A 49,608-nucleotide genomic window follows, 5' to 3' on the forward strand; every position below is an offset into this window, starting at 1 on the left:
GCACCGCACGGATCAATTCGCAGGCGTCGCCCTGGTAGATGGCGTAACGGTCGGTGACGTCCTGGTCGACGGCTTTTATGGCGGGAAGCTTGCGGGCGGTCATGGCTTGACCTGCTTCCCGCGCAATTCGTCGCGGATTTCCATCCACAGCTTGCCAAGCATGTTTTGGCCGTCGCCGTTTGGACCCCAGCCCCAGAAATCATCCCGCCAGGAGTTTTCGACCAACTCGCGATCGCCGGTCGCCAATAGCTTGCGGCAAACGTAATCGTGTTGCCGAACTTTCGCGCGAAGAATATCGCGCATGATATCGACCTTCACATCGTCCCAATCAGGACGCCGCAAATGTTTGAAATTCTCTGCGTGTTTGAACGCGTCATGCGCCGAAGGAGCTGCTGAGATATAGTCAGCAATGTGGGGCGCGACGCCAGCGAATTTTTCCCAATGATATGCCGCTTCGGAAGTGTCGAAACGGATGCCGACACGATTGAGTAGCGTGAAGGCTGAGAAGTTCGACAAAACGTAGAAGTCTTGCTCGTAGAAACAGACCCGTTCGGGTGTATCGAGGCCGTGGCATTCAATCTCTTTCACGCGAATTCCTCCCAGGCTGGTAGCCGCAATTTCAGTTTCGGCTGATAATCGTGCCGCTCCAGCGCCGCACCGCGCACCGCGACCGACGACAGGTCGGCCATGTGCCGCACCATGGCGTCGGCCATGCGCTCGGCGTCGCGCTCCTTGCGCTCCTGGTTGGCGATGACGGCGCCCTCGGTGTCGGCGGCGATGAAGTCGGCGATGACTTCCCGCTTCTGCCCGAAGCGCCAGAAGCGGCGCACCGCCTGGTAGACCTGCTCGAAACTGTCGTTGAGGCCGACGAAGCCGGTGCGGTGGCAGTGCTGCCAGTTCATGCCGAAGCCGGCGATCGTCGGCTTGGTCACCAGCACGCGAATCCGGCCCTCGCTGAACGCCTTCAGCTTGTCTTCCTTGAAGTCGTCATGGTCAGAGCCGCGCACCTCGACGGCGCCCGGAATGGCCTTGGTCACGCCTTCGGTCTCGGCGCTGAGGTTGCCCCACCAGACGAAAGCTTCATCCGCCGGCGTCAGCTCGACGGCGCGCGCGATGCGATGCTCGATGGTCGATTTCCTAGCGTGACTGCGCTCGGCCAGCGTCTTCGCCTCGACCGGCAGGAAGGAGAACTGCTGGCCGTCCTGGAAATGCTGCCCGGTCTCGACGACATGCAGGCGCTTTGTCAGCGGCGGCAGCTCGTAGCCGTCGTCGGAATAGCCGAGGTCCGACGGCTTGCGCAGCATCACCGCCCACGACGCCATCCAGCGCCAGAAATCGTTCTCGGCATGCCCCTTGAGCCGCCATTTGCGCGTCTCCGACCCGTCATGGGTGAAGAAGGTGGCGAGCATCGAGGTGTAGGGCATGACGCCGAGGAATTCGGCATGGCTGCCGAGCTCCATGAAATCGTTCGGCGCCGGCGTCGCCGTGGCGGCGAGACGGAAGGCGAAGGGCTTTGCCAGCGCGATCAGCCGCTCGCGCCAGTAGCCGTCGAAGCTTTTCAGGATGGAGCTTTCGTCGAGCGCCAGGCCGCCGAACGCGGAAAAGTCGAAGGCGTCGATCTTGTGATAATTCGTAATGGCCGTCTCGTCGGCGACACCGCTTGGGCCGACAACGCTCGCGGCCAGGCCCCAGGCCTTCGCCTCGCGCTCATGCTGGTGGCTGACCGCCAGCGGCGCGAGCAGCAGCGTCGGCTTGCCGGTGTGCTTCGCCACCACGCGCGCCCAGACCAGCTCCATCAGCGTCTTGCCCAGGCCCGTGCCGGCGAACACCGCCGCCCTGCCCCGCCGCAGCGACCAGCGCACGATGTCGCGCTGGTGCGGGAACAGGAATTCCGGCAGGTCCGGCAATTCGACCAGCCCCGAAGCGACGTCGGCGACCCGCTTGGCGGCGAGGAAATCGTGATAGGCCTGCAGCGTCATGCCGGCACCGCCCGGTAGCTGCGGCGCCGCAACTGCTCAATCTCCCCCCCTGCGGGGGAGATGGCCGGCAGGCCAGAGAGGGGGGCCTCGCGCTGACTATGCGCACTTTCAAAGTGCCGGCGGCAGTAAGGCACCGTCCCCGCCGCTTCCGACCGCGCGGCACCGCACACCGGCATGTCGGGACCGTCAGGCCCAAACGGATCGCCGACGAAATGCAGGCAGAGTTTCCGGTCGACTGCGTCGAGGAAGCGGATCGGCAAGGTTGCAGGCAGGTTAGCGACAGGGACATAAGGCTGCGGTCGTTCGAAGACCAGCTTTGGCGCCGGCACTGGATGCGACCGCCGCACCATCTTGATCGAGGGCGACTGTTTGCGGGCCACCTTACCGGCTTTTCCCTGCGATCTGGCCAGTCGGCCGACGCCGCCTTTCATGCGAATGATCTTGCCGATGATTGCATTGCGCGTCCGGCCCATCCGCTTGCCGATCTCGCCGGCCGAAAACTCCTCGCCGACCAACCGTTCAAGCGTCTCGATGTCCTGCGCCGTCCACTCCTGCCGCTCGTTCATGCCGCCCTCCCCGTCGCCGGCCGCGCGCGTTCCATCATGCCGCGCAGCTGATCGTTGAAATCCTGCCCGTCGGGCGCCCAGTCGATGCCGCAGTCATGGCCGGCCAACTGGAAGCGTTTTCGCGCCCGCAGCATCGCGGCTTCCGTGGTGAAGCGGTCGCTGTCGCCGTCGCCGAGCAGGATGATTCTTTTGTATCCCCGTTCGCTTCGCTCACCGCCTCTTGTGTCGAAATCGTCCGCCGGCACCTGCAGACAGTCGGCATCCGTCAGGTCCGGCTCATGACCGCCGACCTTGCGGCGGCGCTTGCGGCCCAAGCTGTCGGTCATGGTCAGCGACGGATGCGGGATCTGCTCGGCCGCCTTGCCGGCGATATTGCCGATGTTCAGTCCGCACCAGAGCGCGGCATGGTTGCCCGGATGCAGCGCATCCCACGACAGCACCGTCTCGATGCCCTCGCCCAAAATCAGTGCCGGAGCTGCCGCCAAGGCAACTCCGGCTATCGAAGAAACGGGACTATGAGCATCGGTTACATAGCCGCCTCCTGTGTTGGCGCGCGCGCTGCCATCATCTTGGCGTGTGGGACTTACACGCGACGCGCTGGGGTGCTCACTTCCGGACGTCATGCCGAAGTGAGGATTTCGCAAAACAACCTTGCCGCCCTTCTGGCTGCCCTCGACCTTCTTGGCGTCGAGGATCTCGCCGGTCTCGGGATCGACGATCGCCGCCTTGCCGTTCGGCCGCTTGAGGTCGAGCCAGGTGCGATGCACGCCCATGAAATGGCCATCTGGCCCGGTGATCGCGGCAAGCATCGCCGGCCCGGTATGGATGACGCGGAACTCGTTCTCGGCTTTCGAATGATGCCAGTAAGGCAGGTGCGAGACCTCGCGCAGCGCCTTGATCCGCCATGCGGGGAAAGGGATGGCGCGCAGGCCGAGATAATCGCGCACCCAATGCCCGCCCCGCTCCGGCTCGATTGGCGCGCCGTCCTGCCAGATCTTCCAGGCCCGGCGCCTGGCCTTCTCGCGCCATTGATTCTTCTCGGCGTCGTCCTGGCTCGGCGCGCGGCGCCCGGCCGACAACGGCTTTTCGCCGGTCAGGTGCTCGATCGCCTCGCCGAAACTGCAATTGTTGACATGCTGCACCAGCGCGATCGGATCGCCGCCGGCGCCGGACCAGCGGCAGAGAAAGACGTTCTTGGCGCTATCGACGGAAAAGCGGTCGGTGCCGCCGCAGGCCGGGCACGGCACGCCGCGCTCGTCGACCTTGACGCCTTGCGCCGCGCCAAGCGCCAGCGCCACGTCGACGATCGACAGGTCGCGCGCCTTGGCGATGGTGGCGGCGGGGATCATCTATTCTGCCTCACAGGCCGGGGCGACCAGTGCGCCGACTTCTCGCGCATAGGCCAGATACTTCTCGACCTTGGTCTGCTTTGCTGTGATCGCGGAGCCGCCAAGATCAGGCTTTGGAATGAGGCCTTCCGCGACCAGCATTCGCATGACCGCGATCAGGTCCGAAAGCTCCTTCGCGATCTCTTGCGCATTGGTGACGCTGCTGCCGGGATAGCCATCGGCAAGGCCGAAACGCAGCGCCTTCATGCAATTCTTGCCGACCTCGTCGCATTCCTCGGCAAGACAGGCGAGCAGATGTTCGGGGCGATTCACTTCGTCCCTCCAACGACCGACAGCCCTGCCCCGCCGCGCGCGGCGGCGGTGGCGCTGCGCAATTCGGCGGCGGCCTTTTCGAGGTCGGCGGCGGCGCGGTCCATGCCGGCGATCTCGGCCGGCGTCAGCCGCCCGTCGGCGAAGGCCATGGCGCCCTTTGCCATCAGTTCGCCGGCGCGCACCACGACCTCGGCATGCGCCGCCATGATGCTGGCATTGGCCGCTTCGAACGTGTCGGCGTCGGCCAGCCGGCGGCCGTTGAGCTCGGCCATCACCGCGGTGACCAGCGGCACCTTGCAGTCAGCCTCAAGCTGCAGCACCGCCGCCAGCGGCATCAGGTCGGGATAGCCGTCATTGTTCCAGCGGCCGACCTCCGACTTCGATTCCGAGCATTTCTCGCCGGAACGCACGATGCCGCCGCAGCGCTCGATCAGGTCGCGCTGCGCCGCCTTCAGGCGATAGAACCAGGCGCTGGGGATGGTTTCAGGCATGGCGAATTCCCTGCCGGAGAAAACCCGGCGCTTATTCCCGTAGTGGGAAGGCTTCTGCGGTGGTGATGTCGGCGGCAGTCGAAACCGCCTACGGAGGCATCTGTGCCCTTACGTTTCTCACTTCGCCGTCTCCTGGATCGTCTGAAATTGAAGGCCGGTCCCGGCTTGAGAGGAGCGAACGGGACCGGCCCCGGCGCCGCGGGCATTGGGGCGGGGCAGAGCGGCGTCGAAATCGTCAATGTCGCTGGCAGCGGCCCGCTCCGGCTGCGCCCCCGCGACCGGTTCAGCAGGCACCGCCGCATCGGCGGCGGGCAATGAAGTCCTGTCGCGCAGCTGCCGCAGCAGGATCAGCGCCGGCCCCTTGGTCGGCGGCTCGCTCTCCCACTTCGAGACGGTCGAGCGGTCGGTGTCGCAGTAGTCAGCGAGCTGCTGCTGCGTCCACTCAAGCGCGCCACGAAGCGCCGCCACGTCGATGCGATCATCGTTCATGGCCTAAGTGTGAGAAAGTCACATCGATCTGTCAAGTAGAAACTCACATCAATAATGTGAATAAGTCACGCCCATGACGGATATCAGTCGAATTGATGAGCAGGCGGCCCGGCTAAGGCAGGCGCGCGAGATGCGCGGCTTCGCCACGGCGAAGGCGGCGGCCGAGCGTTTCGGCTTCAACTACAACACCTATTCGCAGCACGAGCGCGGCCATGTCGGCATCACGCGCGCGGCCAAGGACTATGCCCGTGCCTACAAGGTCAGGGAGGCCTGGCTGCTCACGGGCGAAGGTGAGCCAGACGATATCGGCCCCGACGCGCTGCGCGCTGCCTTCCTGCGTGTATCGGAAGCCGATCAGGACGTGCAGTCCAGTGTGATCGCCTATATCAACTTCGTCCTTCGGCCTTTGGAGAAATCCGGCGCGACCGCGACCAAGCCGACTTCGTGATCGACAGTCACCATCCATGAACCGCCATGCAGGGCCTGCATCGATGCTGCAAGCGCCTCGGCATTCCGGCTGATCTCCTCATACAAATCACGGCCCGGCCTCGCCGCCGCCGGCGCCATGGCCGCTCCCAAAAGCCCGGAAACCACCAGGCGCCTGCTTACAGATCCCGCTGTCGGCACTCTCGCTCCCAATCCCCGCTATTTGATTTACCGTGAACAATATGGGAACACTTTCCCGCATTGCCGTCAATACGCTTTGTATGATCAGTTGTTGTTTTTTGTACGAAACGTACGACACGTTAGCTGGTCCTCACCGCGCTTAACATGCGGTCTACAACCGTTGGCCTTTGATTAACAGAATACGTCAGACTGTAACAGACTGTCATGATTTCCTGTGGACCATAGTACCAGACCGCACCGATTTAAGCTGATAGTGGAACCATTTCGGCGCAAGCCACCTTCGGCCATAAAGTGGGCATGTCACAGTCTGACCCGCCCAGCTTCCACCTGCGCCTGCCCGCGAGGCTGAAGGCCGACCTGCAGGCCGCGCGCGGCGCCAACAGCCTGAATGGCGAGATCGTCGAGCGGCTGGAACGCAGCTTCGACCCCGATCCGTCGCTGCGCCTGGCCGAGATCATGCGTCCGTTCCTGGTCGAGCTCAGCGAGGAAGACCAGGCAAAGCTGCTCGACCTGGCATCGGGCTTCGTCGGCATCCTGATGAAACGCAACCGGAAATCCCGCTAGTTGAATTAGCGATTCGAGATGCGATCGCCTGCAAGTGTGACTTATTCACATTTCCTCTTGACACTCAAATGTGAATAACTCACACTTCGCACCATCTTAACCGATGGAGGCTTTGGCCATGGGCTCGCCCTGCGAACCGCTCACCCCGCGACAGGAACTTATTTCCGAGCTCGAAAGCTACGGCTTCGACGTCGATCACGGCGCGCCCGAAAACTGGCGCGACGTCATGTCGGATGACGACATGCGCATCACCATCAATCGCCTGAACAACGAGGCCTGAGATGGACCAGCGCAATTTCCACTCCGAAACCGCCTCGCCGATCCCCGCGAGCCTCGCTGGCAAGCCCGGCCAGCGCTTTTCGCAGGCGCGTCGCATCCGGCATCCCGAGGCGGGCAGTCCCGAGCTTTACGACGGCTCGCCGCGCAATCCCCGCGCGGTCGAACTGGCCGATGCCATCCGCGAGATCGCCGGCTGCGGCGTCGGGCCGAACGAGAAGGACCTTTCGGTCCTCGGCTTTTCCGTCGGCGAGATCATCGCGCTCTTGCCCGAGGCCAAGCTGATCCTTGCCGAAAGCTTCGTGCGCGAGATCGCGCCGAGCGGCGACCGCCTGCAGCAAATCATCGAGAAGGCGCTGGCTTCTGCCGCGCACATCATGCCGAAGACCGGCGGCCTCGACGAGGTTTCGGAGCAGGCGGCGGCCGTCGAATGGCAGCGCTATTGCCAGGCCCGCGCCGCCTTCAAGCTCGACCCGTGGTTCTCGCAGTCGGAGCGCTGCCTCCACCTGCTGCAGGTCTTCCTGCGCAAGCTGCCGCTGCTGCCGCGCGAAGCCAACCGCGTCACCTACGCTCTCGCCGCCGCGCAGAAGGCCGACATTTCCCGAGGCCACTACGCATGAGCACGGTAGCGGAGGGGGCAGGCCTCAAAATCATTGGCACCGACAATTTCGGTCGAGACCACGTCGCCGACTTCCTGGTCGCCGACAACGTGCGCAACGACTACGTCGGCAAGATCATGGTCGACGCCCTAAACGCTTCGTCGAGCATGACGTTCTTCCAGCTGGTGCCGGCGGACTATGAACTAAGCAAGGGCATGGAGGCGCTGGTATGACCGAACTCTGGAAACAGACCATCACCGGCCGCGCCTTCCCGCTCACCGGCTTTTCCGCCGTCGACGTCGATCTGTTCAACGACGTCGCCGAGGGCCTGGCGCGCATCTGCCGCTTTGGCGGCCATGTGCCGGGCAATCCCTATTCGGTGGCGCAGCATTGCGTGGTCGGCGCCGACGCGGCGATCGAGGAGACCGGCGACGCCAACCTTGCAGCCTATTTCCTGCTGCATGACGCGCACGAGACCATAGTCGACGACATCACGACGCCGGTGGCGAAGTGGTTCGCGCGCATCGCCGACGAGCTCTATGGCGGCACGGCGAGCGGCATGGTCGAGACGGTGATCGCCACCGCCAAGGCCCGGCTCGACGCCGCCATCTGGCGCGCCGCCGGCCTGCCGCCGCCCGGCAAGACCTATCGGGCGCAGATAGCCGAGCTCGACATGCGCATGCTGGCGACCGAGCAGCGCCAGCTGTTGATGCCGCCACCGAAAAGCTGGGGCAAGCAGATCGACGCCGCGCGTCCGATCCGCATGCGCGGCGGGCTCACCGCTTGGCCGGTCGCCAAGGCCGCCGACGCCTATCGCGAGCGCCTCGCCCAGCTCTGCCCGAATGCGAGGAGGGTGTGATGCTGTCACGAAACGAAGCCAACGCTATGATGACGGCCTTGAGCCGCGACATCGCCAAGCTCGACGCCGAGCTGTTCGAGCGGCTGGTCAGATCCAGCAAGCATTTCGGCTTCCTCGCCGACGAGATCGTCGACAAGGCCATCCAAGACGGCACCGTCATTCGCGACGTCGACCGTGCAGCATCAGAACAGGAGATCTTGGCGAAGCTGGAGGACCTCGAAGAGGATCTCGAAAAGGCGCAGGCCAAGATCGACGAGCTTCGCGACAAGCTTGGCTACCAGGCCGACGGCCTCGACCGCCTGCAGCAGGCGATCGTCAGGCGCGAGGTCGATGAGGCGATCGACCTGCTGCGCGAGATCTTCCCGAAACATCAATTCCTGTCGGCTGCGGCTGAGCACATGCTCGCCGGCATCCATGGCCAAGGATCTCTGGCGCTATGACAGTCAAGTTTTCCGTCGCCGCCTTTGCCGCCGCGGCCAAGGCGATCCGCAACATCCCCGGCGCCTCGCGCAACATCGAGATCCTCGACCATGCCAGGTTCGAGGCCGGCAAGAAGTCCTTGAGCCTCATCATGTCGGATCTCGACATCGAGGCCTGCGCGACAATCGCCTGCGAAGGGCCGGCCGCGCTCGCCGCCATCCCGCGCGCGGTGCTTGAATTCTTCATCGCCCGCGACGGCGGCGCCGACGATACCGGCACGCTCGAAATCGACGAGCGCCGGGTGATCGCGCGCTGCGGCAAGGGCAAGCTCGACATGCCGATCCTGCCCGGCTCCGACTTTTTCCTGATCGGCGCCGGCAAGCCGGACTGGTCGCTGACCATCCGCGCCAACGAGCTGGTCGAGCTGCTCACCGCCACCGAGAAGGCGATGGACGAGAAGCGTCCCTTCATCCAGGGCGTGCTGCTGCACCTGCTCGACGCAGAGCTGCGCGCCACCGGCACCGACGGTCACCGCGTCCATGTGCAGGGCGTCGACGCGCCGGAGCTGACCGGCGGCTTCGGCGACGGTCCCTGGCAGGGCGTCACCATCCCCGACCGCACAGTCAAGGAGCTGATCCGCATCTTCGACGGCGACGAAAGCGAGATCGCCATCTCGGGCACGCATGGCACGATCACGGTCGAGGCGGAGAAGATCCGCGTCACCTCGAAACTGATCGCCGAGCAATATCCCGACTATGTCCGCCTGATGCTGCCGGCCGGGCCGTTCAGGCTCACCGTCGGCGCCAAGGCGCTCGACGCGGCGATCGCCCGGCTCCTGGTGCTGCCGCGCAAGGACGGCAAGGGCCGCGCCGAGGCCAGCCGGCCGATCCGCATGACGCCCGGCAAGGACGGGCTGAAGCTGGAGATCAAGGGCAACGACAGCGACGCCGAGGATTTCGTCGACTGCGAAGTGGAGGGCGACGGCCAGCCGATCGTCATCAACCAGCGCTATCTGCGCGATGCGCTGGCCGCCGCTGGCGGCAACAAGGTCACCTTCGCCCCGGTCGAGGGCAACCCGGTGTCGGTGCGCATGCTGCCCGACAACGGCCGCTCGGCCTTCATGCTCATGCAGATGCATTTCTAGCGCATGGCCCCGAGCCACAGGCTCGGAAAGGACCATGCGCCACTAGAGGACCAGAAGAAGACATGTCAGACACGGAAACCTCCCAGACCGTCGCCGCCGGCCAGCTGCGCTCGATCGTCGAGCGCATCGAACGGCTGGAGGAAGAGAAGAAGACGATCAGCGACGACATCGCCGACGTCTATGCCGAGGCCAAGGGCACCGGCTTCGACACCAAGGCAATACGCACCATCGTCGCCATGCGCCGCAAGGAACCGATGAAGCGCCAGGAGGAGCAATCGATCCTGGAACTCTACATGGCCGCGCTGGGGATGGCGTGATGGACGAGGCTGTCGCCCGCCTGATCTCGGCCGCCAAGGCTCTCGCCGAATCCGTATCGTTCGACGACAGCGGCCGGATGATCGGCGGCAAATGGCACGGCGGCAATGGCGGGCTGATCAGCCGCGACACCATCACCAAAGCTGATGCCGTCCGACGGGCCATTGCCGCCCGTCAATCCGAACTGGAAAAGGAAATCCCCAATGGCTAACGTGAAGTCCTTGGCCGAAGCCGAGAAAGATCTTCTCGCCGCAAAGACCGCTTATGAGGAAGCCGAGAGGAAGGCGAGCTGGGCCAGGTCCGCTGAAACGGACGCGCTCAACGGTCTAAACGCTGCTCAGAAGGCTTTCGATGCGGTGCTCGCCGAAGTTCGCAAATCGATGCCGGGCGCCAGCGACTGGCGGGCAACCGCTGGCAGGAGCGTCGCCTGATGGCTGGTTCTGTCAACAAGGTAATTCTCGTCGGCAACCTCGGCGCCGATCCAGAGGTGCGGCGCTCGAATGCCGGCGACCCTATCGTCTCCTTCCGCATGGCCACCAGCGAAACCTGGAAGGACAAGGCAAGCGGCGAGCGCAAGGAGCGCACCGAATGGCATAGCGTCGTCATCTCCAACGAGCAGCTGGCCGAAGTCGCCGAGAAATACCTGAAGAAGGGCATGAAGGTCTATGTCGAGGGCCAGCAGCAGACCCGCAAATGGACCGGCCAGGATGGCATCGATCGCTATACGACCGAGACCGTGCTGAACCGCTTCCGCGGCGAGCTGCAGATGCTTGACAAGCTGCCCTCCAACCGCCCGCCAGGCGCCGAGGGCGCCGAAGACTACGGCAGCCAGCGCTCGCGCGAAACGCAGAATCAGCGCGGTGGCGGCTCACGCGAGCTCGACGACGAGATCCCGTTCTGATGAACGCGCCGCTGTCCCGCCGCGACCTGATCCGCGCCAAGATCGCGGCCCGCGTCCAGATCGTCGATCTCGGCTTCGAGACGCCGTGCCATATCTGGACGGGTCCCGATTCGGGCCAAGGTCGCGGCGGCGGCTATCCGCGCATGGCGCTCGACGGCCAGACCGTCGCCGTCCATCTCGTCGCATGGACCAACGAGCACGGCTTCATCCCCGGCAAGAAACAGCTGGACCACCGCTGCCGCCATCGCCGCTGCGTCAACCACGAGCACCTCGAGCTCGTCACCCATAGAGAGAACCAGAAGCGCCGCGACCAGGCGCGCAGGCGGTCCGAATGAGCGCCGCGGCCGACATCGACGACGACACGCCGATTCGGCTGCAGGAGGCGTGCGACCGCTTTTTCGGTGGACGGTTGACCCCGAAAGCCTTGCGCGCCGAGGCCCGCAAGGGGAATTTGACAATCGAGCAGATCGCCAACAAGGATTTCGTCACCCCGTCAGCCATCAGGGAAATGCGCGAAAGATGCCGCGTCGCCAAAGCCCGCCCCGCCTCGTCACCCGCCTCGATCGCGACGGCGTCAGGCGGCTCGTCATCCGCGACGGGTCCGTTTACAAGCGAACGGGATGCCTTGTTGGCGAAACTGAAAGCGCGGCGGAAAAGCTCGCGGAATACATCGGCCAAAAGAGGCAAAAGCCAGTCGCCGTCGAACGTGGTCCCGATCACATCTCGGTCGCCGCGGCGCTAGACCACTACGTCACCGCCAAGCAGTCGCGCGGCGAGGATACCACGGCGATCGACGGCCGCGTCGCCTTCCTCACCGAATTCTGGGGCGACAAGCCGCTCTCCGAGATCTCCGGCGACACCTGCCGCGAGTACGCCGCCAGCCGCAAGCGCCGGGCGGCCGCACGGCGCGAGCTGGAGGATCTCCGCGCTGCCGTCAACCTTTTCTCGAAGGAGAGGCGGCTGAACTTCCGGCCGCATTTCGACCTGCCCGACAAGCCGGTGGCGCGGGAGCGCTGGCTGACGCGCGAGGAAGCGGCCGAGCTCCTGCGCGGAGCGCTCCGCTTGCGGCGCGCAAGGCCGAAGACCTATGAATGCCTGCCGCGCTTCATCCTGATCGGCCTCTACACCGGCACCAGGCACTCGGCCATCCTGGAACTCAACTGGAACCGCGGCCCGTCGGGCGGCTGGCCGGACCTCGATGCCGGCGTGCTTTACCGCCGCGGCGAGCGCGTGCGCGAGACGACCAAACGCCGGCCGCCGATGCGCCTGCCGCGCCGCCTGATGGCGCACCTGAAGCGCTGGCGCCTGAAGGACGGCGGCAAGGGCACGGTCATCCATGCCAAGGGCGGCGAGCCGATCGGCCTGATGCGCAAGAGCTTCGAGGCCGCCCGCATCGAGGCAGGCCTCGGCGACGAGGTCACGCCGCACATCCTGCGCCATACCAGGGCGACCTGGCTGATGCAGCGAAGGGTGCCGATCTGGGATGCCGCCGGCTCGCTCGGCATGACCGTCAAGCAGATGGAATCGACCTACGGTCACCATCATCCAGACTTCCAGCAGGCCGCCGCCGATGCCTACTGAGCGCCCGAAAACTGCCCGAAAAACCGCGTTTCTGGGCGCATATCTGGGCGCAAGCGCCGCCGCCCGGCCGAAGCCTGACGCGCACCGCATTGAAATCATTGAGAAAAACTGGTGGGCGATGACGGGCTCGAACCGCCGACATCTTCGGTGTAAACGAAGCGCTCTACCAACTGAGCTAATCGCCCGCTTGAGCGCGGACCTTTAAGCAGTTAGAGCCGCATCCGCAAGGCCAAATGAACGGACAGCGTGCCCGTCGCGGTGCGGTTTTCCCCAGCCCGGGCGCCGCTGTCAAAAAACCTTCTCCTGATTGCTGTTATGCTTCAATGCCGCGCTTGACACCCGCAAACGAACCCCTTATCCAGCGCCCCAACGACGAACACGGCTGACACGTGCTCGTCAGTGCGCGGGTGTAGCTCAGTCGGTTAGAGTGCCGGCCTGTCACGCCGGAGGTCGCGGGTTCGAGCCCCGTCACTCGCGCCATTTCCCTCAGGGGATCAATTGGAAAATTCGACTTACGCAAGCGCGCTTCGACGCGGGTTCCGGTTGTTGCGCAGAACGCCACCGTGACAGCATCGGAGATTCGATTGCCGGCCGGCATCATGCTCTTCCGTCATCCATCGCCTCAAGGATGATTGTCCGGTCTACATCGCTGCAATCGGCGCCGTGATGGCTATTGCCCTGACTATTTTGGTAACCAAAAGAGGTTTTTCAGCCGTTTGCACGATGGAATTTTAGCAATCGCTGATATAAGTGCTGATTTAGCTGGCTGGCTCACAACGGCTGGCTAGGCCCGACAGTCACAGCCGCACACCCAAACGGCGGCTGTCGGGCCACTTACAGGCAGACGTCACCGGATGATTTGACGCGCATTCCGGCGGTGTAGCCTTGAGCACCGCATGCCAGATGCCGCGCGACTTCCGCACTTCAGCCGCAACGAAAAACGACGGGACCTGCCCGCCGTTTCCTCTTCCAAGAATCGACTGTTCCAGCGACATGCCGCCGCGCGAGTATCGCAGCAGGTTTGCCAACTGAGGGCCTTTGTCCGGGAACCATTCCAATCTTGTCTCGTTCAGCCCACGGGCGAAAATGACGGGAGATCAAGATGGCTGTGAGATGCCGCATTTCGATCGATGACGCCAGGGATGTCGACGAGCTCGCCTTCCAGGAGTTGCCACGGGTCGGTGAGAGCGTGTCGATGCCGGTCGAAGGATCGAGCAAGGACCTTCGCGTCCTGCGCGTCGTGCACATGCCCGGCAGCGAGCAAGGCGCGACGACGATGCTGGAGCTGACCAGCAGGATTCTGTAGCGCTGTGCCGCGCCCGATCTGGAATCACTCGCCCAGGACGACACCGGAGGCGACAATCTGGGCCGTTCGCGCGGTGAGCTTCTCGCGCCTTACAAGCGTTGGCTTTTGATAGGGCTTTTTCATCCCACCGTTCCGGAAGACTGCCTTGTGTCGGTCAAGACAGTGAACGCCCGCGCACTCGTTGCGTTCCGAAGGGCGGGTTGATGGCTGAATTCGACCAGTCATGGGCGCGCGGGATTGCGGGTAAGCATGTCACCCAAAAACTGCGCAGCGGTGTGGGACGACGATATGCGGCTTGCTGGTGCAGGCACGCGTACCCGACTGTGCTCGAACGGGCTAGCGCGGACGCGCTCAATGGACTGGTGGCGAGGAACTTGCCGATACCAAGTCTGCCTCAGTGCCTTCCGACCCCCGTCTGTAGATCAGCCGGACCGCCAGTCCGACATATCCGACCTGAAGAATGATCATCGCGACGATGGCCCAGCCGACCGCCTTCCAGATCGAGCCTGTCTCCAGCTCTGCACAGATCGCCGTGATGAACGACGTGGCGAACATGCCCACTAGAAATTGAGGAAAATACATCGGCATTGGCACCCAAGGCTTCGCGTTTCAGGCGGCCCTCAACTCGCCGCTAAAGAGCCCGCCGCCCCATTCGCGGAGCGGCGAGGCCCCCCAAATTTGCCCCCCGGCTACCGGGGCACAGTCCCACCCCGGCATCGCTGACAGTGCAATTGCAGTGCCAGACACAGTGACCCATTACGGGACACCTATGCGGCCGAGGCAAGACGTCGGCGCCGAATAACATTAACCGTGGCTAATATGCCACCATGGTCGCAAGAGGCCGAATCATGAGGGTTGCGGCAGGCCCCCGTCGGGAGCGATGCTCGGTGCGCCGGTGAGGCTGTGCGCGAGGCTGGCGACTTCAAGCCCGCGCCAGCAGCGCCTCGACCTCATTGAGGGACGGCATTGACGGCGCCGTGCCTGGGCGGGTCACCGAGATGCCCGCGACCGCGCAGGCGAAACGCACGGCCTGAAGCGGCTCGACACCCTTGGCAAGTGCTGCAGCCAGGCCGCCGTTGAACGCATCGCCCGCCCCCGTGGTCTCGACCACCGGGCCGGCATTGACCGCGCCGACATGCTCGGAACGGTTCTTCGTGTGAAGCAACGCGCCCTTCTCGCCGAGCGTCACGATGACGGCTCCGACCCCCTTGGCCAGCAGCGCATCGGCGGCGCGGCGGGCGTCGTCGATCGACGACACCTTGATGCCGGTCAGCCCTTCGGCTTCGGTCTCGTTGGGCGTGACATAGTCGCAGAGCGTGTAGATGCGGTCCGGAAGGCTGGCGGCAGGCGCCGGGTTGAGGATGGTCGTCACCCCTGCCCCGCGCGCGATCTCGAGCGCCTTCAGCGCCGCGTCGATCGGCTGCTCGAGCTGCGTGACGAACACGCCGGCGGACCGGATCAGGCCGGCATGCGCCTCGATGTCCTGGGGCGAGATCAGCATCGCCGCACCCGGGCTGACGATGATGGCGTTGTTGCCTGTCCCTTCCTCGACGAAGATATAGGCCGCACCCGTATAGCTGTCGGGCGTATCGATGACGGCGCTCTTCACGCCGGCATCGTTCCAGGTCTGCTTGGCCATGTCGGCGAAGGCATCGACGCCGAGACGCGTCAGGAAGGTGATGTCGGCGCCGAGCTTGCCGGCCGCCACCGCCTGGTTCGAGCCCTTCCCGCCGGGGCCGAGCTTGAAGGAATTGCCGAGGATCGTCTCGCCTATGCGCGGCTGGCGGTCGGCGCGATAGGCGGTGTCGGCGACGAACACGCCCAGGATCACAACAGGCTTGCCGGCTGCCATGATCTTACTCCGCATCCGGCGGCACGACGCCCTTGCGGAAGGCAAAGCAGCCATAGAAGCGGCGTTCGCCGGTCTGGATCACGCAATAGGCCTTCTTCGAGCGCTCGTAGAAGGCATAGCGCTCGATCGAGATCATCGGCCAGGGCTTGCCTTCGGCCGCGTCGATCTCCTTCTGCACCTCCTTCTGCACCGGCGGGATCTCGTTCGGCTTGCCGACGATCTCCATGCGCGCGGCCGCGTCGTTGACGAACGTATCGAGCGGATAGAGCGACAGCACCGCCTTCACCACGTCCGCCGCCGTCGCATCGATGCGCAGCACCTTGCCGAGCACGGTCTGCCGCGCCACCGAATCGGACGGGAAATTGGTGTCGGCGATGATCAGGTCGTCGCCATGGCCCATCGCCCGCAGCGCCTGGAGCACATCGGCATTGAGCAGCGGATTGATCCCTTTGAGCATGGTTCCCTCATGGAAGTCTGTGTGCGGTCTGGAGCAATTCCAGGAAAGGTGTGAGCGGTTTTCCGTCCGGAACTGCGTGAAGGTCTAAAGACGCTTGCCGGTTCCGGCGTCGAAGAGGTGGACCTGGTCGAGACGGGGCTTGAGCTTCAGCGTATCGCCCGGTTTGAAGTCGTGGCGCTCGCGAAACAGCGCCACCATCTCGCCCTCGCCGAAGCGCACGAATACCAGGGTCTCCGAGCCGGTCGGCTCGACAACGGAGATCTTGGCCTCGACGCCGTCAGGATGGATTTCCAGGTGCTCCGGGCGCACGCCGTAGACGACGGCCTGTCCGTCCTCGCCGGCCCCGTTGGCGGGCATCGGAAACGCCGTGCCGGCAATGTCGACGACCGGTTTCTCGCCCTTCCTCAGGGTGCCCTTGAGCAGGTTCATCGAAGGCGAGCCGATGAAGCCGGCGACAAAAAGGTTCGCCGGCCGGTCGAACAGTTCCAGCGGCGCGCCGACCTGCTCGATGCGGCCGTCGCGCATCACCACGATCTTGTCGGCCATGGTCATGGCCTCGATCTGGTCGTGGGTGACGTAGATGGTGGTGGTCTTCAGCCGCTGGTGCAGCTCCTTGATCTCGGTGCGCATCTGCACGCGCAGCTTGGCGTCGAGGTTGGAAAGCGGCTCGTCGAACAGGAACACCTGCGGATTGCGCACGATGGCGCGGCCCATCGCGACGCGCTGGCGCTGGCCGCCCGAAAGCTGGCGCGGATAGCGCTTGAGATAGGGCGCGAGGTCGAGGATGTCGGCGGCGCGCTTGACCCGCTCCGCTACGACGGCCGGATCGGTGCCGCGCAGCTTCAGCGCGAAAGCCATGTTCTGCTCCACCGTCTTGTGCGGATAGAGCGCGTAATTCTGGAACACCATGGCGATGTCGCGCTTTGCCGGCGGCAGGTTGTTGACGACGCGGTCGCCGATCGAGATCGTGCCGCCGGAGACGGTCTCCAGCCCCGCCACCATCCGCAAGAGCGTGGACTTGCCGCAGCCCGAGGGTCCCACCAACACGACGAACTGGCCGTCGGCAATGTCGACACTGACCTCATGCAGGACCTTGACGGTCCCGAACGCCTTGGCCACACTGCTGATCGCGACTTGAGCCATCGTCTCCCCTTCGTCGTTTTTGATGAAGCTAGCCATTGCCCACGGCGAGGGCAAGTCGGTATCTTATAGATAAAAAGTCATTGTTGTTGACAAGGTAATCGATTACGCGAATAGTGACCAGTGCCAATCCGACGCAGGCTTGTTATCCTGAAATCGGAGCTCCGGCGACGCAGGGTGGGGTCCCACGTCCCCGTATGATCGAGGAGAACCGTAGACCTTTCCACGTCCGAGATTGGCACTTCAATTCAATGGCTGTTGTTCTGGGAGGAACCTGTAGATGAGAGTCGACCTGTACGAAAAACTGATGCGCGCCGGCGCCAGCCGCCGCGATGTGCTGAAGGGCGCGGCCTCGATGGCCGCGATCGCCGCCGCGTCCGGCGCCGGGCTCGGCGCGCTGACGAGGCCTGCCGCGGCCGATGACAGCCTGCGCGCGAAGATTTTGCAGATACCCGGCGTCGGCAAAGGCCAGCCGACCGATGCAGACTTCCAGAAGGTCGGCGAGCTCTGCCTCGAAGCGACCAAGGCCAATGTCAAGGAAGGCGAGTTCGCCGGTGTCGAGCTCACCTTCATGGGCCTGAACAACCAGAACCTGCACAACGTGCTGTTCCGCGGCTTCCTGAAGCCATGGGAAGCCTATACGGGCGCCAAGATCAGCTGGATCGACCTTGCCCAGGCTGACTACAACGCCCGCCTGCAGCAGTCGATCGCCACCGGCACCGTCGACTTCGACATCATCGAGATGGGCGCGCCCTTCGAGGGTGACGTCTGCGGCAAGGGCCTGACCTCGGAGATGCCGGACTGGGTCAAGAAGCAGATCGACTTCGACGACCTCGTCAACTACCTGAAGCCGCCGGTCGGCACCTGGGACGGCAAGCAGTATCGCGTCACGATCGACGGCGACACGCACAACTTCAACTACCGCACCGACGTGTTCGCCGACGCCGACCTCGCCAAGCAGTGGAAGGACAGCGGCGCCACCACCGAATGGGGTGTGCCGAAGACCTGGCAGGAAGTGCAGGCCGTCACAAAATTCCTCAAGGGTAAGAAGTTCAAGGGCCAGGACGTCTATGGCTATCTGGACGCGCCCAAGCCCTGGGGCGGTTTCGGCTTCTACTTCCTCGGCAGCCGCGCCACCGCCTATGCCAAGCACCCCGACGACAAGGCCTGGCTGTTCGATGCCGACACGATGAAGCCGCGCATCAACAATCCGGCCTGGGTGCGCGCCATCCAGGACGTCATCGACGCCCTGCCCTCCGAGCCCGCCGACCAGATCAACGCCGATCCGAACACGACTGCCTTCCAGCAGTTCCTGGCCGGCACCGGCTCGATGATCCCCTGGTGGGGCGACGTCGGCTCGAACGTCAAGACCAATGACTCTTCGGTCATCGGCGACGTCACCGGCTTCTCGATCCTGCCGGGCTCCGACGACGTCTACAATTCCAAGACCGGCAAGTGGGAAAAGCTCGCCAGCGGCCCAAACTACGCGCCGAACTGCGCCTATCTCGGCTGGGGCGTCTATGTCATGGCCCGCGTCGACAAGGACGAGAAGAAGAAGAAGGCCGCATGGTCCGCCGCCGCCCATCTCGGCGGCAAGGACCTGTCGATCTGGACGGCGATGTATCCGTCGGGCTTCCAGCCTTACCGCAACTCCCATTTCAACATTCCGGAATGGGTGGCGGCCGGCTATGACGAAGCCTTCATCACCTCCTACCTCAAGTCGGAAGGCGATAGCTACAACCATCCGAACGCGGCGATCGAGCCGCGCATCCCCGGCATCTTCCAGTACTACTCGGCCGCCGAGGACATCCTGGCCAACACCTTCGCCGGCAAGATGAAGGCGCAGGAAGGCGCCGACGCCATCGCCGCCGCTTGGGAGAAGCTGACCGACCAGATCGGTCGCGACAAGCAGGTGAAGCTCTACAAAGCCTCGCTCGGCATGTAAGCTATCGAAGGGAAGTCGCGGCCCGGCGGCACCAGTCGCCGGGCCGCATCTTTGACCGGCTGCAGCCGGTCGTCAGTCAAAGAGGCGAGAAGCGTGGCTGAGCAGATTTCCACCGCGAACGCATGGCCGGGAAATCCGGCCGACCTGATCCCGGCCGGCCGCAAGCGCCTCGGCTGGGGCCTGCTGGCCATCGCAACCCTTGCCCTGCTGGCGATCATCGTCGTGCAGATCCTCTACAAGACCGAGATGTCGACGGTCGGCTTCGACACCTGGCGGCCGGTCGTCTACGCCTATGTCCTGTGGGGCGTAGCGCTTGGCGCCTGGCAGGTGCTGACGCGCGGCGAGGACGGACAGCGCGCGCTGTTCCTCCTGCCGGCGCTGCTCTTCACCATCGCCATGGTGATCTTCCCGACGCTGTTCGGCTTCTACATCGCGCTGACCGACTGGAACCTCAGTTCCTTCGCCGGACGCCGGTTCAACGGCCTCGACAATTTCTGGCAGATGCTGGCCGATCCATACTACCGCAACGCGCTGGTCAACATGGTGCTCTATGTGCTTGCGGTACTGGTCGAATATGTCATCGCCTTCGGCCTGGCGCTGCTGCTCAACGCGCAGATCAAGGCGCGAAAGTTCTTCCGCGTCGTCTTCCTGCTGCCGCTGATGCTATCCCCGGTCGCGGTGTCCTGGATGGTCGGCAAATCGCTGATGGAGTACCGGTTCGGACCGGCTGCGACGCTGGCGCGTCATCTCGGCTGGGACAATCCCGCCTTCTTCTCCGATCCGATCACCGCCCGCATCTCGATCATGATGCTGGACGCCTGGACCTTCATCCCGTTCATGATGATCATGCTGCTTGCCGGCCTGCAGGCGATGTCGCGCGAGGTGCTTGAAGCCGCCCGCGTCGACGGCGCGACCGCGTGGCAGACATTCTGGCAGGTCACCTTTCCGCTGATGCTGCCGGTGTCGGTGACGGCGGTGATCCTGCGCATCATCTTCAAGCTGAAGCTTGCCGACATCATCATCACCTTGACCTCCGGCGGCCCCGGCGGCGCCACCGATTCCGTGTCGAGCTTCATCTACCGCGAATATCGCGACCGCTCGAATGTCGGCTACGGCACGATGCTCGCCATGGCCTATCTCGTCATCATCGTCGTGTTCGTGACCTGGCTGTTGAAATTCGCCAGTCGCTTCGTACGCAACGTCAACTGAGCGGCCATCATGAGCGTCCAGACCACCGACTACACCGTTTCCGAAATCCGCTCGCCAGCGGCCTTCATCGCCAGCCGCGTCTTCATCTATGGGGCGCTGGCGTTCTGGGCTTTCGTCTGCCTGTTCCCGATCTACTGGACGATCACCACCTCGTTCAAATCGGCGGTCGACGTCACCCAAGGGCATCTCATTCCCTTCGTCGACTTTACGCCGGACTGGAAAGGCTGGCGCTCGCTCGGCCTGTCTCCGGATTCGATCTTCCAGACATCGACCGTGCGCGACGAATTCTTCAAGCGCTTCATGAATTCTGTCATCACCTCCGTCGGCGCATCGGGCCTCGCCATCATCATCGGCAGCCTCGCCGCCTACGGCCTCGTCCGCTATCGCTACAAATTCGCCTGGTTCAAGAACGAGGACATCTCCTTCTTCTTCCTGTCGCAGCTGATCCTGCCGCCGGTCGTGCTGGCACTCCCCTTCCTGGTGCTCTACCGGGAAGTGGCGCTCCTCGACACGCGCATCGGCCTGGTGCTTCTCTACACGCTGATGGTGCTGCCGATCGTCATCTGGATCATGCGCGACCAGTTCAACTCCATTCCCGTCGAATTGGAGGAAGCGGCCTTGGTCGACGGGCTGTCGATCTGGGGCGCCTTCTTCCGCATCGTCATGCCGATCGCGCTGCCAGGCATGGTCGCCGCTTTCATCCTGGCGATGGTGCTGTGCTGGAACGAGTATTTCTTCGCCGCCCTTCTGACCTCGACGGACGCCAAGACAATTCCCGTCATGGTGGCCAGCCAGACCGGCTCGCAAGGCATCAACTGGTGGTCGATGGCAGCCCTTGCCACGGCGGCGATCGCGCCGCTGGCGATCATCGGTATCGCGCTCGAACGCTATCTGATCATGGGCATGACGGCCGGCTCGGTGAAGTAGCTGGACCTCTCCTTCTCTCCTTGTGGGAGAAGGTGGATCGGCGCGTTAGCGCCGAGACGGATGAGGGGTGTTCCAGCGGAGTGAGACGTAGGCATTCCCTGGAGCACCCCTCATCCGTCGCCTTCGGCGACACCTTCTCCCACAAGGGGAGAAGGGGGAGCTAGGCCTGCAGGATCGACCGCAAATGGTCGAGGATCATGGCGACGCCGATCTTGCCGAGGCCCGCGGAGGCTTCCGCGGCGCCTTTCGTGTACCAGCCGGTGTTGTCGGCGAAATGCTTCTCGTCCACCGCCTCAGGGCACAACGCCAGCATCAGCGAGGTTTCGCCGATGCCGGCATGGTCGAACGGGTATTTACCGTTCATCGTCGCCGGCATCAGCGGATGCACCTGCACCCAGTTGAAGACGTTTTCGCCCTGGGCGTGGCCGGCATAGTAGTCGGCCATCGTGTTCGATCCCCACCAGCCCTCGCCGCGCTCCTTTTCGAGGAAACGGAAGATCGCCTGCCTTCCGGCGGTCTTGAAGGCGAGATCGGTCGGCATGCCGGCGGCGAAATTCTCGGTCTGGTGGTGGATGATGGCGTGGATGTTGCGGAAACCGATGCGCAGCAGCCCGTAGAACAGTTCCTCAGCGAAAGGCGAAAGCACCGGGCCACCGACCTGCACCGAGCCGCTGCCTTCCGGCGCCGCCACCGCATAGCTTGCCGCGCCGTAATAGAAGGGTGGCAGGATGACGATATCCCTTTCCTTTTCGATCAGTTCCACCGTCTTGATCACGGCCAGCGTGTCCATGCCGACCGCCATATGCTCGCCATGGTACTCGAGCACGCCGAGCGGCAGCACGACCGGCCAGTTCTCCTCGATCGCCGTGCGGATCTGGTGCGGCAGCATCAGCTCGTAGCGCATCCCCTACTCCATATTGGTGTGTCTGGCGCGCATCGCTTCCGCCGAGGCGTTGGTCAGCGCTTTGAGCTTCAGCACCATGATTTCGAACAAAAGGAACAGCGCGCCTTCGAACAGCGAGCCCATCGGCAGCATCGACGTTCTCGCCGCGCCCTGGTCGCTGGCCATCGTCTGCGCCGGGATGAGCAGGGTGAAATCGGCGAGCTTCGCGGCGCTGCCTGCCGGTTCCGCCGTCAACAGCAGCACCTTCGCGCCGGCCGCGCGGGCGACCCGCATCAAGGTCAGCACCGTGGTGGTCTCGCCGGGCCCTGAACTCGCCAGCAAGACATCGCCCTGTCCGAGTGGCGGCGTGGTCATATCGCCGACGACGGACACCGGCAGGCCGAGATGGTAGAGCCGCATGGCGAAGCCCTTCACCTGCAGCGCCTCGCGGCCGCAGCCATAAACGGCGATCCTGCCGGCGCCGGCGAGCATTTCGCAGGCGGCGTCGATCCGGCCTTCATCGGTGCGCGCCAGCACCGCGCCAAGCTCGTCCAGCGCGGTCGCGAACATTCCGGATCCGGCTTTGGTCATGACGGCTCACCCTGTCTGCGGAGGTGTCGCGCTTAAGCTCGACGGATTTGCGGTTAGCCACCGCGAAAGGCTTGTTTTTGTTCATGCTATCACCGCGAAAATCGCTGTCCAACGAGCCTCGGCACTTTTGCTGGGCCACCAGCGTGATAGTGTCATGTCAGACAAATCACTCCGGGACATCGTCAGACATGAAGACACGGCATTTCGACCGCATCGGCAATGGCGGCATCACCTTCACCGAGCTCGGCTTCGGCACCGCGCCGCTCGGCAACCTCTACCGCGCCGTCTCTGACGAGGACGCCAATGCCACCCTGGAGGCTGCATGGGCGACCGGATGCCGCTACTTCGATACGGCCCCGCTTTACGGCCTCGGCCTGTCGGAAACCCGCCTGAACCCCTTCCTGCGCGGCAGGAAGCGCGATGACTATGTGCTGTCGAGCAAAGTCGGCCGCATCATGCGCGTCGCCCCGCCGGACCAGCGCACCGGCATCGGCAAGTTCTTCGAGACGCCGTCGCGCCGCGAAGTCTACGACTACAGCTACGACGGCGTCATGCGCTCCTTCGAGGCCTCGCTGGAGCGCCTCGGCGTCGACCGCATCGACATTCTCTTCGTCCACGACGTCGACATCTTCACCCATGGCAGCAAGGAAGCTTCGGACCGGCGCATCGAGGAGTTCATGTCGTCGGGCTATTACGGGCTGCTTTCGCTGCGCGACCAGGGCGTGATCAAGGCCTTCGGCGGCGGCATCAACGAATGGCAGGTCGCCCAGACGCTGGCCGAGCGCGGCGACTTCGACCTCTTCCTGCTCGCCGGCCGTTACACGCTGCTCGAGCAGGAGGCGCTGCAGTCGTTCCTGCCGCTTTGCCAGAAGCGCGGCATCGGCATCGTGCTGGGCGGCCCGTATAATTCCGGCGTGCTTGCGACCGGGCCGAAGCCCGGCGCCTTCTACAATTACAGCGAGGCGCCGAAGGAGATCCTCGATCGCGTGGCGCGCATCGAGGCCGTCTGCAAGCGCCACAACGTGCGCCTGATCGAGGCGGCGCTGCAGTTCCCGCTGCAGCATCCTTCGGTGATGTCGGTGATCCCCGGTGGCCAGCGGCCGGCCGAGGTCGAAAGCAACCGCGCGCTGCTCGACACCAAAATACCGGCGGCGCTGTGGGCGGATTTGAAACAGGAAGGCCTGATGCGCGCCGACGCGCCGACGGCCTGAGCCGCCCTTCATCAGCTGCAAAAAAAGAAAAGCCGGGCTAGCCCGGCTTTTCTGCTCTTAAAGAAAAAGGTCTTAGTTGACCGCGTCCTTGAGGCCCTTGCCGGCCGAGAACTTCGGCACGGTGCGTGCCGGAATCTTCACTTCCGCGCCGGTCTGCGGGTTGCGGCCGGTCGAAGCAGCGCGTTTTGACACGGTGAAATTTCCGAAGCCGACAAGCCGGACATCGCCGCCCTTCTTCAGTTCGCCAGTGATCACGGAGAACACCGCATCGACGGCCGACTGCGCATCAGCCTTCGAAATGCTTGCGGAGTCGGCGACGGCGGACACCAGTTCGTTCTTGTTCATAAAAATTCCCTTCCATGAGAAAACCGGAACTTACGACTCATCCGGCAGGAAACGGACTTTAGAAAGAAGCGTTCCGGAACCCAAGCCAAAAACCGCGGAATTCCGGGCTTTCTTGCATTTTTTCGTGGCTTTTTCACATGAAAAAGCCGGGCTCGAAGCCCGGCTCTCTCATTGTGCACTGCACCGTCAACTTTTGTCAGTGCGCGAGCGACTTTCCGGCATCGTCGCCGCTGTCGACCGGAGCCGGCGCATTGACCGGCTCGACCCACTCGATCGGCTCCGGCATCCGGGTGAGCGCGTGCGCGAGCACCTCGCCGACCCGCGAGACCGGCACGATCTCCATGCCGTTCTTCACATTGTCCGGAATCTCCGCCAGATCCTTGACGTTCTCTTCCGGGATCAGGACCTTCTTGATGCCGCCGCGCAGAGCCGCGAGCAGCTTCTCCTTCAGGCCGCCGATCGGCAGGATACGGCCACGCAGCGTGATCTCGCCGGTCATCGCCACATCGGCCCGGACGGGGATACCCGTCAGCACCGACACGATGGCGGTGGCCATGGCTGCACCGGCCGACGGGCCGTCCTTCGGGGTCGCGCCTTCCGGCAAGTGGACATGGATGTCGCGCTTGTCGAACAGCGGCGGCTCGATGCCGAAATCGAGCGCCCGGGAGCGGACATAGGACGCCGCCGCCGAGATCGATTCCTTCATCACGTCGCGCAGGTTGCCGGTCACCGTCATGCGGCCCTTGCCGGGCATCATGACGCCTTCGACCGTCAGCAGTTCGCCGCCGACTTCCGTCCAGGCAAGACCCGTGACCACGCCGACCTGATCGTCGGCCTCGACCTGGCCGAAGCGGAAGCGCGGCACACCGAGATAATCGGCGAGGTTGTCCGCCGTGATCTTCACCGTCTTCTTCTTCGTCCGCAGGATCTCGGTCACCGCCTTGCGGCCGAGCTTCATCAGCTCGCGCTCAAGGCTGCGCACGCCGGCTTCCCGCGTGTAGGTCTGGATGATGCCGCGGATCGCGTCCTCGCCGACCGAGAATTCGTTCGGCTGCAGCGCGTGGTCGCGGATCACCTTGGGCATCAGGTGACGCTTGGCGATCTCGATCTTCTCGTCTTCGGTGTAGCCGGCGATACGGATGATCTCCATGCGGTCCATCAAGGGCGCAGGGATGTTCAGCGTGTTCGCCGTCGTCACGAACATCACGCTCGACAGGTCGTATTCGACCTCGAGGTAATGGTCCATGAACGTCGAGTTCTGCTCGGGATCGAGCACCTCGAGCAGGGCCGATGACGGATCGCCGCGGAAGTCCTGGCCCATCTTGTCGATCTCGTCGAGCAGGAAGAGCGGGTTGGACTTCTTGGCCTTCTTCATCGACTGGATGACCTTGCCGGGCATCGAGCCGATATAGGTGCGCCGGTGACCGCGGATCTCGGCCTCGTCACGCACGCCGCCGAGCGCCATGCGGATGAACTCGCGGCCGGTCGCCTTGGCGATCGACTTGCCGAGCGAGGTCTTGCCGACGCCGGGCGGTCCGACGAGGCACAGGATCGGCCCCTTCAGCTTCTTCTGGCGGCTCTGCACGGCGAGATACTCGACGATGCGCTCCTTGACCTTGTCGAGGCCGAAATGGTCGGTGTCGAGCACGTTCTGGGCGAACGCCAGGTCTTGCTTGACCTTGGAGTTCTTGCCCCACGGGATCGACAGCAGCCAATCGAGATAATTGCGCACCACCGTCGATTCAGCCGACATCGGCGACATCGAACGCAGCTTCTTCAGTTCGGCTTCCGCCTTCTCGCGGGCCTCCTTGGAAAGCTTGGTCTTCTTGATGCGCGCCTCGATCTCGGCGGCCTCGTCGCGGCCGTCCTCGCCCTCGCCGAGTTCCTTCTGGATCGCCTTCATCTGCTCGTTGAGGTAGTACTCGCGCTGCGTCTTCTCCATCTGGCGCTTGACGCGCGAGCGGATGCGCTTTTCCACCTGCAGCACCGAGATTTCGGCTTCCATGAAGCCCATCGCCTTCTCCAGACGCTCCTTGACGGAAAGCGTGGCGAGCATCTCCTGCTTCTCGGGGATCTTGATGGCGAGATGCGAGGCAACCGTATCGGCGAGCTTGGAATAGTCGTCGATCTGGCTGGCGGCACCCACCACTTCGGGCGAGATCTTCTTGTTCAGCTTGACGTAATTCTCGAAGTCGGTGACGACCGAGCGGGCAAGCGCCTCGATCTCGACCTCTTCCTCTTCCGGCTCGGCGAGCGCGGTGGCGCGTGCCTCATGGAAATCGGCGCGGTCGGTGAACGAAACGATCTTGGCGCGCGAGGCGCCCTCGACCAGCACCTTCACGGTGCCGTCGGGAAGCTTCAAAAGCTGCAGCACATTGGCGAGCGTGCCGATGTCGAAAATCGCATCCGGCTCAGGATCGTCGTCGGCTGCATTCATCTGAGTGGCGAGCAGGATCTGCTTTTCCTGACCCATCACCTCTTCCAGCGCCTTGATCGACTTTTCACGGCCCACGAAGAGCGGAACGATCATATGCGGGAACACGACGATATCGCGCAGTGGGAGGACTGCGAAAACGCCGTCGCCGGAAGCCTTGGATATCTTGGCCATTGTCCAACCTTTCATGTCGCGGACGCTTATTTTAGCCAACCGCGAATCTCATATTAACGACCGAGTGTCGTTCCGCCTACCACCGTTTGTGACGGGAGTTTTACAGCACAGAATTCGGCGCCTCGGCCTTCTGCTGTTAGGTGGATGCAGCCGGGGCAAAGATCAAGGGTTAACACGGTCGCTCGACCCGTTCCGTCGCATTGCCCCACGCCTCTCACAGCAAAACGGCGCCGCGTGGGCGCCGTTCCATGAAAATTGTGGGCCAGATGCCATTTCAGGCGCTGACATTGCCCTTCTTTTCCTTCTGCTCGGAATAGATGTAGAGCGGCCGGGCACTGCCGGTCACCACCTCTTCCGAGATCACCACTTCGCGCACGCCTTCCAGCGCCGGAAGCTCGAACATTGTATCGAGCAGGATCGCCTCCATGATCGAGCGCAGGCCGCGCGCGCCGGTCTTGCGCTCGATGGCGCGCTTGGCGATCGCCGACAGCGCGTTCTCGTGGAAGGTCAGATCCACATTCTCCATCTCGAACAGCCGCTGATACTGCTTGACCAGCGCGTTCTTCGGTTCGGTCAGGATCTGGATCAGCGCCGGCTCGTCGAGGTCTTCCAGCGTCGCCAGAACTGGCAGACGACCGACGAATTCCGGGATCAGGCCGAATTTCAGCAGATCTTCCGGCTCGACCTGGCGGAACAGGTCGCCGGTGCGGCGATCCTCGGGCGAGGCCACGGTGGCGCCGAAGCCGATCGAGGTCTTGCGGCCGCGATCCGAGATGATCTTGTCCAGGCCCGCGAAGGCGCCGCCGCAGATGAACAGGATGTTGGCGGTGTCGACCTGCAGGAATTCCTGCTGCGGGTGCTTGCGGCCGCCCTGCGGCGGCACGGAGGCGACCGTGCCTTCCATGATCTTCAACAGCGCCTGCTGCACGCCCTCGCCCGACACGTCGCGGGTTATCGAGGGATTGTCGGACTTGCGCGAGATCTTGTCGATTTCGTCGATATAGACGATGCCGCGCTGCGCGCGCTCGACATTGTAGTCGGCCGACTGCAGCAGCTTCAGGATGATGTTCTCGACGTCCTCGCCGACATAACCGGCCTCGGTCAGCGTCGTGGCATCGGCCATGGTGAAGGGCACGTCGATGATGCGGGCGAGCGTCTGCGCGAGCAGCGTCTTGCCGCAGCCGGTCGGGCCGATCAGCAGGATGTTCGACTTGGCCAGCTCGACGTCGTTGTTCTTGCCGGCATGCGCGAGGCGCTTGTAGTGGTTGTGGACCGCCACCGACAGCACGCGCTTGGCGTAAGGCTGGCCGATGACATAATCGTCGAGGACCTTGAGGATCTCCTGCGGAGTCGGCACGCCCTCGCGCGACTTCACCATCGAGGTCTTGTTCTCCTCGCGGATGATGTCCATGCAGAGCTCGACGCACTCGTCGCAGATGAAGACGGTCGGGCCGGCGATCAGCTTGCGGACTTCGTGCTGGCTCTTGCCGCAAAACGAGCAGTAAAGCGTGTTCTTTGAGTCACCGCTATTATTGCCGACCTTGCTCATTTTTCTGTCCTTTCACCAACGCCCGCCGATGGTCTGGCTCGAGTGACGTCTCACCAATCTATCGCGGGAATCCGCCACTGCCAGTGTCCCGGCTCACACAGCGTATTCCGTACGAAACACGAAATCAGAAAACGCGGCAATGATTCGCTGCAACCCCATGCAAAGCTAAGCCGTCGAAAATCAACATAGCCTTAACGTAGGCAATCCCAACGCCTGAGGGAACAGCCAAATGTGGCCGAAATGCCGCAAGACGCGCCAAAACCGCGTTATGCTGTCATTTGCTGTCGACGTCAGGCCGAAGCGGTGGCTGCCTCGGCCGTTTCGCGGCTCGAAATGACCTTGTCGATCAGACCGAAGTCCTTGGCCTCGTCCGCGGTCATGAAGTGGTCGCGGTCGAGCGTCTTCTCGATCTCGTCATAGCTCTTGCCGGTGTGCTTGACATAGACCTCGTTCAGGCGGCGCTTCAGCTTGATGATGTCCTGCGCATGACGTTCGATGTCCGAGGCCTGACCCTGGAAGCCGCCGGACGGCTGGTGGACCATGATCCGGGCATTCGGCGTGGCAAAACGCATGTCCTTGTGGCCGGCCGTCAGAAGCAGCGATCCCATCGAAGCGGCCTGGCCGATGCAGAGCGTCGACACGGCCGGCTTGATGAACTGCATGGTGTCGTAGATCGCCATGCCCGAGGTGACGACGCCGCCCGGCGAATTGATATAGAGGTTGATTTCCTTCTTGGGGTTCTCCGCCTCGAGGAACAAAAGCTGTGCACAAACCAGCGTCGCCATCCCGTCCTCGACCGGACCGGTGATGAAGATGATGCGTTCCTTCAAGAGGCGCGAGAAGATGTCATAGGCGCGCTCGCCGCGATTGGTCTGCTCGACGACCATCGGAACGAGGTTCATGTAGGTTTCAACGGGGTTCTTCATGGACTACCCTTGTTGGAGATGAATTCCGGCATCGTGATATATCAGCAATCGCGCGGAATCGTTCTGGATCGGTTAAGACCTAAATAGGATGCCGGCTCACCCTAGCGCAAGGCCGCCTCTCCTAGCCACCTGGTTAAGTCGAGTAAAGCACGGCAAACGGCAAAACGTGGATGATCCGATTACGCGAGATGGCCCAGCCCCGGCTGGCCTGCCGGAGCCGTCGGCAAGGTAGCAATTCCTTAACCGCGCCGCTTAACGAAAAGCCTTGAAATAGCTGTCCGCCCCCGGACCTTCCGCTACAGTCCTGCGTTGTAAAGGCGTCCTTTTTCAACGGGGGAATGTCATGATCCGCAAAAGCTCCGCATCGCTGGCGGCAATCGCGATGCTTGCAACCGTCCCGGAAACCGCCGCCAGCGGCCGCGCGCTCGAATGTTACGAGCCAATCCGTCAGCCGGCGCTGTACGACACCGTCTATGAAGATGTGATGGTTAGCCCCGGCGGGCAGGTGGTCGATTACGACGCGCCGATCTACGGCACCTACCAGGGCGTAGAGCAGATTGCGCCGCCGCGCGTCACCTATGAGACCGTCCCGGCTGTCACGCGTACGGTCTACCACACGGTCAGGGTCGACGATGGCGGCTATGCCTGGGAATGGCGCGTCATCCATGGCCGCAAGGTGCTGTGCAAGGTATGGCGCAAGGCCCGCTATGCGCGCGTCGCCGAAACCGTCGTGGTCCAGCCCGAGCGCGTCCGGCGCGTCGTCCTGCCGGCGGAATATGAAGGCGTCGCCCACGAAGTGCTGGTGCGGCCGCAGCAGGTGCGCATACGGGAAATCCCACCTTCATACGGGACAGTGGCACGCCGGGTGATGGTGCGGGAAGGTTCGACCAGCTGGCGGCGGGTGCATATCCCGCGGCACTGCCAGAATTAGAACAATTCCAGGAAAAGTGCGAAGCGGTTTTCCGTCCGGAATTGCGCCCAAACAAAGACTTAGGCGGAGTTCGCCTTGGAGATCGTGGCCGGCCGGGTGGCGGTGTCGCGCGTCCCGGCCGGATGAATTGCTGGCTTAGGCCAGATCGATGTCGAGAATGGCCATCGAGAAATTATAGTCGCCGTCGTCCTCGTCCTTGAAGACGATGCCGAGAAACTCGTCGCCGACATAGACCTCGGCCGAGTCTTCCTTGCGCGGGCGCGCCTTGACCTGCAGCTTGGGATTCTGGAAGACGCGTTTGAAATAGGCGTCCAGCTTTCTGATCTCGTCAGGCTTCAAAAGTCTTCTCCGAAATGTCGGCCTTGTTCGTTGGAACGCGCTTCTGACACGCCAACAATGGCCATGTAAAGGCAAGCCGGCTGGATAACGCTGGACAACGGACGACCGACACCGGCGGCCGGATGCCGCCAGCGGTCGGAGCTCAATCAGATGTCGAAGCTGACCACGTGGTCCATGCTTTGCGACGGCAGGAGCTGGTCCATCTGCCGCGAGGGCTGGTCGCAGCCGGTTTCGCCGACAACGCGGGCCGGCACGCCGGCGACCGTCTTGTTGTGCGGGACGGGCGACAGCACGACCGAGCCGGCGGCGATCTTCGAGCAATGGCCGACCTCGATATTGCCGAGGATCTTGGCGCCGGCGCCGATCAGCACGCCGCGGCGGATCTTCGGATGGCGGTCGCCATTGGCCTTGCCGGTGCCGCCCAGCGTCACCCCGTGCAGGATCGACACGTCGTCCTCGATGACCGCCGTCTCGCCGACGACGAGGCCGGTGGCGTGGTCGATGAAGATGCCCTTGCCGATGCGCGCAGCAGGGTTGATGTCGGTCTGGAACACCGAGGACGACCGGCTCTGCAGGTAGAGCGCGAAGTCCCGCCGGCCCTGGTTCCACAGCCAGTGCGCCAGGCGGTGCGTCTGGATGGCGTGAAAACCCTTGAAGTAGAGCACCGGCATGATGAAACGGTCGCAGGCCGGGTCACGGTCGTAATAGGCCTGGATGTCGACGCGAACCGTGGTGCTCCACTCCGGATCGTCGGCCAGCATCGCCTTGAAGGTCTGGCGGATGAGGTCGGAGCCGATGTCCTGGTGATCGAGGCGCTCGGCCAGCCGGTGAATGACCGTTTCCTCCAGGCTCTCCTGGTTGAGGACGGTCGCATAGAGGAAGGCCGCGAGCAGCGGATCGCGGTTGACCGCTTCCATCGCCTCATCGCGGATGGATCGCCAGATCGGATCGACCGGCTGCACCATGCTGGGGCGGGCAATCGTTACGCTGTTCATCGACGCTCTCCGGCCTTGCTCATTCTCCGGCGGCACATATAGGCCAGATCATAGCACGGTTGAACTCAATTTTCCTTAAGTAGCTGTTCAAATGGACCTGGTTCACGCAAATTCAAGCGACGATGGAAAACGAACCCTTGATCGACGACGCGCTGAAAAACGAGCTTGCCGCGCTCTATTCGGCCGAAGATCGCCACTATCACGGCCTTGCCCACATCGAGGCCATGCTGGCGCTGGCTGAAGAATACCGGAGCCTGCTCGACGACCCTGGCGCCGTCGAGGCGGCGATCTGGCTCCACGACGCCATCTACGACAGCCGCGCCAAGGACAATGAGGCAAAAAGCGCCGAGCTGGCCGAGAAGAAACTCGCCGGTCGCGTCAATCCTCAACGCCTTGCCCGCATTGCGGCGATGATCAACGCCACGGCCACGCACCAGCTACCGCCTTTCCGCGACGAGAATGCGCTCAACGATGCGGCCCTTTTGCTCGACATGGATCTGGCGATCCTCGGCGCCGAACCCGCGGTGTTCGATGCTTATGAGAAGGCGGTCCGGCTGGAATATGGCTGGGTGGAGAAGCCGATGTGGCGCGCCGGCCGCTCGGCCGTCCTGAAGAGCTTTTTGGCCCGCCAGCACATCTTCTACACGACGGAGTTCCGGAATCGGTTCGAGGCGCAGGCGAGGGAAAATCTCGGCCGTTCCCTGCAAGCCCTGCAGGACCGGCCCTGATAGGCCCATACTCACACAGGGCTTTGCCCCTATGCCCAAATCCAGGGCCCTGCGATCACTACGGAACGTGAACCGCTTCGAGATGGCCGTCAGCATGGAAAACAGCTTCCACCAACCCGTCGATGCGGCGCAGGTGCCGCGATTTGCCGGACTTTCCACATTCATGCGTCTGCCGGCCGTGCCGAGCGCGAAAGGGCTGGACATCGCCCTTGTCGGCATTCCGTGGGATGGCGGCACGACCAACCGGGCCGGTGCCCGCCACGGCCCGCGCGAGATCAGAAACCAGTCGAGCCTGATGCGCCGCGTCCACCACGTCTCGGGAACCGAGCCGTTCAGCATCGCCAATGTCGCCGATGTGGGTGACGTCTCGGTCAATCCCATCAATTTGCTCGACGGGCTGAAGCGCATCGAGGACGGCATTGCCGCGATCGTTGCCGACGGCGCCCTGCCCCTGGCCGCCGGCGGCGACCACCTGACGACGCTTCCGGTGCTGCGCGCCGTGGCGCGCAAGGGACCGGTCGGCATGGTCCACTTCGATGCGCATTCCGACACCAACGATCGCTACTTCGGCGACAATCCCTATACGCACGGGACGCCATTCCGCCGCGCGATCGAGGAAGGCCTGCTCGACCCGAAGCGAATTGTCCAGATCGGGATTCGAGGTTCGATCTATGAGCCTGGCGAACACGACTGGGCAACCGCCCAGGGCGTGCGCATCATCTATATGGAAGAGTTCGTCAAACGCGGCCCCGCCGATGTCATGCGGGAAGCGCGCGATCTCGTCGGCGACAGTCCGACCTATGTGACGTTCGACATCGATTGCATCGATCCGTCGATGGCCCCCGGCACCGGCACGCCGGAGCTCGGCGGCTTCACGACCCGCGAGGCGCAGGAGATGGTTCGACTGCTCGACGGATTGAATTTCGCAGGCGCCGATGTCGTCGAGGTCGCGCCGCCGTTCGATGTTGGCGGCATGACGGCGCTGGCCGGCGCGACGATGATGTTCGAGTTGCTGTGTGTCATGGCGAGATCCCTCGCCGATAGAAGAGCGCGCCGCTAGTCCGGAAAAGTCTCCATCCGCCGCGCATAGACCCTGAACCCGGCGCGCTCATAGACAGATCGGGCTGCCGGATGGTCATGGGTGTCGGTGTGAAGCCAAAGCCTTTGCGGCCGATGCGACCACGCCGCGCGCAAGGCCCGGTCGAGCAGGAACGGCCCCAGCCGCTTCCCTTGAAACGCCGGAACCAGCCCAAAATGGACGAGCTCGATGGCCGCCTCCCCGACGCCGTTGAACTCGCAGAAGCCCGCGGCCTCGCCATCGACGCGCAGCACATGGATATGCGTCGCAGCGTCGGCGAGCACCGTTTCGAGCTCCGCTTCGGGCACGCGCAGACGCTGATCCCATTGCACCGGTCCGCCGACCGCGCGGTAGAGATCGAGGTAGTCGGAAAGATCAAGCTTTTCACGCGCCACGATGGCGCCAGGCAAAGGTGACGCACGCGGGGTGCCCTGCGGCGCCTCGAGCATCTCCATGTAGGTGACGAGAAGATCGACCATTGCCAGCCCCGAGAAGCGCCGCGCGCTTAGAGCGGGTTTTCGGCGTAGAACTCGAGCACGCGCTGCTTGAAGCTCTTGTCGCCGACGGCGAGCATATGATCGCGGCCTTCGATGTGAAATGCCCTGGCATTGGGCATCAAGGCAGCAAGCTCGTCCGGCGACCCGCCGATGTCGTCCCTGGTGCCGACGGCGATCAGCGTCGGCTGGGCGATACGAGCCATGTCGTCCTCGCTGAGCAATTCGCGCGACTTTGCGATGCAGGCCGCGAGCGCGCGCCTGTCGCTGCGCGTCTGGTCGGCGAAGGCGCGGAACGAGCGGCCGCGCGGATGCGTGGTTTGAGAGGGGTCCTCCGCCAGCAGCGCCGCCGCGATCGGATCCCAGTCGCCGACGCCGTCGACCATGCCGATGCCGAGGCCGCCGAACACCAGCGTCGCCACCTTCTGCGGATCGGAGAGCGCCAGGAAAGCCGAGACCCGCGCGCCCATCGAATAACCCATGACATGCGCCCGCTCGATACCAAGATGATCGAGCAGGGCGGCCGCATCGGAAGCCATCTTTTCCGGCGTGTAATCTGCCTCGTCATAGCTCTTCGACGACGAGCCGTGGCCGCGGTGGTCGAAGGCGATCGCCCGATAGCCGGCGTCGTTCAGCGTCTTGAACCAGCCCGGCGAGACCCAGTTGACATAGTGGCTGGAGGCAAAGCCGTGGATCATCAGCACGGGATCGCCCTGCCCCGATGCCGGCTGGCGATCGAGGAAGGCAAGCTCGAAACCGTCATGCGAAAAGAATTGCATCGGCAGACATTGCTTCTCAGTTGGAGCTGGCGCCGGCGCTGATGGAGGGATGGCGCAAAACATCGCCTTTCTTGATGCCGTCCTTGGCCGCCGTGCCTGCCTTCAGCTCGAGCACGAAGCGCACGGGCTGTCCAGGCGAGATGATCGCTTCGGATTCGGGCTCGCCACGCTTGATGGCTTTGATCCTGCCGTCCTGGCCGACAAAGATGAGGTCGAGCGCCATCGGCGTGTTCTTCATCCAGAAATCCACCTCGTCGGTCCTTTCGAACACGAACAACATGCCGTGATCGTCGGCCATGGTCCGGCGAAACATCAGCCCCGCCTCGCGCTCGGCGGAGGTATCGGCGATCTCGATGGAGAAGGAACGATCGCCCGAACCGGTCGCCACCACCAGCGGTGTGCGATCGATCGGCAACAGCATGGCGTCCGCCAAGCCTGGTTTCAGGGCGCTGAAAAAGGCGGCGAAAACGATCGCGGCGCAGAGCGCGCCCGCAGTCAGCCAATTGCGGTGAGCCATATGGGGTACCTCGTCCGCGCCTGTCCTAAACCATGATCCGCATAAGTGGAACCGGGTTTTGGACAAAAGGGACGCGCCGTCACAAAGGGGCCAGCCCGACTGCGTCGAGAGACCCTTAATGCGAGACCGACAAGGTGCCCATATCGGGGTGGATTTCGGCGGCCATAAGGCCTTTGTCACCGCGTCCGAAGCGCACGAGCACGACTTGGCCGGGCCTGAGCTCGGTTATGCCGTAGCGCCGCAGGGTCTCCATATGGACGAAGATATCCTCGGTTCCCTCTCCCCGCGTCAGGAAGCCGAAACCCTTGGTGCGGTTGAACCACTTGACCAGGGCCCGCTCGAGGCCGCTCTCCGGGGTCACGGTGACGTGGGTGCGCTGCTCCTGCTCCGCCGGGTGGACGGCCGTCGAGGCATCCATGGAAAGGACGCGGAAAGCCTGCAGGCCGCGGTCGCCCTGTTTTACCAGGCAGACGACCCGCGCGCCTTCGAGCGCAGTCTGGAAGCCGTCCCTTCGAAGACAAGTCACATGGAGGAGGATATCACCCGAGACGCCGTCGTCCGGAAGAATGAAGCCGTAGCCCTTGGCCACGTCGAACCATTTGATAGCGCCGGCGATTTCGACAAACTCGGCGGCGTCGCCGCCACTGTCTCGCTGCAAGGCGTCGTCAAGGCTTCCGTCCCGCCTCGTGAAAGAGGCTTTTTCCCCCATAAGAATGCCCCCTTTTTTCAACTGAACTGCAACTGATTCTTGGCAAGAGATTAACACTGCGGCTTCCGGGGTGTGCAAGGGCTGACGTGCCTTTTTTCACCGTTGAACACCGGAAAGGCTGAAATGTTGTTTGCCGGCGTTGCCAGGCGAGCGGCAACCCAGCCTGAAATCGACCATTGCGCCGATATGTCCGACGATTGCCCTTTGATCGGGTGGCTCCTATGGTGCGCCGCAACGCAACGCCCCCGAGGAAACCGATATGCGCTATCTCCACACAATGGTCCGCGTCGCCGATGTCGACCAGTCGCTCGATTTCTACTGCAACAAGCTCGGCCTGAAAGAGGTGCGCCGCTACGAGAACGAGCAGGGCCGCTATACGCTGATCTTCCTCGCCGCTTCGGAAGACGAACAGAGCGGCATCAACGAGAAGGCGCCGCTGGTCGAGCTGACCTACAATTGGGACCCGGAAGACTATAAGGGCGGCCGCAATTTCGGCCACCTCGCTTATGAGGTGGATGACATCTACGCCACTTGCCAGAAGCTGATGGACAATGGCGTGACCATCAATCGTCCGCCGCGCGACGGCAACATGGCCTTCATCCGTTCGCCGGACGGCATTTCGATCGAGTTGCTGCAGAAAGGCCCGGCAAAGGCGAAGGCCGAGCCCTGGGCCTCGATGGCGAACACGGGCGTCTGGTAAAGCCTGCGATCCCACGCTGATTTGACCGGCCGCCGCTGGAGCAATTCCAGGAAAAGTGTGGACGGTTTTCCGTTCGGAATTGCGTCAAAACAAAGAGACAGAGCGGTTCGCCGTTTCCGCGAAACGGTGAAACGCTCTGGCGTTTCGCCAGGCATTTCCTATCTGTCTGCAATTGGCGCCAGCCTTTCCGGCTGGCGTTTCTTCATCCGCAGGAGAATTTCATGCCGTCCAGCCGCGCCGATGTCGCCACCGAACATGCCAGCCGCTATCTGCAGCAGCTCTGCAAACACTGGTCGCACAAATTCCCGGTCGAGTTCGACCCGCGACATGGCGCGATCCAGCTCTCGATCGGTCGCACCGTCATGGAAGCCGACGACAAGGCGCTACACATCGCTTTAGCCGCCGACGATACGGCGTCGCTCGAGCGGCTCGAGTCGGTGGTGGCCGACCACATCAAGCGCTTCGCCTTCCGTGAGGAACTGACCTTCGACTGGCAGAAGGCCGCCTGACAATCGGGCGATCAGCCGCCGGCTTTGCCTGCCATTTCGAGTAAAGCAAGCACGCTGCGCCAGTTGCGCGCCGTGCCTGGTACCTTCAATGTGCGTGGAATGAGGTTGGCGAACACCGATTTGCCAAGCCCGTCCGGCGCATGCAGGTAAAGCACGTCGCCCTTGATCTCAAAGCTCTCGGGGCCGGTGCACTTGTCCGCGAGGCGCTGCGTCTCCTCGGCGGTCGGCTCGCGCTCCAGCGCGTAGGCGTGCAGCTTGGTCGGTTCGCCGGCGACCTCAGGATAGGGATTGTCTTTCACCAGCCGCTCGAACCAGCCCGCATCGCGCACCATGATGCGTGAATTAAACCCCCATTTCTTTTCGAAGGCTGCTTCGAGTTCCTTGGTGAGCGCGGCCGCATCCCCTTTCTTGGCCCGGAAGACGACATTGCCGCTCTGCACATAGGTCGCGACATCGCTGAAGCCGAGGCTTTCGAAGAAGGCTTTGAGCTCCGCCATTTTGACGATGCGGTTGCCACCGACATTGATGCCTGAAAACAACGCGACGAAGACCGTGCTTTGTTTCGCGCTCATATGATGAACCCCGCCAGCGTCTCGTTGTCGGTGATGTCCTGATATTGCACGCCCTCGGCGTCGAAATTGGCCTTCAGCAGATCGAAATTGCGCCGGTCCTTGGTTTCGATGCCGATCAGCACCGAACCGAAATTGCGCGCCGACTTTTTCAGATATTCGAAGCGGGCGATGTCGTCGTCGGGTCCGAGCATCTCGAGGAAATCGCGCAGCGCGCCCGGCCGTTGCGGGAAGCGGATGATGAAATACTTCTTCAGCCCCTCGAAGCGCAGCGCCCTTTCCTTCACGTCCGGCAGCCGCTCGAAGTCGAAATTGCCGCCGGAGACGACCGCCACGATCGTCTTGCCCCTGATCTCCTTGCGCGAAAAATCCTTGAGCGCGTCGATCGCCAGCGCGCCGGCCGGCTCCAGCACCACGCCCTCGATATTCAGCATCTCGATCATGGTGGCGCAGAGCCGGTTCTCCGGCACCAGCCGCACGGCATCGGCAGTGAAGTCCTTGAGATGGCGCAGCGGCTCGCGGCCGATCTCGGCCACCGCGGCGCCGTCGACGAAATTGTCGACCTTGGCGAGCTTGACCCGCTTGCCGCTGGCAAGGCTCTCGCTGAGGCTCGGCGCGCCTGCCGGCTCGCAGAACACGAAACGCGGGTCGCGATGCTGCTCGGCGAAATAATGCGTGACACCGGCGGCAAGGCCTCCGCCGCCCACGGGCAACATGACGATGTCGGGCATGCGCCCGCCCGGCATCTGTGCCGCGATCTCATAAGCGACCGTCGCCTGGCCCTCGATGATGTCCTTGTGATCGAAGGGCGGCACCATATGCGCCGCCGCACTTTCGGTGAATTCGAAGGCGGCGCGGTAGCAATCGTCGAAGAAGTCGCCGACCAGCCTGATCTCGACGAATTCGCCGCCGAACAGCCGCGTCTTGTCGATTTTCTGCTGCGGCGTCGTCACGGGCATGAACACGACGCCCTTCTTGCCGAAATGGTGGCAGACGAAGGCAAAGCCCTGCGCATGGTTGCCGGCCGAGGCACAGACGAACAGCTCGGCATTGTTGCCGGCGGCGAGCGCCTTGCGGAAGAAGTTGAACGCGCCCCTGATCTTGTAGGAGCGCACCGGCGTCAGGTCCTCGCGCTTCAAAAGGATGCGGGCGCCCGTCTTCTTCGACAGGTAGTCGTTCTCCTGCAGCGGCGTTTCCGGAAAGATTCCGCGGATCGCTTCGGCAGCCACGGCAACGCGGGCGGAAAAGCTGTTCACCACAAATCCCTCATTTTGATCTCGGCCGCGCGCGCCAGGACAGCCATGGCCGTGCCGGCAAACCTTCCTGCCGCCCTTTTGGCTTTCGCGCAACAGTTCGATCACCGTCGCCCGGCGTTGAGCCGATTTCCACTGGACACGACTTACTTTAGCCGCACTTCGGCTGTCCGGGAGGTTTCCGCGGAGGTGGCTGGCCAAGCGAGGCCGGGAGTGGGTTTGCAGGTGGAAGCGTCGACGTGCGGTTGAAGACAATTGTGATCATTGCCCTTGCCCTGCTGACGGCGGGCTGCGCGGGCCACCAGACGCAGGAAATCCTGGGCAGCGTCGTCGTGCCGACGCAGGCGACCGAGATCGCCGGCAACCATTCGATCTTCATCGCCACCACGCGCAAGCGCTCGGACGACCCGAACAAGGTGTTCGACGGTGAGCGTTCGGCGACGCTCAACTATGCCCGCGTCAACGTCACCGTTCCGCCGGTCCACCAGACCGGTCAGATCGAGCGCCGCTCGCGCGGCAAATCGGACGACCCGACCAAATATTTCATGGCCTCCGAGGTCGTCGGCTACGACGCCCAGCCGAAATTCGCCAGTGCGCTCAACGCCGACATCGACGCCCGCGGCGGCCGCGTCATGGTCTTCGTGCACGGCTACAACACCGGCTTCGACGACGCCGTCTACCGGCTGACCCAGATCGTCCACGATTCCGGCTATCCGGGCACGCCGGTGCTGTTCTCCTGGGCTTCCGGCGCCAAGACCACCGACTATGTCTACGACAAGGAAAGCGCCGCCGCCGCCCGCGATCAGCTGGAAGTGACGCTGCGGATGCTTGCACAGAGCGGCGCGCGGCGCATCGACATCGTCGCCCATTCGATGGGAACCTGGGTGACGATGGAAACGCTGCGCCAGCTCGCCATCACCGGCGACCGCGATCTCAGCGGCAAGCTCGGCGATGTGGTGCTCGCCTCGCCCGACATCGATGTCGACGTCTTCAAGAGCCAGATGCGCCGTTACGGCAAGCCGGACAAGCCCTTCATCCTGCTGCTGTCGGACGACGACCGGGCGCTGCGACTCTCCGGCCTGATCGCGGGCTCGCGGCCGCGCGTCGGCGACTACCGGGATGCCGCCGACCTCGCCTCCTATGGCGTGACGGTCGTCGACCTTTCCAAGGTCAAGGGCGCCGACAGCTTCAACCACACCAAATTCGCCGACAATCCGATGATGGTGCAGATGATCGGTCAGCGTCTGCGCGAGGACGATGGTTTTGCCAGCGACCGCGACGTGACCGACCGCATCCGCCAGCTCGCCACCCAGTAACGCGGTTGCGCGGCATGGTTGCCGACGTGCATTGACTTAGAACTGGACCCGGCCGCCCTCTGGCTTTATCGGAGTAGTCGGAGAGGTTTGCCGCCCTTGGGGGATCCCGGGTGATCATGCGTGTGAAGATCGTTGCTGGCCTTGCCTTCGCGCTCGCCCTTGCCGGCTGCGCCGGCCAGGGCGCGCATGACCTTCTCAACCGCAAGGCGGTGACGGCGAGCGCCTCCGACATCGCCGCCAAGCACGAGATCTTCGTCGCCACGACCCGCCAGCAGGCGACCAAGGATCCGCGCCAGGTTTTCGACGGCGACCGTTCGCTGACCACCAGTTATGCGCTGGTCGACGTCACCGTTCCAAAGATCCACCAGGTCGGCGCGATCGAGCGCGCCAAGGGCTCCGCCGACTCTGATCCGGCCAAGCAGTTCACCGCTACCGACGTCGTTCACTATGCGGATGCCTCGCAGTTCGCCAAAGCGGTCGGCTCCAACATTGCGATAAGCGGCGACCGCGCCCTGGTTTTCGTGCACGGCTTCAACAACGGCTTCGACGACGGCGTCTTCAGGCTGACGCAGATCGCGCATGACACCAAGTATCCGGGAACGCCGGTGCTGTTCTCATGGGCATCGAGCGCCAAGGCGACCGGCTATATCTACGACAAGGACAGCGCCAACGCCGCGCGCGACGACCTCGAGGCGACACTAAGGATGCTTGCCAAGACGAGGGTGAAGAGCATCGACATCATCGCCCATTCGATGGGCACCTGGCTGACGATGGAAGCGTTGCGCCAGCTCGCCATAACCGGCGACCGCGACCTGAATGGCAAGCTAGGCTATGTAGTGCTGGCCTCGCCGGACATCGACGTCGACGTCTTCAAGAAGCAGATGATCCGCTACGGCAAGCCCGACAAGCCGTTCGCCGTGCTGCTCTCAGGCGACGACCGGGCGCTGAAGCTGTCGAGCATCATTTCCGGCGACAAGCCGCGCGTCGGCGACTACGGCAATGCGGCCGATCTCGCGAGCTACGGCGTGGTCGTGGTCGACCTTACCAAGGCCAAGGGCGGCGACGGCGGCCTGAACCATGCCAAATTCGCCGACAACCCGGTTCTGGTGCAATTGCTCGGCGACCGGCTGCGCACGCCGGCGGCCTTGCGATCGACCGAAGCCGGCTCGACGGATTTGGACAATATCGGCCAGGGTCTCGGCAAGGCCGTGGGATCGGTGGCCGAAGTTGTCATCACCACGCCGTTCAAGGTGCTGACCATAGCCACCGGCGGCGAATAAGGCGAATAAGCAGCCGCCTAGGTATGTCGAGATTCGGGTCAGGCTGTGCCGAGAACGGTTGCTTCCGAGAACCGGAGCGGAGCGTACTTTCGGTACGTGAGCACCGGAAGCGCAGGAAGCTGCCGTTCGCAGGCCAGCCTCACCCGAATGTCGACACACCTACACGAACAGGTCGACCTTCTGGAAAGTCCTCACGTCGACCAGACCGACGTCCGAGATCCTGAGCTCCGGAATGACCACCAGCGCCAGCAGCGAGTGCTGCATATAGGCGTTGTTGAGCGAGCAGCCGACCTTGCGCATCGCCTCGGTGAGCTGCTCCGCCTTCGCCGCGACGATCTCTGCGCGTTCGTCGGACATCAGGCCGGCGATCGGCATCTCGACCAGCGCCAGTTCCTTGCCCTTGGAGTAGAGCACCACGCCGCCGCCCACCTCGCCCAGCCTGTTGACGGCTAAAGCCATGTCCTCCTTGTTGGTGCCGACGACGATGATGTGATGCGCGTCATGCGCAACGCTCGAGGCCATCGCGCAGTCTTTCACATAGCCAAAGCCGGAGACGAAGGCGTTGGTGACGCCGCCGGTGCCGCGATGGCGCTCGACCAGCGCGATCTGGCAGACATCGTTGCGGCGATCCATCGCGACCAACCCGTCCTCGACCGGCAGATCGGCCTCCAGCGCCCGCGTCGGCGCCTGGTTCTCGATCACGCCGATCACCCGTGCCCGCACCTCGTTGGCGCCTTGGGGAGCCTGGATATCGAAATCCGACGCGGCGAGCGTCTTGCCGAGCTTGACCGTGTTCTTCGCCGACTCCGGATAGTCGTAGGCCGCAATGTCGATTTCGAGCTTGCCTGCCTTGGCCAGCCTCACACCCCGGCCATAGACCTCGTCGATCCGCATCTCGGCGAGATCGGAAACGATCAGCAGGTCGGCCAGCCGTCCGGGCGCGATCGAGCCGATCTCGCGCTCCAGCTTAAAGTGCTGGGCGGTGTTGAGCGTCGCCATCTGGATCGCCGTCACCGGCTTCAACCCCTGTTGGATGGCATGCCGCACCACGCGGTCCATATGGCCTTCATGCACCAGCGTGCCGGAATGGCTGTCATCGGTGCACAGGATGAAGCTGCGCGGGTCGACGCCGCTTTCGGTCACGGCCTTGATCTGCGCCGCGACGTCGTACCAGGCCGACCCCAGCCGCAGCATCGCCTTCATGCCCTGGCGCACACGCGCGATGGCGTCTTCGGCGCGCGTGCCTTCGTGATCGTCCTCGGCGCCTCCCGCGACATAGCCGTGGAACGGCAGGCCGAGATCGGGCGACGCATAATGCCCGCCGACCGTCTTGCCGGCCTTGACGGTCTCGGCGATCTCACCCGACATCACCGGATTGTTGGCGGCGACGCCCGGAAAATTCATCACCTCGCCAAGCCCGATGATGTTTTCCCAGGTCATCGCCTCGGCCACGTCGGCGACCGTCAATTCGGCGCCGGCATGCTCCAGTCCCGGCGCCGACGGCACGCAGGACGGCATCTGCACATGCACGTTGATCGGCATCGCGACCGCCTCGTCATGCATCAGCCGCACGCCCGGCAATCCCAGCACATTGGCGATCTCGTGCGGATCGATGAACATCGAGGTGGTGCCGTGCGGGATAACCGCGCGGCAGAACTCCGTCACCGTCACCATGCCGCTTTCGACATGCATGTGCGCGTCGCACAGGCCGGGCACCAGATAACGCCCGCCGGCGTCGACGACCTTGGTCCCCTGCCCGATGGCGTGGCTGGCGTTCGGTCCGCAATAGGCGAAGCGGCCGGCGGCGATGGCGATATCGGTGCCGGGAACGATCTCGCCCGAATGGACATTCACCCAGCGCCCGTTGCGGATGACCAGATCGGCGGGCTTTCGGCCCATCGCGACATCGACCAGATGTGTCGCCACCTCCGTCCACGGTTTTGGCTTTGCGGCGCTTGTCGGCTTGGCGTTCGTCATGGGCGAGTCCTCTGCATGGGCAACTGTGGCAAATGTCGGCGCGCGGAGCCAGAGCCGTCCGCTGGCATCGGGAGGAATGGTGTGCGGCAAGATCGCCACACCGACGCCCTCGGCGCGTCTGCCGGCCGTTCGAGACGGCACGGATGACGTCAGGTCGTAAACCACTGTTGCAGAGATGCAATTCCGTTTCACGCCGAATGAGACTAGTTTGCGCCAAGGAGTCTTTCGGAACCGCCATTTCGGAGTGCTCGATGCGTCGGTTGACGCTCGCCAGTGCCGGCTTTCTTGCCCTGCTGTCCGGGTTTGCCTGGGCGGCGGACATGGGCGCCGATCTGCCGATGACGGCGCCTGGCTTCGACTGGACCGGCTACTACGCCGGCATGCAGGCCGGCTATGGCTGGGGCCGGTCCGACATCACCGTCGACGGCGGCTCGGTCAGGCCCGACATCGACGGCGGTTTCGTCGGCGGCCATATCGCGGGACTCTGGCAGTTCGATCAGGCCGTGCTCGGCGCCGAGGCCGACCTCAACTACGCCTCGATCGACGGCTCCGCCGGTCCGGCAAACGCGTTCGGCACCGACGTCAAGTGGTTCGGATCGATCAACGCCAAGGCGGGCTACGCCATGGATCGCGTGCTGCTCTACGGCATTGGCGGCGTCGCTTTCGCTGGCATCGAGACCTCGCAGGCGGCAGGCACGACGTTTTCCCGAACCAGCACCAGCACCGGCTGGACGCTCGGCGCCGGCGTCGACTACGCGTTGACCAACAATGTCGTCGTCGGCGCGCAATACCGCTACTATGATTTCGGCAAGGAGCATTTCGATGCTTCGGACACCTTCACCGACCGCGACCAGGACGTGAAGCTGCAGACGCTGGGTGTGAATTTCAGCTATAAATTCTGAGGCTTGCCGCTGTCGCGGCAGCGCTGAAGCCTATGCCGTATTATTTTGGAAAATCAGGTGGCCGGCGCCCGCAGGGGGCGGGGGAATGGGTAGGGGCCTGATAGACGCCGGCCTCGGCGGATCGAGCCGCCTTGTGGGTTAACCTAACGGCATCCCCGCAAACCGTAATTCCGCGATCGCGCCACTTTCCAACGCGCCCCTGCTCCGCAAGCCCAGCATCAATAATGGTTAAGCCTCGACGCAAGGTTGCAATCGCACCGATCAGGACCCGTCCGAAGCGATCCTTGCGGCCGGCATCGCGGCGAGGCACTCCTCCAGGCGCTGGAGTCGTGCTTTTTGCCAGCGCAGCGCGTGCGCGACCTCGTGCAGATTGCATTTGGCTTTTGAATTGGCGGCTTTGATCAGATCGCGCTCGAGCCGATCGATCTCGCGGCGCAGCTGCCGCGCCTCCTCCTCCCGCAGCCCCCGGATCCAGCCTGGCCCACGCATGGTTCCACCATCAAAGCCGGTTCGATGCTGGCAGACAAAGGCTAATGAGAGCGGTTTGGCGAGCTTTGCATTTTACACATCGCTAATATTAATCTGGGCATCCGAGCGCATGCTCGGCGGGCTGTGCAAAATGCGCCCGTCCGAAACATCGCTTGACGGCTCAAATCAGGCATCTGAAAAGGGCACGCCTGCGGACGTGGCGGAATTGGTAGACGCAAGGGACTTAAAATCCCTCGATCTCTGATCGTACGGGTTCGATTCCCGTCGTCCGCACCACCCTTCGCTCCAGATGCTCGGCATGCACTTCTGCCCGCTAGCGATGCGGAGGTTTCAGGGCACGTTTCAGCGACTGGATAAAAAGCAGAACTGCTCCTTTACCCTATCTAAATTAGCAATCCGCGATACTTCCGTGATCAGCAGTCGGGGCTTGTGAAAAATGCGAGTGCTAGCGAGTTTTCTGCGTGACGATTCCGGAGCAACGGCCATCGAGTATGGTTTGATTGCAGCTCTTATCGCCTTGGGAATCATGGTTGGAGCGACCTCACTGGGCGGCGCGTTAAATGCCCAATTTGTGTCGATCGCCAGCACTCTTAACGGCGCCATCGCGCCGTAAGATACGCTAAGCCCACGGACAAGGCGTCCATCCCTTACGCTGCTCCGGCGTCATTGCGTGGTTTGTAAATTGCAGGTTCCGGTCATCGCGGCCGGCGGCCCGGCGCAACGAACTGTCCGACGTGCGGCGCTATGTCTGAGATTCTGCAGGCCCCCGCGAGCCGGCAAAAGGTTACTCGATCGAAAGCTTTTCCGTGCATCAAATGGTCGAGGCGCGTGGGAAGGGCTTGGGATGTCGACGATCAGGGCGATTTTTCGCCGCACCCCTGCCCCGGTCGTATTCGTCTGGCTGGGGCTCGGCGCTGTTCTGAGCCTGCTCCTGTTGCAAGGCAACATGCCCAACGGCGACGTCGACGATCTCATGAAGCTGCATGAAATCAGGCATCTTCTACAAACAGGCAATCCTTTCGACAGAACGCTGACCGGCATCGCCCAGCCCGAACCCATGGTCTCGCACTGGCCCTGGATCGTCGATGCGCCCTATGCGCTGCTGGCCGTCGCGATGGCGCCTTTTGTCGGGATGGGAACAGCCTTATCCGCCGCCGCGTTCATCGTGCCGCTCCTGCTCCTCCTGGCCGCATTGGCCTTGCTTTTCCTGGTGATCAGGGAATTCGAGTTCGACCATCCGGGCGCGGTGCTGGTCGTCGCCGCCTTGGCCGGGCTGCCGGCGCTTTCGGAGTTTCAGCCCTGGCGTATCGACTACCACAATCTGCAGATGCTCATCCTCCTGGGGGCGGTGCTGCTGACGATCCGTAGCGGGCAGGTTGCCGCCGGATTGAACGGCGCCCTGATGGCCCTGTCCACCGCGATCAGCGCCGAAATGGCGCCGTTCCTTGCCCTCCCGGCCGGCTTTTACGCATTGGCATTCATCGCCGGAACGAAGGATGCGGGCAAAGACCTCAGGGCATACGGTCTGGCGCTGGCAGCCGCCGGCATTACCGCATTCTTTCTGGTCGTAGGACCTGATGCCTACAAAAGCGCCGCTTGCGACCGTTATTCGCTTTTGCACCTCACCGCGCTTGCAGCTGCCGGCGGCGTCCTTGCAGGAGCCTCGCTGGCCGGAAGAATTGGAAGCTGGCCCATACGCGCCCTGTGCCTTTTGGCCGGCGCCGGCGCGACCGCCGCGCTGCTTGTCTTCGTCTTCCCCCAATGCACGGGCGGTCCGCTCGTCGGCCTGAGCGACTATGTTCGCGACAATTGGCTGTCGCGCATCGAGCAGGAACGCAGCATCTTCTTCAGCCCGGACTTTCTAGGCTCCGATCGTTTCGCCCGGTTTTTCGTCGCCATTTTCGGCACGGCGGCGACATGCATTCTGGCCATTTCCGGCACGACAAGGAAGCGAGCCTGGCGTGTCCTGGCGATCTTTTCGGCTGTCGGCCTCCTGTTGGGACTGCTCTATCTGCGGTACCTGCGGTTTTTTCCGCTCTTCGTCGGCCCCGGGGTCGCCCTGCTTGTCCATCAGGGCATTCCAGCCAGGCTGCCGCTGAGGCGCTATTTCGCAACCAGGTCCGGCGACGAGTTGCCGCGCGCCTGGCTTCTGGCCGCTCCGGGCGTGGCGATCATCGCCGCCCTTTTCCTAACCCATCTGGTCTGGCCTCCCAAGGCGGAAAAACTGATCGGCGTCGATATCGCCAGTGCCTGCGAGCAAGCCGGCGGCAGCCCGCATTTCGTCTGGCCGAAAGGCGCGAGACTGTTTTCGCCTCCAGATATCGGGATCGTCGCCTTGGGGTCTCTCGTCGAGCTCGACGTCGTGGCCGTCCCTTTCCACACATCGGCCAAGGGCATCGAGCGCGTCCTCAGGTTTTTCGACCCGGCTACGTCCGACCCGACACAGCTCCTCGATCAAACCAAGGCCACCCATGTCGCGGTCTGCCGTGTGGAGGAAACGGCTCTCCAGCCGGTCGAAGCCCGGTTTCCATTGGCCAGCCGGTTGGCCACGGGAAAACCTCCGGACTGGTTGACCGAATGTCCCGTCGCGGGGCCGCTGCGCGTCTATCGATATCCGGCGGCAGGCGGTCTTGCCGGCCAATGTCCTGCCATGGCCCAATGAGCGCTTGAGACGGTGACGCCGCTCAAGGCGTGATCGGGTTCAACTTCAGATGCTGGATCAGGATGATGGTCTTGGCGTCGATGATCCGCCCATCGGCAATGGCGGCCAGCGCCTCGTCCAACGGCATTTCCAGAACCTCGATGTCCTCGCCCTCCTCGGGCGCTCCACCGCCGGCCGAAATGCGGTCGGCCGGTGAATAACGCGCCACGAAGAACCACAGCCGCTCGGTCACGCTGCCGGGGCTCATATAGGGCGAAAACAGCCGCTCGATATCTTTCAGGTGATAGCCGAGCTCCTCTTCCGCTTCCTTGAGGATGGCGGTTTCGGGGTCGTTTTCGTCGAGCAGGCCGGCGCAGGCCTCGATCAGGGGCTCGCGATGGCCCGTGACATAGGCCGGGAAGCGAAACTGCCGCACCAGGAGCACGGTCTGGCGCTGCGGATCGAACGGCAGGATCACCGCGCCGTCGCCGCGATCGTAGGTCTGTCGGGTCTGCGTTTCCCATTGCCCGTCGCGCCGCCGATAGTCGAGCACTGTCTTCTTCAACACCGCCCAGTCGTCCGAAAGAATTTCTTCCGAGCGGATGCGAACGCGATCTTCCATGACGACCTCCGTATTGGCGGCAAAGGGATAGAGCAATTTCAGGAAAAATGTGAAACGGTTTTCCGTCCGCAGATCTGCGCAATCCCGGAAACCGACTGGTCCAGCCGCAGTTTCACCGGCTCGTGTCTGGCGCGAAGTGTCGCGGCTGACTAGATAGCGGTATCTCTCCCAGGAGCCCGTTTCATGACGTCATCGCTTTTCCAGCCGATCACACTCGGCGGCCTCGCCTTCCCCAACCGTATCGCGGTCGCGCCCATGTGCCAGTATTCGGCCGAGGACGGCTCGGCCAGCGATTGGCATCTCCACCACTGGATGAACCTGGCGATGTCGGGCGCCGGCATGGTTACCGTCGAGATGACCGATGTCGAGCGGCGCGGACGCATCTCGCATGGCTGCCTCGGCCTCTATTCGGACGACAACGAGGCGGCTGCCAAGCGCACGCTCGACGCCGCCAGGCGCGTCGCCGCGCCCGGCACGAAGTTCGGCGTCCAGCTTGCCCATGCCGGCCGCAAAGCCTCCAACCGCAGACCCTGGGAAGGCGGCGGTCCGTTGCAGCCTGGCGAAGATCCCTGGCAGACGGTTTCGGCCTCGGCCATCGCCTATGACACGGGCTGGAGCGTTCCGCATGCCTTGGAAGAAGACGAGATCCTCGAGCTTATTGCGCGGTTTGCGCAGTCGGCCGTGCGCGCCGAACGCGCCGGCTTCGACTTTGCCGAACTGCACGCCGCGCATGGTTATCTGATCTTCCAGTTCCTTTCGCCGCTCTCCAACCAGCGCACCGACCGCTGGGGCGGCTCGCTCAAAAACCGCATGCGCTTCGCGCTCGAAATCGCACGGGCGGTGCGCAAGGCCGCCCCGACCATGATGCTGGGCGCGCGCCTTTCGGTGACGGAATGGGTCGATGGCGGTTTCGACGTGGAGGACGCGATCGAGGTGGCCAAGGCGCTGAAGGCCGAGGACATCGCCTATCTGTGCTGCTCAAGCGGCGGCAATTCGCCTCTCCAGCAGGTGCCGCCCGGCCCCGGCTACCAGGTGCATCTGGCCGAGGCCGTGCGCAACGGCGCCGGCATTCCGACTCGCGCCGTGGGGCTGATCGACGACCCGGACCAGGCCGAGGCGATCGTCGCCGACGGCCGCGCCGACATGGTGGCGCTGGCGCGCGCATTCCTGGCCGACCCGCGCTGGGGCTGGCGCGCGGCGGCGACCTTCGGTGAGGAAATCCACCCGGCGCCGCAGCTGGCGCGTTCGGTGACGACGATGCGGCATTGGATGAAGGCCGCCGGCTAGGCTGTAGTGACAATTTAATTATTTGAGCCAGAGCATGATGGCAGCGAGCTTGACGAAGCCGAGGAAGTTTGC

Annotated in this window: 60 protein-coding genes and 3 tRNA genes (1 of these 63 cut by a window edge); 32 read left to right on the forward strand and 31 right to left on the reverse strand. The window is 63.5% G+C overall.

Annotated elements, in window-relative coordinates; translation table 11 throughout:
* The 8 genes from KVT37_RS23240 to KVT37_RS23275 form a co-directional block, all read right to left on the reverse strand.
* A protein-coding gene (locus KVT37_RS23240; RefSeq protein WP_217577345.1) for a DNA methyltransferase crosses the window boundary here: on the reverse strand, window positions 1–103 show its 5' portion. Its footprint begins 917 nt before the window's first position; only the first 103 of its 1,020 coding nucleotides appear in the window; the start codon lies at window positions 101–103; its stop codon lies beyond the left edge, outside the window.
* Window positions 100–588: an NADAR family protein gene (locus KVT37_RS23245; RefSeq protein ID WP_217577346.1), complete on the reverse strand. Its 489-nt coding sequence runs from the start codon at window positions 586–588 to the stop codon at window positions 100–102. Before KVT37_RS23245 ends, KVT37_RS23240 begins: the two co-directional genes overlap by 4 nt.
* Window positions 585–1,979 carry a helicase gene (locus KVT37_RS23250; protein WP_217577347.1) on the reverse strand — a complete coding sequence of 465 codons (1,395 nt, stop codon included), beginning with the start codon at window positions 1,977–1,979 and terminating at the stop codon, window positions 585–587. The genes KVT37_RS23245 and KVT37_RS23250 overlap by 4 nt, the downstream gene beginning before the upstream one ends.
* The gene (locus tag KVT37_RS23255) at window positions 1,976–2,545 is read right to left on the reverse strand and encodes a GcrA family cell cycle regulator (protein WP_217577348.1); all 570 of its coding nucleotides are present in this window, start codon (window positions 2,543–2,545) and stop codon (window positions 1,976–1,978) included. Before KVT37_RS23255 ends, KVT37_RS23250 begins: the two co-directional genes overlap by 4 nt.
* Window positions 2,542–3,894, reverse strand: coding sequence for a primase-helicase zinc-binding domain-containing protein (locus KVT37_RS23260; protein ID WP_217577349.1), 1,353 nt, complete (start codon window positions 3,892–3,894; stop codon window positions 2,542–2,544). Before KVT37_RS23260 ends, KVT37_RS23255 begins: the two co-directional genes overlap by 4 nt.
* Window positions 3,895–4,206, reverse strand: a complete 312-nt coding sequence (locus KVT37_RS23265) for a hypothetical protein (protein WP_217577350.1) — start codon at window positions 4,204–4,206, stop codon at window positions 3,895–3,897. It lies immediately after the preceding gene.
* Window positions 4,203–4,697, reverse strand: coding sequence for a hypothetical protein (locus KVT37_RS23270; RefSeq protein WP_217577351.1), 495 nt, complete (start codon window positions 4,695–4,697; stop codon window positions 4,203–4,205). The genes KVT37_RS23265 and KVT37_RS23270 overlap by 4 nt, the downstream gene beginning before the upstream one ends.
* Window positions 4,698–4,814: 117 nt before the next feature.
* Entirely contained in the window at window positions 4,815–5,186 is a 372-nt protein-coding gene (locus tag KVT37_RS23275; RefSeq protein ID WP_217577352.1) for a helix-turn-helix domain-containing protein, read from the reverse strand.
* A 73-nt stretch (window positions 5,187–5,259) separates the two neighbouring features.
* On the opposite strand from KVT37_RS23275, the gene KVT37_RS23280 reads away from it, so the two are divergent.
* From KVT37_RS23280 to KVT37_RS23345, 14 genes are all read left to right on the forward strand, one after another.
* Window positions 5,260–5,634 (forward strand): helix-turn-helix transcriptional regulator, encoded by a 375-nt coding sequence (locus tag KVT37_RS23280; RefSeq protein ID WP_217577353.1) that lies wholly within the window; start codon window positions 5,260–5,262, stop codon window positions 5,632–5,634.
* A 476-nt stretch (window positions 5,635–6,110) separates the two neighbouring features.
* The gene (locus KVT37_RS23285; protein ID WP_217577354.1) at window positions 6,111–6,377 is read left to right on the forward strand and encodes a hypothetical protein; all 267 of its coding nucleotides are present in this window, start codon (window positions 6,111–6,113) and stop codon (window positions 6,375–6,377) included.
* Window positions 6,378–6,495: 118 nt separating this feature from the next.
* Window positions 6,496–6,657, forward strand: coding sequence for a hypothetical protein (locus KVT37_RS23290; protein ID WP_217577355.1), 162 nt, complete (start codon window positions 6,496–6,498; stop codon window positions 6,655–6,657).
* 1 nt (window position 6,658) lies between these two features.
* The gene (locus KVT37_RS23295; protein WP_217577356.1) at window positions 6,659–7,273 is read left to right on the forward strand and encodes a hypothetical protein; all 615 of its coding nucleotides are present in this window, start codon (window positions 6,659–6,661) and stop codon (window positions 7,271–7,273) included.
* Complete coding sequence (locus tag KVT37_RS23300) at window positions 7,270–7,485, forward strand: hypothetical protein (RefSeq protein WP_217577357.1); 216 nt, start codon at window positions 7,270–7,272, stop codon at window positions 7,483–7,485. Before KVT37_RS23295 ends, KVT37_RS23300 begins: the two co-directional genes overlap by 4 nt.
* Window positions 7,482–8,111, forward strand: a complete 630-nt coding sequence (locus KVT37_RS23305; protein ID WP_217577358.1) for a hypothetical protein — start codon at window positions 7,482–7,484, stop codon at window positions 8,109–8,111. Before KVT37_RS23300 ends, KVT37_RS23305 begins: the two co-directional genes overlap by 4 nt.
* On the forward strand, window positions 8,111–8,551 hold the full coding sequence (locus KVT37_RS23310; protein WP_217577359.1) for a hypothetical protein: 441 nt from the start codon (window positions 8,111–8,113) through the stop codon (window positions 8,549–8,551). The genes KVT37_RS23305 and KVT37_RS23310 overlap by 1 nt, the downstream gene beginning before the upstream one ends.
* Window positions 8,548–9,675 carry a DNA polymerase III subunit beta gene (locus tag KVT37_RS23315; protein ID WP_217577360.1) on the forward strand — a complete coding sequence of 376 codons (1,128 nt, stop codon included), beginning with the start codon at window positions 8,548–8,550 and terminating at the stop codon, window positions 9,673–9,675. The genes KVT37_RS23310 and KVT37_RS23315 overlap by 4 nt, the downstream gene beginning before the upstream one ends.
* A gap of 62 nt (window positions 9,676–9,737) precedes the next feature.
* Window positions 9,738–9,992: a DUF2312 domain-containing protein gene (locus KVT37_RS23320; protein ID WP_217577361.1), complete on the forward strand. Its 255-nt coding sequence runs from the start codon at window positions 9,738–9,740 to the stop codon at window positions 9,990–9,992.
* Window positions 9,992–10,201 (forward strand): hypothetical protein, encoded by a 210-nt coding sequence (locus KVT37_RS23325; RefSeq protein WP_217577362.1) that lies wholly within the window; start codon window positions 9,992–9,994, stop codon window positions 10,199–10,201. The genes KVT37_RS23320 and KVT37_RS23325 overlap by 1 nt, the downstream gene beginning before the upstream one ends.
* Entirely contained in the window at window positions 10,194–10,421 is a 228-nt protein-coding gene (locus KVT37_RS23330) for a hypothetical protein (protein ID WP_217577363.1), read from the forward strand. The genes KVT37_RS23325 and KVT37_RS23330 overlap by 8 nt, the downstream gene beginning before the upstream one ends.
* Window positions 10,421–10,891 carry a single-stranded DNA-binding protein gene (gene ssb / locus KVT37_RS23335; RefSeq protein ID WP_217577364.1) on the forward strand — a complete coding sequence of 157 codons (471 nt, stop codon included), beginning with the start codon at window positions 10,421–10,423 and terminating at the stop codon, window positions 10,889–10,891. Before KVT37_RS23330 ends, ssb begins: the two co-directional genes overlap by 1 nt.
* Complete coding sequence (locus tag KVT37_RS23340; protein WP_217577365.1) at window positions 10,891–11,226, forward strand: HNH endonuclease signature motif containing protein; 336 nt, start codon at window positions 10,891–10,893, stop codon at window positions 11,224–11,226. Before ssb ends, KVT37_RS23340 begins: the two co-directional genes overlap by 1 nt.
* A gap of 184 nt (window positions 11,227–11,410) precedes the next feature.
* On the forward strand, window positions 11,411–12,472 hold the full coding sequence (locus tag KVT37_RS23345; protein WP_217577366.1) for a site-specific integrase: 1,062 nt from the start codon (window positions 11,411–11,413) through the stop codon (window positions 12,470–12,472).
* Between the two features lie 109 nt (window positions 12,473–12,581).
* On the opposite strand, the gene KVT37_RS23350 is transcribed toward KVT37_RS23345, so the two are convergent.
* Window positions 12,582–12,657, reverse strand: a tRNA-Val gene (locus tag KVT37_RS23350).
* 218 nt (window positions 12,658–12,875) lie between these two features.
* On the opposite strand from KVT37_RS23350, the gene KVT37_RS23355 reads away from it, so the two are divergent.
* Window positions 12,876–12,952: transfer RNA gene (locus KVT37_RS23355), tRNA-Asp, on the forward strand.
* A gap of 317 nt (window positions 12,953–13,269) precedes the next feature.
* On the opposite strand, the gene KVT37_RS23360 is transcribed toward KVT37_RS23355, so the two are convergent.
* Window positions 13,270–13,530 (reverse strand): hypothetical protein, encoded by a 261-nt coding sequence (locus KVT37_RS23360; RefSeq protein ID WP_217577367.1) that lies wholly within the window; start codon window positions 13,528–13,530, stop codon window positions 13,270–13,272.
* A gap of 44 nt (window positions 13,531–13,574) precedes the next feature.
* On the opposite strand from KVT37_RS23360, the gene KVT37_RS23365 reads away from it, so the two are divergent.
* On the forward strand, window positions 13,575–13,778 hold the full coding sequence (locus KVT37_RS23365) for a hypothetical protein (RefSeq protein WP_217577368.1): 204 nt from the start codon (window positions 13,575–13,577) through the stop codon (window positions 13,776–13,778).
* 351 nt (window positions 13,779–14,129) lie between these two features.
* On the opposite strand, the gene KVT37_RS23370 is transcribed toward KVT37_RS23365, so the two are convergent.
* From KVT37_RS23370 to KVT37_RS23385, 4 genes are all read right to left on the reverse strand, one after another.
* Window positions 14,130–14,366 carry a hypothetical protein gene (locus KVT37_RS23370; protein WP_254634206.1) on the reverse strand — a complete coding sequence of 79 codons (237 nt, stop codon included), beginning with the start codon at window positions 14,364–14,366 and terminating at the stop codon, window positions 14,130–14,132.
* A 334-nt stretch (window positions 14,367–14,700) separates the two neighbouring features.
* Window positions 14,701–15,630: a ribokinase gene (rbsK, locus tag KVT37_RS23375; RefSeq protein ID WP_217577369.1), complete on the reverse strand. Its 930-nt coding sequence runs from the start codon at window positions 15,628–15,630 to the stop codon at window positions 14,701–14,703.
* A 4-nt stretch (window positions 15,631–15,634) separates the two neighbouring features.
* Window positions 15,635–16,087, reverse strand: a complete 453-nt coding sequence (locus KVT37_RS23380; RefSeq protein ID WP_217577370.1) for an RbsD/FucU family protein — start codon at window positions 16,085–16,087, stop codon at window positions 15,635–15,637.
* 84 nt (window positions 16,088–16,171) lie between these two features.
* Window positions 16,172–17,230, reverse strand: a complete 1,059-nt coding sequence (locus KVT37_RS23385) for an ABC transporter ATP-binding protein (RefSeq protein ID WP_217577371.1) — start codon at window positions 17,228–17,230, stop codon at window positions 16,172–16,174.
* 277 nt (window positions 17,231–17,507) lie between these two features.
* On the opposite strand from KVT37_RS23385, the gene KVT37_RS23390 reads away from it, so the two are divergent.
* From KVT37_RS23390 to KVT37_RS23400, 3 genes are all read left to right on the forward strand, one after another.
* Entirely contained in the window at window positions 17,508–19,172 is a 1,665-nt protein-coding gene (locus KVT37_RS23390; protein ID WP_217577372.1) for an ABC transporter substrate-binding protein, read from the forward strand.
* 93 nt (window positions 19,173–19,265) lie between these two features.
* Window positions 19,266–20,381, forward strand: a complete 1,116-nt coding sequence (locus tag KVT37_RS23395) for a carbohydrate ABC transporter permease (protein ID WP_217577373.1) — start codon at window positions 19,266–19,268, stop codon at window positions 20,379–20,381.
* 9 nt (window positions 20,382–20,390) lie between these two features.
* Window positions 20,391–21,308, forward strand: a complete 918-nt coding sequence (locus KVT37_RS23400) for a carbohydrate ABC transporter permease (protein ID WP_217577374.1) — start codon at window positions 20,391–20,393, stop codon at window positions 21,306–21,308.
* 160 nt (window positions 21,309–21,468) lie between these two features.
* On the opposite strand, the gene KVT37_RS23405 is transcribed toward KVT37_RS23400, so the two are convergent.
* Both KVT37_RS23405 and hxlB read right to left on the reverse strand, forming a co-directional pair.
* Window positions 21,469–22,212, reverse strand: coding sequence for a creatininase family protein (locus tag KVT37_RS23405; protein WP_217577375.1), 744 nt, complete (start codon window positions 22,210–22,212; stop codon window positions 21,469–21,471).
* A gap of 3 nt (window positions 22,213–22,215) precedes the next feature.
* Window positions 22,216–22,782: a 6-phospho-3-hexuloisomerase gene (gene hxlB / locus KVT37_RS23410; RefSeq protein WP_217577376.1), complete on the reverse strand. Its 567-nt coding sequence runs from the start codon at window positions 22,780–22,782 to the stop codon at window positions 22,216–22,218.
* Between the two features lie 188 nt (window positions 22,783–22,970).
* Here hxlB and KVT37_RS23415 point away from each other — a divergent pair, with 188 nt between their 5' ends.
* A complete protein-coding gene (locus tag KVT37_RS23415) occupies window positions 22,971–23,993 on the forward strand; it encodes an aldo/keto reductase (RefSeq protein WP_217577377.1) in 1,023 nt (340 codons plus the stop codon).
* A 72-nt stretch (window positions 23,994–24,065) separates the two neighbouring features.
* On the opposite strand, the gene hupB is transcribed toward KVT37_RS23415, so the two are convergent.
* The 4 genes from hupB to clpP form a co-directional block, all read right to left on the reverse strand.
* Window positions 24,066–24,338 (reverse strand): DNA-binding protein HupB, encoded by a 273-nt coding sequence (hupB, locus tag KVT37_RS23420; protein WP_027166452.1) that lies wholly within the window; start codon window positions 24,336–24,338, stop codon window positions 24,066–24,068.
* Between the two features lie 196 nt (window positions 24,339–24,534).
* The gene (gene lon / locus KVT37_RS23425; protein WP_217577378.1) at window positions 24,535–26,946 is read right to left on the reverse strand and encodes an endopeptidase La; all 2,412 of its coding nucleotides are present in this window, start codon (window positions 26,944–26,946) and stop codon (window positions 24,535–24,537) included.
* Window positions 26,947–27,220: 274 nt separating this feature from the next.
* Complete coding sequence (gene clpX / locus KVT37_RS23430; RefSeq protein WP_112098599.1) at window positions 27,221–28,495, reverse strand: ATP-dependent Clp protease ATP-binding subunit ClpX; 1,275 nt, start codon at window positions 28,493–28,495, stop codon at window positions 27,221–27,223.
* A 290-nt stretch (window positions 28,496–28,785) separates the two neighbouring features.
* Window positions 28,786–29,421 carry an ATP-dependent Clp endopeptidase proteolytic subunit ClpP gene (gene clpP / locus KVT37_RS23435; protein ID WP_217577379.1) on the reverse strand — a complete coding sequence of 212 codons (636 nt, stop codon included), beginning with the start codon at window positions 29,419–29,421 and terminating at the stop codon, window positions 28,786–28,788.
* 343 nt (window positions 29,422–29,764) lie between these two features.
* Here clpP and KVT37_RS23440 point away from each other — a divergent pair, with 343 nt between their 5' ends.
* On the forward strand, window positions 29,765–30,352 hold the full coding sequence (locus KVT37_RS23440; RefSeq protein ID WP_217577380.1) for a hypothetical protein: 588 nt from the start codon (window positions 29,765–29,767) through the stop codon (window positions 30,350–30,352).
* 135 nt (window positions 30,353–30,487) lie between these two features.
* Here the strand turns inward: KVT37_RS23440 and KVT37_RS23445 are convergent, their stop codons facing one another.
* Window positions 30,488–30,691, reverse strand: a complete 204-nt coding sequence (locus KVT37_RS23445; RefSeq protein WP_027166457.1) for a DUF3126 family protein — start codon at window positions 30,689–30,691, stop codon at window positions 30,488–30,490.
* Between the two features lie 146 nt (window positions 30,692–30,837).
* Window positions 30,838–31,686: a serine O-acetyltransferase gene (cysE, locus tag KVT37_RS23450; RefSeq protein WP_217577381.1), complete on the reverse strand. Its 849-nt coding sequence runs from the start codon at window positions 31,684–31,686 to the stop codon at window positions 30,838–30,840.
* A 122-nt stretch (window positions 31,687–31,808) separates the two neighbouring features.
* Here cysE and KVT37_RS23455 point away from each other — a divergent pair, with 122 nt between their 5' ends.
* Window positions 31,809–32,414 (forward strand): hypothetical protein, encoded by a 606-nt coding sequence (locus tag KVT37_RS23455; RefSeq protein WP_217577382.1) that lies wholly within the window; start codon window positions 31,809–31,811, stop codon window positions 32,412–32,414.
* A gap of 94 nt (window positions 32,415–32,508) precedes the next feature.
* Window positions 32,509–33,474, forward strand: coding sequence for an agmatinase (gene speB / locus KVT37_RS23460; RefSeq protein ID WP_217577408.1), 966 nt, complete (start codon window positions 32,509–32,511; stop codon window positions 33,472–33,474).
* On the opposite strand, the gene KVT37_RS23465 is transcribed toward speB, so the two are convergent.
* The 4 genes from KVT37_RS23465 to KVT37_RS23480 form a co-directional block, all read right to left on the reverse strand.
* Window positions 33,471–33,971: an N-acetyltransferase gene (locus KVT37_RS23465; protein ID WP_217577383.1), complete on the reverse strand. Its 501-nt coding sequence runs from the start codon at window positions 33,969–33,971 to the stop codon at window positions 33,471–33,473. The two genes, speB and KVT37_RS23465, sit on opposite strands and share 4 nt — an antisense overlap.
* Before the next feature lie 26 nt (window positions 33,972–33,997).
* The gene (locus KVT37_RS23470) at window positions 33,998–34,765 is read right to left on the reverse strand and encodes an alpha/beta fold hydrolase (protein ID WP_217577384.1); all 768 of its coding nucleotides are present in this window, start codon (window positions 34,763–34,765) and stop codon (window positions 33,998–34,000) included.
* A gap of 16 nt (window positions 34,766–34,781) precedes the next feature.
* Window positions 34,782–35,282 (reverse strand): DUF192 domain-containing protein, encoded by a 501-nt coding sequence (locus KVT37_RS23475; RefSeq protein WP_217577385.1) that lies wholly within the window; start codon window positions 35,280–35,282, stop codon window positions 34,782–34,784.
* A 115-nt stretch (window positions 35,283–35,397) separates the two neighbouring features.
* Window positions 35,398–35,991 carry a cold-shock protein gene (locus KVT37_RS23480; protein WP_217577409.1) on the reverse strand — a complete coding sequence of 198 codons (594 nt, stop codon included), beginning with the start codon at window positions 35,989–35,991 and terminating at the stop codon, window positions 35,398–35,400.
* A gap of 259 nt (window positions 35,992–36,250) precedes the next feature.
* On the opposite strand from KVT37_RS23480, the gene gloA reads away from it, so the two are divergent.
* Window positions 36,251–36,691 carry a lactoylglutathione lyase gene (gene gloA / locus KVT37_RS23485; RefSeq protein ID WP_217577386.1) on the forward strand — a complete coding sequence of 147 codons (441 nt, stop codon included), beginning with the start codon at window positions 36,251–36,253 and terminating at the stop codon, window positions 36,689–36,691.
* Between the two features lie 221 nt (window positions 36,692–36,912).
* Entirely contained in the window at window positions 36,913–37,200 is a 288-nt protein-coding gene (locus KVT37_RS23490; RefSeq protein ID WP_217577387.1) for a DUF2218 domain-containing protein, read from the forward strand.
* An 11-nt stretch (window positions 37,201–37,211) separates the two neighbouring features.
* Here KVT37_RS23490 and KVT37_RS23495 read toward each other — a convergent pair whose 3' ends face one another.
* Both KVT37_RS23495 and ilvA read right to left on the reverse strand, forming a co-directional pair.
* Window positions 37,212–37,772 carry a DUF1697 domain-containing protein gene (locus tag KVT37_RS23495; protein ID WP_217577388.1) on the reverse strand — a complete coding sequence of 187 codons (561 nt, stop codon included), beginning with the start codon at window positions 37,770–37,772 and terminating at the stop codon, window positions 37,212–37,214.
* Entirely contained in the window at window positions 37,769–39,025 is a 1,257-nt protein-coding gene (ilvA, locus tag KVT37_RS23500) for a threonine ammonia-lyase IlvA (protein WP_217577389.1), read from the reverse strand. The genes KVT37_RS23495 and ilvA overlap by 4 nt, the downstream gene beginning before the upstream one ends.
* Window positions 39,026–39,261: 236 nt before the next feature.
* Here ilvA and KVT37_RS23505 point away from each other — a divergent pair, with 236 nt between their 5' ends.
* Together KVT37_RS23505 and KVT37_RS23510 are read left to right on the forward strand one after the other, a co-directional pair.
* Window positions 39,262–40,338, forward strand: a complete 1,077-nt coding sequence (locus KVT37_RS23505; protein ID WP_217577390.1) for an alpha/beta hydrolase — start codon at window positions 39,262–39,264, stop codon at window positions 40,336–40,338.
* 116 nt (window positions 40,339–40,454) lie between these two features.
* The gene (locus KVT37_RS23510; RefSeq protein ID WP_217577391.1) at window positions 40,455–41,618 is read left to right on the forward strand and encodes an alpha/beta hydrolase; all 1,164 of its coding nucleotides are present in this window, start codon (window positions 40,455–40,457) and stop codon (window positions 41,616–41,618) included.
* Between the two features lie 159 nt (window positions 41,619–41,777).
* Here the strand turns inward: KVT37_RS23510 and ade are convergent, their stop codons facing one another.
* Window positions 41,778–43,595 (reverse strand): adenine deaminase, encoded by a 1,818-nt coding sequence (ade, locus tag KVT37_RS23515; RefSeq protein ID WP_217577392.1) that lies wholly within the window; start codon window positions 43,593–43,595, stop codon window positions 41,778–41,780.
* Between the two features lie 251 nt (window positions 43,596–43,846).
* Here ade and KVT37_RS23520 point away from each other — a divergent pair, with 251 nt between their 5' ends.
* Complete coding sequence (locus KVT37_RS23520) at window positions 43,847–44,497, forward strand: outer membrane protein (RefSeq protein ID WP_217577393.1); 651 nt, start codon at window positions 43,847–43,849, stop codon at window positions 44,495–44,497.
* 261 nt (window positions 44,498–44,758) lie between these two features.
* Here the strand turns inward: KVT37_RS23520 and KVT37_RS23525 are convergent, their stop codons facing one another.
* On the reverse strand, window positions 44,759–44,986 hold the full coding sequence (locus KVT37_RS23525; protein ID WP_217577394.1) for a hypothetical protein: 228 nt from the start codon (window positions 44,984–44,986) through the stop codon (window positions 44,759–44,761).
* A gap of 190 nt (window positions 44,987–45,176) precedes the next feature.
* Here KVT37_RS23525 and KVT37_RS23530 point away from each other — a divergent pair.
* The 3 genes from KVT37_RS23530 to KVT37_RS23540 all read left to right on the forward strand — a co-directional run bounded on the left by KVT37_RS23530 (window position 45,177) and on the right by KVT37_RS23540 (window position 47,648).
* Window positions 45,177–45,262: transfer RNA gene (locus KVT37_RS23530), tRNA-Leu, on the forward strand.
* Window positions 45,263–45,422: 160 nt separating this feature from the next.
* Entirely contained in the window at window positions 45,423–45,599 is a 177-nt protein-coding gene (locus KVT37_RS23535) for a Flp family type IVb pilin (protein ID WP_217577395.1), read from the forward strand.
* 231 nt (window positions 45,600–45,830) lie between these two features.
* Complete coding sequence (locus tag KVT37_RS23540; protein WP_217577396.1) at window positions 45,831–47,648, forward strand: hypothetical protein; 1,818 nt, start codon at window positions 45,831–45,833, stop codon at window positions 47,646–47,648.
* A gap of 22 nt (window positions 47,649–47,670) precedes the next feature.
* On the opposite strand, the gene KVT37_RS23545 is transcribed toward KVT37_RS23540, so the two are convergent.
* Window positions 47,671–48,249: an NUDIX domain-containing protein gene (locus tag KVT37_RS23545; protein WP_217577397.1), complete on the reverse strand. Its 579-nt coding sequence runs from the start codon at window positions 48,247–48,249 to the stop codon at window positions 47,671–47,673.
* Window positions 48,250–48,432: 183 nt separating this feature from the next.
* Between KVT37_RS23545 and KVT37_RS23550 the strand changes: the two genes are divergently transcribed.
* The gene (locus KVT37_RS23550; RefSeq protein ID WP_217577398.1) at window positions 48,433–49,536 is read left to right on the forward strand and encodes an NADH:flavin oxidoreductase/NADH oxidase; all 1,104 of its coding nucleotides are present in this window, start codon (window positions 48,433–48,435) and stop codon (window positions 49,534–49,536) included.
* Window positions 49,537–49,608: the final 72 nt, after the last annotated feature.

It is taken from the genome of Mesorhizobium sp. GbtcB19, from assembly GCF_019091085.1.
Taxonomy (GTDB): Bacteria; Pseudomonadota; Alphaproteobacteria; order Rhizobiales; family Rhizobiaceae; genus Mesorhizobium.

Excerpts from the sequence above, each read along its gene's own strand:
- KVT37_RS23250 (WP_217577347.1), bottom strand. The coding sequence starts at position 1,979 with ATGACGCTGCAGGCCTATCACGATTTCCTCGCCGCCAAGCGGGTCGCC.
- KVT37_RS23255 (WP_217577348.1), bottom strand. The coding sequence starts at position 2,545 with ATGAACGAGCGGCAGGAGTGGACGGCGCAGGACATCGAGACGCTTGAA.
- KVT37_RS23260 (WP_217577349.1), bottom strand. The coding sequence starts at position 3,894 with ATGATCCCCGCCGCCACCATCGCCAAGGCGCGCGACCTGTCGATCGTC.
- KVT37_RS23270 (WP_217577351.1), bottom strand. The coding sequence starts at position 4,697 with ATGCCTGAAACCATCCCCAGCGCCTGGTTCTATCGCCTGAAGGCGGCG.
- KVT37_RS23275 (WP_217577352.1), bottom strand. The coding sequence starts at position 5,186 with ATGAACGATGATCGCATCGACGTGGCGGCGCTTCGTGGCGCGCTTGAG.
- KVT37_RS23280 (WP_217577353.1), top strand. The coding sequence starts at position 5,260 with ATGACGGATATCAGTCGAATTGATGAGCAGGCGGCCCGGCTAAGGCAG.
- KVT37_RS23285 (WP_217577354.1), top strand. The coding sequence starts at position 6,111 with ATGTCACAGTCTGACCCGCCCAGCTTCCACCTGCGCCTGCCCGCGAGG.
- KVT37_RS23290 (WP_217577355.1), top strand. The coding sequence starts at position 6,496 with ATGGGCTCGCCCTGCGAACCGCTCACCCCGCGACAGGAACTTATTTCC.
- KVT37_RS23295 (WP_217577356.1), top strand. The coding sequence starts at position 6,659 with ATGGACCAGCGCAATTTCCACTCCGAAACCGCCTCGCCGATCCCCGCG.
- KVT37_RS23300 (WP_217577357.1), top strand. The coding sequence starts at position 7,270 with ATGAGCACGGTAGCGGAGGGGGCAGGCCTCAAAATCATTGGCACCGAC.
- KVT37_RS23305 (WP_217577358.1), top strand. The coding sequence starts at position 7,482 with ATGACCGAACTCTGGAAACAGACCATCACCGGCCGCGCCTTCCCGCTC.
- KVT37_RS23310 (WP_217577359.1), top strand. The coding sequence starts at position 8,111 with ATGCTGTCACGAAACGAAGCCAACGCTATGATGACGGCCTTGAGCCGC.
- KVT37_RS23315 (WP_217577360.1), top strand. The coding sequence starts at position 8,548 with ATGACAGTCAAGTTTTCCGTCGCCGCCTTTGCCGCCGCGGCCAAGGCG.
- KVT37_RS23320 (WP_217577361.1), top strand. The coding sequence starts at position 9,738 with ATGTCAGACACGGAAACCTCCCAGACCGTCGCCGCCGGCCAGCTGCGC.
- KVT37_RS23325 (WP_217577362.1), top strand. The coding sequence starts at position 9,992 with ATGGACGAGGCTGTCGCCCGCCTGATCTCGGCCGCCAAGGCTCTCGCC.
- KVT37_RS23330 (WP_217577363.1), top strand. The coding sequence starts at position 10,194 with ATGGCTAACGTGAAGTCCTTGGCCGAAGCCGAGAAAGATCTTCTCGCC.
- ssb (WP_217577364.1), top strand. The coding sequence starts at position 10,421 with ATGGCTGGTTCTGTCAACAAGGTAATTCTCGTCGGCAACCTCGGCGCC.
- KVT37_RS23340 (WP_217577365.1), top strand. The coding sequence starts at position 10,891 with ATGAACGCGCCGCTGTCCCGCCGCGACCTGATCCGCGCCAAGATCGCG.
- KVT37_RS23345 (WP_217577366.1), top strand. The coding sequence starts at position 11,411 with ATGCCGCGTCGCCAAAGCCCGCCCCGCCTCGTCACCCGCCTCGATCGC.
- KVT37_RS23365 (WP_217577368.1), top strand. The coding sequence starts at position 13,575 with ATGGCTGTGAGATGCCGCATTTCGATCGATGACGCCAGGGATGTCGAC.
- KVT37_RS23370 (WP_254634206.1), bottom strand. The coding sequence starts at position 14,366 with ATGCCGATGTATTTTCCTCAATTTCTAGTGGGCATGTTCGCCACGTCG.
- rbsK (WP_217577369.1), bottom strand. The coding sequence starts at position 15,630 with ATGGCAGCCGGCAAGCCTGTTGTGATCCTGGGCGTGTTCGTCGCCGAC.
- KVT37_RS23380 (WP_217577370.1), bottom strand. The coding sequence starts at position 16,087 with ATGCTCAAAGGGATCAATCCGCTGCTCAATGCCGATGTGCTCCAGGCG.
- KVT37_RS23385 (WP_217577371.1), bottom strand. The coding sequence starts at position 17,230 with ATGGCTCAAGTCGCGATCAGCAGTGTGGCCAAGGCGTTCGGGACCGTC.
- KVT37_RS23390 (WP_217577372.1), top strand. The coding sequence starts at position 17,508 with ATGAGAGTCGACCTGTACGAAAAACTGATGCGCGCCGGCGCCAGCCGC.
- KVT37_RS23400 (WP_217577374.1), top strand. The coding sequence starts at position 20,391 with ATGAGCGTCCAGACCACCGACTACACCGTTTCCGAAATCCGCTCGCCA.
- KVT37_RS23405 (WP_217577375.1), bottom strand. The coding sequence starts at position 22,212 with ATGCGCTACGAGCTGATGCTGCCGCACCAGATCCGCACGGCGATCGAG.
- hxlB (WP_217577376.1), bottom strand. The coding sequence starts at position 22,782 with ATGACCAAAGCCGGATCCGGAATGTTCGCGACCGCGCTGGACGAGCTT.
- KVT37_RS23415 (WP_217577377.1), top strand. The coding sequence starts at position 22,971 with ATGAAGACACGGCATTTCGACCGCATCGGCAATGGCGGCATCACCTTC.
- hupB (WP_027166452.1), bottom strand. The coding sequence starts at position 24,338 with ATGAACAAGAACGAACTGGTGTCCGCCGTCGCCGACTCCGCAAGCATT.
- lon (WP_217577378.1), bottom strand. The coding sequence starts at position 26,946 with ATGGCCAAGATATCCAAGGCTTCCGGCGACGGCGTTTTCGCAGTCCTC.
- clpX (WP_112098599.1), bottom strand. The coding sequence starts at position 28,495 with ATGAGCAAGGTCGGCAATAATAGCGGTGACTCAAAGAACACGCTTTAC.
- clpP (WP_217577379.1), bottom strand. The coding sequence starts at position 29,421 with ATGAAGAACCCCGTTGAAACCTACATGAACCTCGTTCCGATGGTCGTC.
- KVT37_RS23440 (WP_217577380.1), top strand. The coding sequence starts at position 29,765 with ATGATCCGCAAAAGCTCCGCATCGCTGGCGGCAATCGCGATGCTTGCA.
- cysE (WP_217577381.1), bottom strand. The coding sequence starts at position 31,686 with ATGAACAGCGTAACGATTGCCCGCCCCAGCATGGTGCAGCCGGTCGAT.
- KVT37_RS23455 (WP_217577382.1), top strand. The coding sequence starts at position 31,809 with ATGGAAAACGAACCCTTGATCGACGACGCGCTGAAAAACGAGCTTGCC.
- speB (WP_217577408.1), top strand. The coding sequence starts at position 32,509 with ATGGAAAACAGCTTCCACCAACCCGTCGATGCGGCGCAGGTGCCGCGA.
- KVT37_RS23465 (WP_217577383.1), bottom strand. The coding sequence starts at position 33,971 with ATGGTCGATCTTCTCGTCACCTACATGGAGATGCTCGAGGCGCCGCAG.
- KVT37_RS23470 (WP_217577384.1), bottom strand. The coding sequence starts at position 34,765 with ATGCAATTCTTTTCGCATGACGGTTTCGAGCTTGCCTTCCTCGATCGC.
- KVT37_RS23475 (WP_217577385.1), bottom strand. The coding sequence starts at position 35,282 with ATGGCTCACCGCAATTGGCTGACTGCGGGCGCGCTCTGCGCCGCGATC.
- KVT37_RS23480 (WP_217577409.1), bottom strand. The coding sequence starts at position 35,991 with ATGGGGGAAAAAGCCTCTTTCACGAGGCGGGACGGAAGCCTTGACGAC.
- gloA (WP_217577386.1), top strand. The coding sequence starts at position 36,251 with ATGCGCTATCTCCACACAATGGTCCGCGTCGCCGATGTCGACCAGTCG.
- KVT37_RS23490 (WP_217577387.1), top strand. The coding sequence starts at position 36,913 with ATGCCGTCCAGCCGCGCCGATGTCGCCACCGAACATGCCAGCCGCTAT.
- KVT37_RS23495 (WP_217577388.1), bottom strand. The coding sequence starts at position 37,772 with ATGAGCGCGAAACAAAGCACGGTCTTCGTCGCGTTGTTTTCAGGCATC.
- KVT37_RS23510 (WP_217577391.1), top strand. The coding sequence starts at position 40,455 with ATGCGTGTGAAGATCGTTGCTGGCCTTGCCTTCGCGCTCGCCCTTGCC.
- ade (WP_217577392.1), bottom strand. The coding sequence starts at position 43,595 with ATGACGAACGCCAAGCCGACAAGCGCCGCAAAGCCAAAACCGTGGACG.
- KVT37_RS23520 (WP_217577393.1), top strand. The coding sequence starts at position 43,847 with ATGCGTCGGTTGACGCTCGCCAGTGCCGGCTTTCTTGCCCTGCTGTCC.
- KVT37_RS23525 (WP_217577394.1), bottom strand. The coding sequence starts at position 44,986 with ATGCGTGGGCCAGGCTGGATCCGGGGGCTGCGGGAGGAGGAGGCGCGG.
- KVT37_RS23535 (WP_217577395.1), top strand. The coding sequence starts at position 45,423 with ATGCGAGTGCTAGCGAGTTTTCTGCGTGACGATTCCGGAGCAACGGCC.
- KVT37_RS23540 (WP_217577396.1), top strand. The coding sequence starts at position 45,831 with ATGTCGACGATCAGGGCGATTTTTCGCCGCACCCCTGCCCCGGTCGTA.
- KVT37_RS23545 (WP_217577397.1), bottom strand. The coding sequence starts at position 48,249 with ATGGAAGATCGCGTTCGCATCCGCTCGGAAGAAATTCTTTCGGACGAC.
- KVT37_RS23550 (WP_217577398.1), top strand. The coding sequence starts at position 48,433 with ATGACGTCATCGCTTTTCCAGCCGATCACACTCGGCGGCCTCGCCTTC.